General features: G+C 43.9%; 51 protein-coding genes (1 of these 51 running past the window's edge). 23 read left to right on the forward strand and 28 right to left on the reverse strand.

The annotated features are described in order from the left end of the window. Both DKT75_RS09110 and DKT75_RS09115 read right to left on the reverse strand, forming a co-directional pair. Nucleotides 1-580: IS30 family transposase (locus DKT75_RS09110; protein ID WP_109823118.1), on the reverse strand; the 580-nt coding region annotated here is incomplete at its 3' end. 175 nt (nt 581-755) lie between these two features. Next, entirely contained in the window at nt 756-1,493 is a 738-nt protein-coding gene (locus tag DKT75_RS09115; RefSeq protein WP_109823119.1) for a hypothetical protein, read from the reverse strand. 250 nt (nt 1,494-1,743) lie between these two features. On the opposite strand from DKT75_RS09115, the gene DKT75_RS09120 reads away from it, so the two are divergent. Then, complete coding sequence (locus DKT75_RS09120) at nt 1,744-2,073, forward strand: helix-turn-helix domain-containing protein (RefSeq protein ID WP_109823120.1); 330 nt, start codon at nt 1,744-1,746, stop codon at nt 2,071-2,073. After that, nucleotides 2,063-3,331 (forward strand): type II toxin-antitoxin system HipA family toxin, encoded by a 1,269-nt coding sequence (locus DKT75_RS09125; protein WP_109823121.1) that lies wholly within the window; start codon nt 2,063-2,065, stop codon nt 3,329-3,331. The genes DKT75_RS09120 and DKT75_RS09125 overlap by 11 nt, the downstream gene beginning before the upstream one ends. 365 nt (nt 3,332-3,696) lie before the next feature. Here DKT75_RS09125 and DKT75_RS09130 read toward each other — a convergent pair whose 3' ends face one another. After that, entirely contained in the window at nt 3,697-4,266 is a 570-nt protein-coding gene (locus DKT75_RS09130) for a redoxin domain-containing protein (protein ID WP_158278825.1), read from the reverse strand. Between the two features lie 136 nt (nt 4,267-4,402). Here DKT75_RS09130 and DKT75_RS09135 point away from each other — a divergent pair, with 136 nt between their 5' ends. From DKT75_RS09135 to DKT75_RS09165, 7 genes are all read left to right on the forward strand, one after another. Continuing rightward, a complete protein-coding gene (locus tag DKT75_RS09135) occupies nt 4,403-4,777 on the forward strand; it encodes a hypothetical protein (RefSeq protein ID WP_109823123.1) in 375 nt (124 codons plus the stop codon). A gap of 382 nt (nt 4,778-5,159) precedes the next feature. Next, a complete protein-coding gene (gene bufA1 / locus DKT75_RS09140; protein WP_109823124.1) occupies nt 5,160-5,531 on the forward strand; it encodes a BufA1 family periplasmic bufferin-type metallophore in 372 nt (123 codons plus the stop codon). Further along, nucleotides 5,532-6,377, forward strand: a complete 846-nt coding sequence (locus DKT75_RS09145) for an MbnB/TglH/ChrH family RiPP precursor modification enzyme (RefSeq protein ID WP_109823125.1) — start codon at nt 5,532-5,534, stop codon at nt 6,375-6,377. Further along, entirely contained in the window at nt 6,370-6,984 is a 615-nt protein-coding gene (locus DKT75_RS09150; RefSeq protein ID WP_109823126.1) for an HvfC/BufC family peptide modification chaperone, read from the forward strand. Before DKT75_RS09145 ends, DKT75_RS09150 begins: the two co-directional genes overlap by 8 nt. A gap of 115 nt (nt 6,985-7,099) precedes the next feature. After that, the gene (locus DKT75_RS09155) at nt 7,100-9,133 is read left to right on the forward strand and encodes a prolyl oligopeptidase family serine peptidase (protein WP_109823127.1); all 2,034 of its coding nucleotides are present in this window, start codon (nt 7,100-7,102) and stop codon (nt 9,131-9,133) included. 224 nt (nt 9,134-9,357) lie between these two features. Beyond that, nucleotides 9,358-11,121, forward strand: a complete 1,764-nt coding sequence (locus DKT75_RS09160) for a NirA family protein (RefSeq protein ID WP_109823128.1) — start codon at nt 9,358-9,360, stop codon at nt 11,119-11,121. Nucleotides 11,122-11,141: 20 nt separating this feature from the next. Continuing rightward, nucleotides 11,142-12,893: a diflavin oxidoreductase gene (locus tag DKT75_RS09165; RefSeq protein WP_109823129.1), complete on the forward strand. Its 1,752-nt coding sequence runs from the start codon at nt 11,142-11,144 to the stop codon at nt 12,891-12,893. Nucleotides 12,894-12,965: 72 nt separating this feature from the next. Here DKT75_RS09165 and DKT75_RS09170 read toward each other — a convergent pair whose 3' ends face one another. Continuing rightward, the gene (locus tag DKT75_RS09170; RefSeq protein WP_109823130.1) at nt 12,966-15,332 is read right to left on the reverse strand and encodes a reprolysin-like metallopeptidase; all 2,367 of its coding nucleotides are present in this window, start codon (nt 15,330-15,332) and stop codon (nt 12,966-12,968) included. A 627-nt stretch (nt 15,333-15,959) separates the two neighbouring features. On the opposite strand from DKT75_RS09170, the gene DKT75_RS09175 reads away from it, so the two are divergent. The 3 genes from DKT75_RS09175 (at nt 15,960) to DKT75_RS09185 (ending at nt 21,216) form a co-directional block, all read left to right on the forward strand. Continuing rightward, nucleotides 15,960-18,092, forward strand: a complete 2,133-nt coding sequence (locus DKT75_RS09175; RefSeq protein WP_109823131.1) for an RHS repeat domain-containing protein — start codon at nt 15,960-15,962, stop codon at nt 18,090-18,092. A gap of 138 nt (nt 18,093-18,230) precedes the next feature. Beyond that, complete coding sequence (locus DKT75_RS09180) at nt 18,231-20,150, forward strand: RHS repeat domain-containing protein (protein ID WP_109823132.1); 1,920 nt, start codon at nt 18,231-18,233, stop codon at nt 20,148-20,150. A 346-nt stretch (nt 20,151-20,496) separates the two neighbouring features. After that, nucleotides 20,497-21,216 (forward strand): Spy/CpxP family protein refolding chaperone, encoded by a 720-nt coding sequence (locus DKT75_RS09185; protein WP_109823133.1) that lies wholly within the window; start codon nt 20,497-20,499, stop codon nt 21,214-21,216. Nucleotides 21,217-21,289: 73 nt separating this feature from the next. Here the strand turns inward: DKT75_RS09185 and DKT75_RS09190 are convergent, their stop codons facing one another. After that, entirely contained in the window at nt 21,290-22,252 is a 963-nt protein-coding gene (locus DKT75_RS09190; RefSeq protein ID WP_109823134.1) for an SMP-30/gluconolactonase/LRE family protein, read from the reverse strand. 211 nt (nt 22,253-22,463) lie between these two features. Here DKT75_RS09190 and DKT75_RS09195 point away from each other — a divergent pair, with 211 nt between their 5' ends. The 3 genes from DKT75_RS09195 (at nt 22,464) to upp (ending at nt 24,625) form a co-directional block, all read left to right on the forward strand. Further along, nucleotides 22,464-22,874, forward strand: a complete 411-nt coding sequence (locus tag DKT75_RS09195) for a Spy/CpxP family protein refolding chaperone (protein ID WP_109823135.1) — start codon at nt 22,464-22,466, stop codon at nt 22,872-22,874. Nucleotides 22,875-23,056: 182 nt separating this feature from the next. Next, on the forward strand, nt 23,057-23,800 hold the full coding sequence (locus DKT75_RS09200) for a tetratricopeptide repeat protein (RefSeq protein WP_109823136.1): 744 nt from the start codon (nt 23,057-23,059) through the stop codon (nt 23,798-23,800). A 198-nt stretch (nt 23,801-23,998) separates the two neighbouring features. Further along, nucleotides 23,999-24,625: a uracil phosphoribosyltransferase gene (gene upp / locus DKT75_RS09205; RefSeq protein WP_109823137.1), complete on the forward strand. Its 627-nt coding sequence runs from the start codon at nt 23,999-24,001 to the stop codon at nt 24,623-24,625. A gap of 91 nt (nt 24,626-24,716) precedes the next feature. Here upp and DKT75_RS09210 read toward each other — a convergent pair whose 3' ends face one another. The 3 genes from DKT75_RS09210 to DKT75_RS09220 all read right to left on the reverse strand — a co-directional run bounded on the left by DKT75_RS09210 (nt 24,717) and on the right by DKT75_RS09220 (nt 27,216). Continuing rightward, nucleotides 24,717-26,321: a diguanylate cyclase domain-containing protein gene (locus DKT75_RS09210; RefSeq protein WP_109823138.1), complete on the reverse strand. Its 1,605-nt coding sequence runs from the start codon at nt 26,319-26,321 to the stop codon at nt 24,717-24,719. 136 nt (nt 26,322-26,457) lie between these two features. Next, complete coding sequence (locus tag DKT75_RS09215; RefSeq protein WP_109823139.1) at nt 26,458-26,655, reverse strand: hypothetical protein; 198 nt, start codon at nt 26,653-26,655, stop codon at nt 26,458-26,460. Nucleotides 26,656-26,661: 6 nt separating this feature from the next. Further along, the gene (locus DKT75_RS09220) at nt 26,662-27,216 is read right to left on the reverse strand and encodes a DUF2058 domain-containing protein (protein WP_109823140.1); all 555 of its coding nucleotides are present in this window, start codon (nt 27,214-27,216) and stop codon (nt 26,662-26,664) included. 173 nt (nt 27,217-27,389) lie between these two features. On the opposite strand from DKT75_RS09220, the gene DKT75_RS09225 reads away from it, so the two are divergent. Continuing rightward, on the forward strand, nt 27,390-27,989 hold the full coding sequence (locus tag DKT75_RS09225; RefSeq protein WP_109823141.1) for an HAD family hydrolase: 600 nt from the start codon (nt 27,390-27,392) through the stop codon (nt 27,987-27,989). An 18-nt stretch (nt 27,990-28,007) separates the two neighbouring features. On the opposite strand, the gene DKT75_RS09230 is transcribed toward DKT75_RS09225, so the two are convergent. The 3 genes from DKT75_RS09230 to thiB form a co-directional block, all read right to left on the reverse strand. Next, nucleotides 28,008-28,583, reverse strand: a complete 576-nt coding sequence (locus DKT75_RS09230) for a DNA-3-methyladenine glycosylase I (protein WP_109823142.1) — start codon at nt 28,581-28,583, stop codon at nt 28,008-28,010. Nucleotides 28,584-28,675: 92 nt separating this feature from the next. After that, on the reverse strand, nt 28,676-29,917 hold the full coding sequence (locus DKT75_RS09235) for an alpha/beta hydrolase (protein WP_109823143.1): 1,242 nt from the start codon (nt 29,915-29,917) through the stop codon (nt 28,676-28,678). Between the two features lie 154 nt (nt 29,918-30,071). Further along, on the reverse strand, nt 30,072-31,049 hold the full coding sequence (gene thiB / locus DKT75_RS09240) for a thiamine ABC transporter substrate binding subunit (protein ID WP_109823144.1): 978 nt from the start codon (nt 31,047-31,049) through the stop codon (nt 30,072-30,074). A 181-nt stretch (nt 31,050-31,230) separates the two neighbouring features. Between thiB and DKT75_RS09245 the strand changes: the two genes are divergently transcribed. Further along, on the forward strand, nt 31,231-31,959 hold the full coding sequence (locus DKT75_RS09245) for a sulfite exporter TauE/SafE family protein (protein WP_158278826.1): 729 nt from the start codon (nt 31,231-31,233) through the stop codon (nt 31,957-31,959). Here DKT75_RS09245 and DKT75_RS09250 read toward each other — a convergent pair. Both DKT75_RS09250 and DKT75_RS09255 read right to left on the reverse strand, forming a co-directional pair. Next, the gene (locus DKT75_RS09250; protein WP_211665311.1) at nt 31,956-33,170 is read right to left on the reverse strand and encodes a multidrug effflux MFS transporter; all 1,215 of its coding nucleotides are present in this window, start codon (nt 33,168-33,170) and stop codon (nt 31,956-31,958) included. The two genes, DKT75_RS09245 and DKT75_RS09250, sit on opposite strands and share 4 nt — an antisense overlap. Before the next feature lie 155 nt (nt 33,171-33,325). Further along, nucleotides 33,326-33,793: a GNAT family N-acetyltransferase gene (locus DKT75_RS09255; protein ID WP_109823147.1), complete on the reverse strand. Its 468-nt coding sequence runs from the start codon at nt 33,791-33,793 to the stop codon at nt 33,326-33,328. A 354-nt stretch (nt 33,794-34,147) separates the two neighbouring features. On the opposite strand from DKT75_RS09255, the gene ppnN reads away from it, so the two are divergent. Next, a complete protein-coding gene (gene ppnN, locus DKT75_RS09260) occupies nt 34,148-35,518 on the forward strand; it encodes a nucleotide 5'-monophosphate nucleosidase PpnN (protein WP_109823148.1) in 1,371 nt (456 codons plus the stop codon). 534 nt (nt 35,519-36,052) lie between these two features. Here ppnN and DKT75_RS09265 read toward each other — a convergent pair. The 7 genes from DKT75_RS09265 to DKT75_RS09290 form a co-directional block, all read right to left on the reverse strand. Further along, on the reverse strand, nt 36,053-36,694 hold the full coding sequence (locus DKT75_RS09265) for a rhomboid family intramembrane serine protease (protein WP_109823149.1): 642 nt from the start codon (nt 36,692-36,694) through the stop codon (nt 36,053-36,055). Nucleotides 36,695-36,729: 35 nt separating this feature from the next. Next, nucleotides 36,730-38,556: an SLC13 family permease gene (locus DKT75_RS09270; protein ID WP_109823150.1), complete on the reverse strand. Its 1,827-nt coding sequence runs from the start codon at nt 38,554-38,556 to the stop codon at nt 36,730-36,732. 149 nt (nt 38,557-38,705) lie between these two features. After that, the gene (speD, locus tag DKT75_RS09275; protein WP_211665313.1) at nt 38,706-39,128 is read right to left on the reverse strand and encodes an adenosylmethionine decarboxylase; all 423 of its coding nucleotides are present in this window, start codon (nt 39,126-39,128) and stop codon (nt 38,706-38,708) included. Between the two features lie 71 nt (nt 39,129-39,199). After that, a complete protein-coding gene (locus DKT75_RS09280) occupies nt 39,200-41,902 on the reverse strand; it encodes a glycoside hydrolase family 3 protein (protein ID WP_245923150.1) in 2,703 nt (900 codons plus the stop codon). 56 nt (nt 41,903-41,958) lie between these two features. Beyond that, nucleotides 41,959-42,216, reverse strand: a complete 258-nt coding sequence (locus DKT75_RS09285; protein ID WP_109823151.1) for a glycoside hydrolase family 16 protein — start codon at nt 42,214-42,216, stop codon at nt 41,959-41,961. Nucleotides 42,217-42,280: 64 nt separating this feature from the next. Then, a complete protein-coding gene (locus DKT75_RS21990) occupies nt 42,281-43,303 on the reverse strand; it encodes a putative glycoside hydrolase (protein WP_211665315.1) in 1,023 nt (340 codons plus the stop codon). Then, nucleotides 43,303-45,552 (reverse strand): glycoside hydrolase family 3 protein, encoded by a 2,250-nt coding sequence (locus DKT75_RS09290; protein WP_211665316.1) that lies wholly within the window; start codon nt 45,550-45,552, stop codon nt 43,303-43,305. Before DKT75_RS09290 ends, DKT75_RS21990 begins: the two co-directional genes overlap by 1 nt. A 203-nt stretch (nt 45,553-45,755) precedes the next feature. Here DKT75_RS09290 and DKT75_RS09295 point away from each other — a divergent pair, with 203 nt between their 5' ends. Next, nucleotides 45,756-46,763, forward strand: coding sequence for a LacI family DNA-binding transcriptional regulator (locus DKT75_RS09295; RefSeq protein ID WP_109823152.1), 1,008 nt, complete (start codon nt 45,756-45,758; stop codon nt 46,761-46,763). A 16-nt stretch (nt 46,764-46,779) separates the two neighbouring features. On the opposite strand, the gene glk is transcribed toward DKT75_RS09295, so the two are convergent. The 5 genes from glk to DKT75_RS09320 form a co-directional block, all read right to left on the reverse strand. Beyond that, a complete protein-coding gene (gene glk, locus DKT75_RS09300; RefSeq protein WP_109823153.1) occupies nt 46,780-47,739 on the reverse strand; it encodes a glucokinase in 960 nt (319 codons plus the stop codon). Further along, nucleotides 47,739-48,842 carry an ABC transporter ATP-binding protein gene (locus DKT75_RS09305; protein ID WP_109823154.1) on the reverse strand — a complete coding sequence of 368 codons (1,104 nt, stop codon included), beginning with the start codon at nt 48,840-48,842 and terminating at the stop codon, nt 47,739-47,741. Before DKT75_RS09305 ends, glk begins: the two co-directional genes overlap by 1 nt. A gap of 10 nt (nt 48,843-48,852) precedes the next feature. Continuing rightward, nucleotides 48,853-49,698, reverse strand: coding sequence for a carbohydrate ABC transporter permease (locus DKT75_RS09310; protein ID WP_109823155.1), 846 nt, complete (start codon nt 49,696-49,698; stop codon nt 48,853-48,855). Continuing rightward, the gene (locus DKT75_RS09315) at nt 49,695-50,585 is read right to left on the reverse strand and encodes a carbohydrate ABC transporter permease (RefSeq protein ID WP_109823156.1); all 891 of its coding nucleotides are present in this window, start codon (nt 50,583-50,585) and stop codon (nt 49,695-49,697) included. Before DKT75_RS09315 ends, DKT75_RS09310 begins: the two co-directional genes overlap by 4 nt. 90 nt (nt 50,586-50,675) lie before the next feature. Further along, nucleotides 50,676-51,935 carry an ABC transporter substrate-binding protein gene (locus DKT75_RS09320; RefSeq protein ID WP_170310668.1) on the reverse strand — a complete coding sequence of 420 codons (1,260 nt, stop codon included), beginning with the start codon at nt 51,933-51,935 and terminating at the stop codon, nt 50,676-50,678. 190 nt (nt 51,936-52,125) lie between these two features. On the opposite strand from DKT75_RS09320, the gene DKT75_RS09325 reads away from it, so the two are divergent. Continuing rightward, nucleotides 52,126-53,268 carry an ROK family protein gene (locus DKT75_RS09325; protein WP_109823158.1) on the forward strand — a complete coding sequence of 381 codons (1,143 nt, stop codon included), beginning with the start codon at nt 52,126-52,128 and terminating at the stop codon, nt 53,266-53,268. Here the strand turns inward: DKT75_RS09325 and DKT75_RS09330 are convergent. Beyond that, nucleotides 53,265-53,759 carry a hypothetical protein gene (locus DKT75_RS09330; RefSeq protein ID WP_109823159.1) on the reverse strand — a complete coding sequence of 165 codons (495 nt, stop codon included), beginning with the start codon at nt 53,757-53,759 and terminating at the stop codon, nt 53,265-53,267. The two genes, DKT75_RS09325 and DKT75_RS09330, sit on opposite strands and share 4 nt — an antisense overlap. A gap of 95 nt (nt 53,760-53,854) precedes the next feature. Then, nucleotides 53,855-54,289, reverse strand: coding sequence for a thioredoxin TrxC (gene trxC / locus DKT75_RS09335; RefSeq protein WP_109823160.1), 435 nt, complete (start codon nt 54,287-54,289; stop codon nt 53,855-53,857). A 176-nt stretch (nt 54,290-54,465) separates the two neighbouring features. On the opposite strand from trxC, the gene DKT75_RS09340 reads away from it, so the two are divergent. Continuing rightward, nucleotides 54,466-55,443, forward strand: a complete 978-nt coding sequence (locus tag DKT75_RS09340; RefSeq protein WP_109823161.1) for an SLAC1 anion channel family protein — start codon at nt 54,466-54,468, stop codon at nt 55,441-55,443. An 89-nt stretch (nt 55,444-55,532) separates the two neighbouring features. Here DKT75_RS09340 and DKT75_RS09345 read toward each other — a convergent pair whose 3' ends face one another. Then, nucleotides 55,533-56,141 carry a DUF2202 domain-containing protein gene (locus DKT75_RS09345; RefSeq protein WP_109823162.1) on the reverse strand — a complete coding sequence of 203 codons (609 nt, stop codon included), beginning with the start codon at nt 56,139-56,141 and terminating at the stop codon, nt 55,533-55,535. A 273-nt stretch (nt 56,142-56,414) separates the two neighbouring features. Here DKT75_RS09345 and DKT75_RS09350 point away from each other — a divergent pair, with 273 nt between their 5' ends. After that, the gene (locus tag DKT75_RS09350; protein WP_109823163.1) at nt 56,415-57,029 is read left to right on the forward strand and encodes a DUF4178 domain-containing protein; all 615 of its coding nucleotides are present in this window, start codon (nt 56,415-56,417) and stop codon (nt 57,027-57,029) included. Further along, a protein-coding gene (locus DKT75_RS09355; RefSeq protein WP_109823164.1) for a hypothetical protein crosses the window boundary here: on the forward strand, nt 57,026-57,671 show its 5' portion. 566 nt of this gene lie beyond the right edge of the window; 646 of the gene's 1,212 nt are visible here — the first part of the coding sequence; it begins with the start codon at nt 57,026-57,028; the stop codon falls past the right edge of the window. Before DKT75_RS09350 ends, DKT75_RS09355 begins: the two co-directional genes overlap by 4 nt.

Below are 57,671 nucleotides of genomic sequence, written 5' to 3' on the forward strand. Positions count from 1 at the left end.
CGAGTGTGACTAAGTATGCTGATTGGCCATGGATCGTATCGCCTTCCCAATCACCGAGTCGCGTGCGTTTATCAACAATAGCTGGGCGCTCTGATATATCTTTTCGATTAGGAATGAGGTTTACACCCGCTTTTCTATTACGTTTCCCACCTTTCCAGCGCGTCTTTCCATAGCAGGGTAATGCTTGGTAAAGCACCCCTCCTTGATGTTTATCCCTCTTTATTCGATGGTAAATCGTGCTGTGACTTAAACGCTCTTTTTGTGGGACTCCCTCTCGCTTCATTCGCTGGCTGATCGACTCTGGAGACCAGCCTAAGCAAAGTCCTTTCCTAATAAAGTCATCCGTTTTATCACTGACTTTATGATGCTTTGCAGCCTCTTTCTGTCGGCCAATACTCTGGAGATGAGCGGAAGCGGCTTCATAACCGTTGGCAGACTTATTCCGTCTCAACTCACGGCTAACTGTTGAATAGTGAACGCCTACTTTGCACCCTATTTGACGTAAATTATGTTTAGTTTCTCGCAAGCTCCAAATTTGGTATCGTTGTGCCTGAGTTAGCTGGCGATAATGTGTGCTCATAGCAGACCTGTTTTTTGTGTGAGAACTGAAACGGTAACGTCAGTTAACTCACTTTTCAATCAGGTGCGTGTTGCACTTATTCTATTACTCCAGCCTTAACTCAAACCAAACTATCGACAATAATTTACCGCACACACTCTGATATGCGTGCGGTAAATCGTTTAAAACAGGACAATTAACGAACCAAAGGAACACTTCTGAATTCAACGTAAGTTGAAGAGCTTAAAGCAACCCTGAAAAGAGGGACTATATCACCACTTGAAATCACATCTGAAAATGTCATCTCAGATCTAACTAAAACTCCTTTAACTAATAGTTTGATTGGATATTTTTCATTAATTATTCTTCCATATTTAATTTTGTCGACATTGTATTGATCACCTTCAGCATCAATCAAAAAGCTTCTAGCATCTAAAGTGATTTTTTTATCACTGGAGGTGTTTTTGACTGTAAATTTACACTTAATGGATTTTGCTTTTTGGGTACATGACTTCACTGTAAACTCAACTTCATTATACACAACACGGCTTTGAGACCCTTCGGGAAGGTCAATGTCATCATTTTCAGTGAATAATTTCCGGATGGCATTCAGCTTATCTAAGTCGCTTAAAGAATCACTACCTTCTATTACTCTGCAATATAAATATATCAGCTTAGCTTTAATTACTGTTTTATTTGCATCTTTATGCTTTTCAAAAATATTTGTTGTTTCTTTATCTAAAGACAGCTTTACATTACCATCAATTGCACCAAGTTTAAAAAGTGTTGAGGCTGATCCTGCTACTTCTGCTGCGATTTTTTCACTTACTTTTGCTTGTGGATTAAGAACCTCGCAAGCACCGATCTCACTGGCATATAAGCTATTAGAAAAAGATAAAACAAACAAAAAGATCAAAAAACTAATTACTTTCACAAAAATACCCCTATATTTAAAATATAATAACTTTGCCTCACGGACTGTAGTACATTTAGCCAGTAAAGTTAAGTATCAGTAAATAGCATTAGTAATTCAATTTACCTATCTGGAAAAACACCATTAATATCCAAGGTAGCATCATCACACAAAACTTTGTACGTTTTCGAAAAAACCAAGTGAATGAAACTTCACATTTGACACTTCTGGGTTACATATAAGATACTTATGAAATACACAGGTATCAAAAATGAAAATCGACACATACTCTGCTCCGTCTAAAAACGCAGTACTTCTACTCGGTCAACTCATAGAAGTAGCTCGCAAAGAAAAAAAGTTAACGGCCACCGAAGTTGCAGAACGAGCGGGAATATCCCGTCCCTTTCTACAACGTATCGAAAACGGCGACCCCAAATGCAATATCGGTGCATTCTTCGAGGTAGCCACTATCGTTGGCGTAAAGCTGTTTGACGCTGACGAAACCAGTCTAAGCAAGCACATCCGCCAAGTAGAAGATAAGCTCACCCTTCTCCCAAAATCCATTCGTAAAAAGCAACGCAAGGTAGACGATGACTTCTAACAACTATACCGAGGCCTATGTCTGGATTTGGCTCCCCGAAGCAACCGAACCTGTTGTTGCTGGCAAGTTGGAAATGGATGGTAAAGAGCTACTCTTTAATTATGGTAAAAGCTATTTGGCGCGAGTGGATGGCGCTAACCCTGCCATTGCTATTTATGATAAAGAGTTGCCACTACAATCAGGCTCTATTCCCTTGTTAGATGGTTTGGACATGCCAAGCTGTATACGTGATGCAGCGCCTGATGCGTGGGGGCGACGCGTCATTATTAACCGAACTCTTGGGTTAAAAGGCGCGAATGCCGATACCGCACAACTTGACGAGTTGACCTACTTGCTTGAATCAGGTTCGGACAGGATTGGCGCGCTCGACTTTCAGACTTCACCGACTGAGTATGTACCTCGCTCTCCTCTTAACCCCTCGCTAGATGAGTTAATCGAGTCTGTAGGGCGTGTTCAACAAGGCATCCCGTTAACGCCTGAGCTCGACCAAGCGCTATTTCATGGTAGTTCGATTGGTGGCGCTCGCCCAAAGGCTTTAATTGAGCAGGACAATAAAAAGTATGTTGCTAAGTTTTCTGCTAGCTCAGATCTTTATAGTGTGGTGAAAGCGGAATACATAGCGATGCGTTTGGCTGCTATCGCAGGTCTAAACGTTGCACCTGTTCGACTAGTTAAAGCACTGCACAAAGATGTACTTTTGATTGAGCGCTTTGATCGCATTCACACCAAAAACGGCTGGCAACGTAAAGCCATGTTATCTGCTCTGACCTTATTTGGGCTGGACGACATGATGGCAAGGTATGCTAGCTATGAGGTACTGGCTGAATTAATCCGACACCGTTTTTCTAATCCTAAAAATACGCTTCGTGAGTTGTTTTCTCGACTGGTGTTTAACATCCTTTCAGGAAACACCGATGACCACGCCAGAAACCATGCTGCTTTTTGGGATGGTAGTCAGTTAACACTTACGCCAGCGTATGATATTTGCCCTCAAGGCCGTGCAGGTAATACGGCTTCTCAAGCAATGTTAATTCATGGAAATAATAACCTTAGCCAACTTCAAAACTGTTTAGAGGCGGCGCACAACTTTCATTTGTCAGAAGCAGAAGCTAAGGAAATAATTGAACACCAGATAAGTGTGATTAAAGGTCACTGGGCTGGTGTTTGTGATGAAGTGGAACTTAGCGAGGTAGATAGAAACTTACTCTGGGATCGACAATTTCTGAACCCGTTTGCGTTTGAGGATTATGCACGTTGAAGTAACTCCTGAAGATATCACCAATCAGCATGGTAAGCCTCTACGCTTACCATGCTGATGTCTAATTATGAGTGTATTCCGGCAAGTACAAAAATTGGTAGTGAGATACCTTTAAAACCTGTTACCTGTAATAGTTCCGATTTCATCTAGCACTAACTGAGAAAAATCCTTTATATCAGAAACACCCATAGTTTTTGACATAAGAAATTTTATAACTCAAGTAATATCAATAAAACACTTACTCAGAGATATGTAACACTTACAGCGCTTTCTCAAGTAAGTGGCGAAACCATTTAAAACAGGAAGGTGCACGCTATATCGGCGGAGTTTTATTACAACATCCGCCATTAAACCAGCTTTAGTCGCTACTTTTTTGCAAGGGTTTCTTCATTCAATAAGTACTGAATGCCACCTTCAATCTTAAGCGCCTGCTTGTCACCTTTGTGAGTTTCGCCAAGGTATTTAGCGCGTAATTTTCCCTGCTTATCAATCAGGTAAAACGTCGGCCAATACTGATTGCCTAAGGCATTCCAGTAGCTAAAGTCATTATCGATCATAATTGGCTGGTGCAATTTAAACTGCTTCGCCTTAGCTACGACATTGTTACTATCACGCTCACTGTCAAACTCAGACGCATGAACGCCAATAATCACAAAGTCCTCATCCTCTAATCGTTTCTCTAAATCATTAGCCCAAGGAAAAGAGCGGTAGCAATTCCAGCAGCCATAAGACCAAATATCCAGTAGTACTACCTTACCTTTTAAGTCAGCAAGCTTGAGTAGCTTACCGTTTATCCATTCAGATGCTTTGGAGTGTGTGAATTCGGGTGCAGGGGTGAGTTTTTTCTGACTGTCATTAGCATAGGTATTAGCAGTAAAAAGTAACAATAGCGTACCCAAGTATATTTTTATTTGAGTTGAGAAATAGGGTTTCACGATAGGTTCCTTTGTTAAGAGCTCTTCTATCTATACGTGAGAGTTAACAAAACCGATGGACTTAGATATTATTTATACATCTAGAAAAGCTTTGCAAAGTTACCAAAGCTTATGACCATAAAATGGAAAAAATAATATGAGTACCAGCACTTTCTTCGCCCTTGGCCTAGTCATTGCCATAGGCGTTATAATCGAAGCATTAAGCCTCCAAAAAAACGAAGGTCGTTTCACAAAACTGTTTATTTTCACGACTATCTTTGAGTTTGTCTGGGTGCTGGTGTGCGTCTACGCCCTGTTTACGATTAGTTTTCCGTCATGGAGCATCATCATCCCTGCCGGTTACATATCATACTTTGTCGTCGCTACTTGGCATACGCGCGGAATGACCGAAGGCATAGAGTCAATAGATGATCTAAAGACAATTCAAGCACCTACTGGAATGGTTAAAATCTCGCTACTAGCAGGTGTTATACTTTTTATACTTAATTGCATGGCCTTAACACTGATATAAAACTCTCTACCCCCTCCCATCACCCCCGTTACTCATTGTTGATAATTCCCAGCAACCACTTGCAACGATGTCTAATCCAAGCATTAACTGGGTGAACTGTTATCTGACATCGCTTTAGCAAGCAACTGTAAGCCTCGGCCAGTCTTCCCATTACCACGCTTAGCTCTAACCTTGAAACGTGTTTCAGCATCGAAGTCTGCTAACAATCATGAGAACGAGTTAGTAGAGGCATAAGCCGCCTTCACTTTCAGCATAAAATAATTATTCAAAAAATAATGCAGTTAAATAGCTCACTCATTCGTTATTTCTAGGACGGTGTTTTTTAAAACACTCCGTCACATTTTTTTTACACTTTAAAATTAATAAATATAGGAATACATTTATGAGCACGAAACAAATCTTGACTGCAGGTTTACTCTCTTTGGTTGCTGTTGGCGCACACGCTGCAGACGTTAAAAGCATCTCTAAATCAGGTGATGAGCGCTCTCAAGTAAAAGCATATGACGAAGGTCAATATGTTGTGAAATGTGTCGGTGCTGCTAAAGGTGGCGAGAATGACTGTGGCGCACTTGATGGTTCTCACGACTGCGCTGGTTTAAGCCCTAAGTCAATAGACAACAGCTTAAATGAGTGGGTTTACACAACACTTAAAGAGTGTGCTGAGCACGAAAACGGCCACTTCATGATGAAGGGTAAAGACGGCGCTGTCGCACTAGGAAAAACTGAGTTCCAAGTTAAGAAAGTCGTTAAATAAGTGAAGGATTTGCTTCCGGCTGGAATCGGACTTGGTTTCCGATTCCAGCATGCACCGATCATCCTTCGTGATAAGCCCCAAACACCGTGGTTTGAGTTAATCGCTGATGATTTACTCTTATCCAGTGGCCGGCAGCGCGTCGTTGAAAAACTGCGAGAGCATTACCCCATTGCACTGCATTCGGTAGGCTTAAACATCGCCGGCCCTGACCCGCTAGATACCGATTATTTGAATGCCTTGGTGTCGGTATACCAGCAAACAGAAGCTGCTTGGTTATCCGACCACCTGTGCTGGTCTGCTGCGGGTAAACGCCAACATTTTGACTTACTGCCCTTTGCCTTTACACGGGGTATGTTGGACTACTTATGCCCTCGTATTGACCAAGTACAGCAACGCTTGAAACGTCCACTAGTGCTGGAAAACATTAGTTACTATCAACGTTTTCAACAAGACGAAATGGGCGAATGGGAGTTTACCGCTGAGTTGATGAAGCGGACAGGCTGTAAGATGTTGTTAGACCTCAACAACCTATGGACCAATGCGACCAACTTTGACCTCAAACCGACGGCTGAACTGAGTACATTACTGCAACTCATCCCTGCTGATGGCATTGTGCAGATTCATGTCGCGGGTTCTAAGTTTCATGCGACTGATGACAGCGCTGACAATGGTTACTGGGTTGATACCCATGGCGAGCAAGTGCCTCAGGCGGTATGCGATTTGCTAAAAGCCACCTATGCAACCTGTGGTGAAATTCCTACTATCATCGAGCGAGATAATAATTTGCCAAGCTTTGATGAGTTAGAGTCTGAGCGACAAACACTGGTAGATACAATTAATGAATAAGCACTCAATCTCACCATTTTCGTTAGCACAGCAGGAAATGTCAGCACAAATTTACGCAGGAGATGAAGCTTACAAGCTTGATGATTGGCGTTGCAGTGACCGCATTCCTAAGGCGCTAGCGCTCGATATATACCAACGCAATTTGCATGGTGGGGTTGCTCAACACTTACAAGCACACTTCCCTGTTACCAATGCTTATATTGGCACTCAGGGGTATCAATTTATTTGTGCCGAGTACCTTAAAGAGTCACCACCAGAACGACCTCTGTTTACCTTATACGCGGCTCACTTTCCTGGCTTTTTACTAGAGTATGGTGAGCAACGTCCACAGCAGGCTATTTGGTCCGTCAGCGCGCGCTTGGCTCAGATCGACTTTTTTCACCATAACGCGTTTTGTGAAGATCAGCGTATTCAAGTGGAAGCGTGTTATTACCAACTTTGGATAACCTTAAAAGCACTCATGGATAGCGGGGCCGAAGCAACTGAGTTGGGACTATACCAGCGCCTTGATTTGCACCCTGAGCTTTACCAAGATGAAAGTGAGTACATCACGCTGGTGACTTTCTGGAAAGATGACGAGTTGTTTTTTATGAAAGAGGCGTTCTGAAAGTACTGATGCCATTGACCCCGTTACCCATTGTTAATATTCCCCAGCAACTCTGTATTTAAATTAACCAACCATGCTAAATTAAATCCCCCGCTATCTTCATAAGGCCGCTCATATGACTCAGATACCCGACTTAGATTCGCACCTCTACCTAGAAGAAGTACTTGGTGACAAAGCGCTCACCAAAGTAAGAGCATGGAACGAAACCGCCAAGCAGCGACTAGAAAGCGACCCGCGCTTTAAAGCCATGGAAGCGGACGCCAACGAGATCGCTAACTCCAAAGATAAGATCCCTTTTGTCAGCTACCGTAACGGTAAACTGTTCAACTTCTGGCAAGACGAGGACCACGTAAGAGGCATCTTGCGCTCGACTAATTTAGACAGCTACATGACCAATGAGCCAGTGTGGGAAACCATTCTCGACATTGACGCACTAGCCAAAGAAGAAGACAAAAACTGGGTTTTCGCAGGCACCACAACCCTTAGTACCGACGAGTCAAAGTGCTTAGTAAACCTGTCCGATGGCGGCAAAGATGCAAGCTTGACTCGCGAGTTTGATGCCGTTAAAAAGTGTTTCGTCGAAGATGGTTTTATCACAGAAGAGTCAAAAGGTAACGCCTCATGGCTTGACGAAAACACACTATTGATTGCCGTTGATTTTGGCAAAGGCAGCATGACTGACTCGGGCTACCCGATGATCTCAAAGCTGTGGAAACGTGGCACTGATCTGGCCGATGCGACTGAGCTTATGCGAGGCGAGCAAACGGATGTTTACGTTTATACGTACTGCATGGAGCTTAGTAATGGCCAGCGCGAGATTATGGTACATCGTGCAGTGACATTCTTCACCTCAGAAACTTATTGGCTACCAGCGGATACACTGGAGCCTGTTAAGCTCCCTATCCCTGAAAAGTCGAGCCTCAACTCAGAGTTTAAAGGTCAGTTACTACTCACACTAAATGAAGACTGGCGCGATTTTAAAAGCGGCGATCTGTTGTCATTCTCTGTAGAAGACTTCATGAAAACAGGTGAAATTGCCGAGCTAAACTTGGTGTATTCACCCAATGAACGCACCTCTATCGGTTCAATCTCAGCCACACGCTCCAAGCTACTGATTAGCTTATTTGAAAACGTTGCTGGTCAAGCGTACTCCTTTGATTGGGACGGTAAAGCGTGGTCTTCAGGAGCTATTGAGTTACCCGGTATTGGCTCTGTTTATATCACTGCGTCGAACGATAAAGAGGACAAAGCATTCCTTGTGACCGATGGCTTTTTAGCGCCTAGTTCGCTTTGGTTATATGACACACTCTCCAAAGAATTAGAGCTGGCTAAGTCACTACCTTCTTGGTTTGACGCGTCATCCATGGTCGTCGAGCAGTTCGAAGCCGCATCTACCGATGGCACGCTTATCCCCTACTTTGTTGTGCGTCATAAAGACTGCAAGTTAGACGGCAAAAACCCAACCTTATTGTACGGCTATGGTGGCTTTGAAGTCTCACTCACACCCAGCTACGGCGCTGTTCGTGGCAAGCTTTGGTTAGAGCAAGGCGGGGTTTACGTCCAAGCGAATATTCGTGGTGGCGGTGAGTTTGGCCCTAAGTGGCATCAAGCAGGCCTTAAAACTAAGCGCCAAGTGGTGTTTGATGACTTCATTGCGGTCGCAGAAGACCTAATTGAAAAGAAAATCACCTCGCCTAAACACTTAGGTGTACAAGGTGGTTCAAATGGCGGATTGCTAGTTGGGGTGATGTTTACCCAGCGCCCTGACCTATTCAATGCCGTGATTTGTGCTGTGCCACTACTGGATATGATGCGTTACCACACACTCCTCGCCGGTGCGTCATGGGTGGGCGAATACGGTAATCCTGAAGATGCCGTTGAAGGTGATTTTTTACGCTCCATTTCGCCTTATCACAACGTTAAAGCCGACATGGATTACCCTGAAATATTCTTCGTCACATCAACCAAAGATGACCGTGTTCACCCTGGCCATGCGCGTAAAATGGCGGCACGTTTAGAAGACATGAGTTATAGCTTTCTGTATTACGAAAACATCGATGGTGGGCACAGTGCAGCGGCTAACCTAAAAGAGTCATCCAAACAACGCGCGCTAGAGTTCACGTATCTATTGCAAAAACTCAGTGGCTAATCAATCTGTCATTTAACGGTTTTGACTTCGTAGGGCTTACGCCCATACGGAGTCATTGCTTAGTATAAACGCATCATAACAGTGCATTCTTATATAAAGTCGCGGCTACAGATGCTGCGGTTAGCATGACAATAGCCATTCAGTACAAAGAGTTAGCAATACCCCGCAAATGGCATGTTTTTTGCTCCATATTAAATATAGATTAATCAATATGGGCTATATACATGACCGCACCTCAGCAAAAAGCAGTGCCGCTCCAACAGCTCAAATCAAAAAACGCCTTTACCCCTGATCAAAAAAAATTCCTCGCAAACAGTTTAATGGCGCTCAATATGCACTTACTCAAAGGCAAAAGTGCCGGTGAGCAAGCGGACATCGACAAAACATTTTGGGGAACGCCTCTCGATGACTTGTGCAAGCAAGAGCTAGCCAAGCATGACAATAACATTCTCGATATCTGGTCGCGCTTAGTCGAGCACGACAAGCAAGGTCAAATCGCCGAAGGTATTGACGACTTTATGTTCCGTCACTACGGCATGTTTAACGTCGAACCGAATAGCCCCGGTTATATGTGCCGCATGCGCCTCCCCTCTTGTAAAATTCGTGGCGACCAGTTGCGTGTGCTCGGTGATATGGCAGAGAACATTGCAGGTGGTTATGCGCACCTCACAACGCGTGGCAATTTCCAGTTTCGTGAGATCATGCCTAACCGCTTGATTGAATGGCTGACAGCACTCAATGACTACGGTTTAACCTGTCATGGTACGGGCGCAGATAGTGCACGAAATATCACAGCGACCCCGACTGCAGGCTTTGACCCTGTTGAGCTAATCGACTTACACCACTACGGTATTGAGTTAGGCCAGCGCATTTTACGCACACGTGACCTGCAAGGCTTACCGCGTAAGTTTAACTTCTCGTTTGATAATGGCGGCTCAATTTCTTGCGTGTCAGACACCAACGACGTTGGCTTTGTCGCGACAGAGACCTTAGATAATGACCAAGGCATTGAGCCGGGCATTTATTGTCGTTTGATTTTAGGGGGCATCACTGGGCACAAAGACTTCGCTCGTGATACTGGCGTTATCTGCCGACCTGAAGATACGCCTGAGATTTCTGAAGCGATTTTACGTGTTTTCTTGGAGCATGGTGACCGCACAAACCGTAACAAAGCACGCTTAAAGTATGTACTCGATGAACACGGTTTTGACTGGACGATTGAGCGTATACAAGAGTCACTTGATAGCGTCGGTAATGGTGTGCAACTACTCAAGCTTGACACCAAATTTGATGCACCTCATGCGCCCATCAACCGACAAGGTCACATCGGTATCCACCCACAGTCGCAAGAAGGCCTCAAGTATATTGGCATCACGTTAAACGTGGGTCACATGACGCCTGAACAGATGCGTCGTGTCGGTGACTTGGCTATGCGCTATGGCAAAAACGATGTGCGCTTAACCGTGTGGCAGAACGTTATTATTCCCCATATTCCAGATGCTGACGTCGCAGCCGTTGTTGCAGAAATCGAAGCAATGGGCTTAAGCACTTCAGCAACTTCATTTGCAGCAGGCGCAATCTCTTGTACTGGCCGCTGGGGCTGCAAGTTGGCTAACGCTTACACCAAGCAAGACACCGAAAACCTAGTTAAACACCTTCAAGCACGCTTTGAGTTAGACCAGCCCATCAATATTCACACGACTGGCTGTAAAAACTCCTGCGCGCAGCACTACATTGGTGACATCGGTTTGATTGGTGCATCGGCACCTGACGGCGGCGAAGGCTACATTATTTTTGTTGGTGGCGGTTGTGACCAAGACCAAGGCTTAGCACGTGAACTACACGGCCCTATCGCAGCCAGTGAACTGCCTGAGTGGTGTGAGAAAATTATCGGTAATTACCTAGCCTCACGCCAAGACAGTGAGTCTTTCTTAGACTTCACTCGACGTCACGAACAAGCTGATTTGCAAGCTATCCTGCTACGCTAACCAACCTATACGGCACACTTATGAATAACGATTTCATCAATCAACTCGCCACTATTATTGACACGCAGGCTAATGATCCCACTGTTGTTGAACTGCCAGAGGACGCGCCTTTCGAAGCCGAACAGCGTGAATGGCTTAGCGGATTATTAACAGCTTATCGCACCATTGCACAGGCCGCTGCTAGCGCCAATGAAGATGTAGTTGGCACGCCCATGCAGATCTACTACGGCTCACAGTCGGGTAACGCTGAAGTACTTGTTAAAGACCTCAAAAAATATGCAGCGACTCAAGGCTTTGAAGCCAGCATCGATGAGCTAGACTCGATTACACCAGCAGAGCTTGCCGCACACTCTCACATACTGATTGTCTGCTCGACATTTGGTGAGGGTGAGCCGCCTGATAACGCAAAGCACTTCTACACATCACTTATGGAAGACGAAGCGCTAGCACTACCTGACACGCTTAACTTTAGCGTGTGTGGCTTAGGTGACTCGAGCTACGCATTCTTTAATAAGTGCGGTGAAGACATCAGTCAGAAGCTCAGTGCTGCAGGCGCAGTCAACTGCCAAGATTTCATCGCCTGTGACGTCGACTTTGACGATAGCTATGGAGAATGGAAAGGCTCGGTCTTTGAAACAGAAGTGTTTAAGTCTGCGGCGGGTGCTGCCAACACATCGGTTGCAGCTAATGACGATGACATTCCTGCCTATGACAAAAACCGTCCGTTTATTGGTAACCTAATTAGCGGGCAAAACTTAAGTGCCGAGCAGTCTGCTAAGCGAGTAAATCACATCGAAATCTCACTAGCCGGTGGCGGTGAAGATATGCACTATGATGTAGGTGATGCGCTGGGTGTGTGGCCACTTAACTGCCCAGCTGAAGTCGAAGAAATCTTAGCTGCAGGTGGCTTTACAGGCCGCGAAGTGGTTGAACAAAAGAATGGCTCCGCCTCGCTTCGTGTACTACTGAATACCAAACTTGATATCACCACCGTCAACGCTAAGGCGTTAGAGACCTGGGGTATTGAAAGCGTTGAAGATGACTTCCAAGTGATCGACGTACTCACTCAACTAAAGCCAGGTTTAGATGCACAGACCTTAGTGAATGGACTGCGAACGCTTCAGCCACGACTTTACTCAATCGCTTCAAGCCCGAAAAAGCACCCCAGCGAAGTTCACTTAACCATTGGTGAAGTTCACTATGACTTATTCGAGAAAGCCCGCAAAGGTGTTGCCTCAACCTTCCTTGGCAACCGCCTCACCTCAGGTGGAAACTTTGGTGTGTACATACAATCCTCAGCACACTTTCACATTCCAGTGAATGATGAAGCACCACTGATAATGATTGGACCAGGCACCGGTATTGCGCCCTTCCGCGCCTTCTTAGAAGAACGTGAAATGCGTCAGGCAATCGGTAAAAACTGGTTGTTCTTCGGTGATCAACACGAAGCGCAAGACTTCTTGTACCGTGATGAAATTGCTGCATGGCAAGACAGTGGACTACTGACTGAAACCAGCTTAGCGTGGTCGCGTGACACGGATAAAAAAGTCTACGTGCAAACGCATATTCTTGAGCAAGGAGAGCAGTTCTATGAGTGGCTAGAGTCTGGTGCTTATATCTATATTTGTGGTGATGCGTCGCGCATGGCAGCGGACGTTGATAAGGCTATTCGTCAGGTTATTGCTGAGCATGGCGGGCTGGATGAGGCTGCTGTTGAGGCTTATATGAATAAGCTGGGTGATGAGCATCGCTACCAGAGGGATGTTTACTAGCAACAAAATGTATGGTCTGCCCCGTTGTTACAAGAACAATTTTTGATGACGGGAGCGGGTCTGCGTAGAAGCTTAGTTAGCCTCAGGCTTACCGTACATAGGTAAGTTCCATAATTGATTATTGGCTGTTCTAAAGTAACTCAACAATAGCAGCCACATAACCATCAAGACATCAAACCCTCCTCCACCTGATTCAGAGTTAGTTGCAGTAGTCGTTTCCTCAAGTTTAAACTGAGGAGTCTCTGACTGCTGAATCACTAAATACGTCACCCTTTCTGCCTCCTCTAAAGTTGTTTCATTCACAGGAATTTCCACATCAACGGTACCCTGCCCCACCGCAATAGACACCACTCCCGTAAAGCTTTCTTCCTTAGCCACTGTAGAGGTGACTTGGTAGTTGACCACAATTTTTTCTTTTGCCTTATTTGAGAGAAGTAGAGGATAAATTAGGGTCTGTTCACCCATTTCATTCAATCCCATTCTTGGCTTATCAATGCTTAATGTTGGCAAATCTGGAGTAATAGAGTGCTTCGTACTGCTCACAGCAAAGAAAATATTATCACTACAACTTAATTTAATATTCTCTTGGTGAACGGGATTAAATCCCTTTGGTATAAGCACAGTCTCACGGCCATCATTCGGTGTATTTCTTAAAATGGGCGTATGTTTACCTTTATCCATAATGAAACCAATATCCACAAATTCGCAATTGATCGGTGGAAGGTTGGTAGCTGCTACATTCCACTTTAGATCAAAGGTTTCGCCAGGAGCCAACTTTTCAGCAATATCATTACTCGTAATCGCAAACGGCTCACTAGTAGCAGCGACACTCACTTTCATTTCATCAGTTCCAATACCACCCATATTATCCCGAACAATTAATGAGAAGTTCATCTCTCTAGCAGTTAAAGGTAACAACTCTCCCGCTGCTAGCTTGTTTCGGAGTAAATCTTTCAAACGAGGAATATGTCGAGTCGGATGAGGGCTGGGCTTCCATACCCTAAACAATGGATTATCACCTAAGTCACTATGCACATCTGATGCAGTGCCTACGTCAACTTGCTCCCATGAATAGGTCAAATGCTGTTTATCAATATCGAAAGCTGACCCTGTTAATTCAAAGGGTGTTTGCTCAGGAATAACGTAATCACTGCCAGCATCCACTTGTGGGTCATTGTTGATACTTGGCACAACAGCTCCACAACTGGCTCCATTATCTTCACGGGTAAATTTCATTACCTGCGCGATACTCATACTATGAAAATAAGGGTCTGTATTAAGTTGCAGATCATCGTCCCCACAAATACCAGCATATCCCATAATAGTACTTCCACTGCCGGGCTCGACTGCAGAGCTTGATGCGCGACTGTAAGAGGTACAGTTTCGCTGAGTACCATTAAAGGTATGCAAAGCGCCCAACTGATGCCCTATTTCATGAGCTACATAGTCAACATTGAACGATTCTCCATGAGGTGAATTAGAGCCCGTGACACCACCTGCCTTGTATTGGCCACACACAGAGCCAATAAAAGCCAACCCACCTATTCTTCCCGTTCCAAAAACGTGCCCAATATCATAATTTTCACTGCCTATAAGTGCATTGATAGCAATAATGTTTTCTGCCACCATATCGACGGCGTCGTGGCTACTGTAAGGATCAAAGGATGGATCTAAAAAAAGAAGTTTATCGTTATCATCAACAAGCTCTAACCTAACGTTAAAATCACGTTCAAAGATCTGATTAATACGATTAACCGTTGTTGTCATACCCGCTAACGCTAGCGCTTTTGTTCCACCAAAAAGTTGCGTATATTCACCCGTCGCTGCTAATGCAAGACGATATGTCCTCAAACCTATCGATGGTTTACGAGACAACTCTAAAGCAGAGTCATGCCTCTCCTCCTCAACTTCTTGTGTACTGCAACTGAACGTTGAGTCACTCTGTGTATTGTTAGCACGGTTGCTAAAAACGGTGTATAGCGATGTCTGAGGTTGCCCTATTTGATACTCTGGATCGATTGTAATGAGATTACCGTTTAGATAATAAGACCCATGAAAACCACGAGGACCTATATCTATTCGTCCATAGGCATCGCTATTGCCAACACCCGTTATTTTCCATGTTTGTATATCTGGGTAACGTGCAGCAAGCGCTGGTGATAAGACCGAATCCAACTCAGTTCTAAACGTAAGATACTGACCATCAGGCGTTGGTAGAGAAATAAATGCCCCTAAATCCCCCCCATCTGAATAACTTGTTATGTGCTCTTTAAATGCCATCATATCAAATTGCATTCGGCGTCCAATATATTCATGCCTTTCGCCTGAAGGATGCGTTATTTCAAACTCATGATGAGCATCTATCTCCGACCAATAGGCCGCACTTGCAAAGACATGTTGTGACAGCAGAACAATAAAACATAAAAACAGCCTTCTCATTTCGACCTCCTAGACAGCTATAACATTAAAGAACGACTCACCCCTGAGGGTGATATCAAAGTTCTAAAGTTAAGCTATCACGCGGAAACTGAACCTAAAAAAACCTAGGCTGAATAGCCATTAAGTTTCATTTCAACTGGTGTCAGTTAAATCTACACAAGCATTAAAACCAAGCAAACAAACAACAAGATAAAGTTACTTTTCAATCAATTACAACTCAAAAAAAAATGGATAATAAAATACAAAAAAAATTCGTACCCAGACAAGCGGTCGATCACAAATAACAGACTCAAGACGACATTCTCACAAAACACTACATTTGTGTGATTACTAAGCTAAATAAAAGTAAATATCAGCCTCAACTAATATACAAGTAAGCATAGTGAAATATTTCCCATCACACATACGCACCAAAATAGAGCAACTATAAGAATTTGGTTTTTTTATGTATGTGGCAGAATTATTATCGTTATGTAGCCTGCTCCATTAGAGCCACTCCTATATCTACAAGCCATAACACTTTTAGCAAAGCGGTTAATCTTGCAATAATGTTTCAACTAAATTGCTAACTAAGTAACCTATCGTTTAATATAAAAGGATAAAATTAAGCCAATAAGACAATACTCAATGACCAGCAAACAAAAAAGAATCTACAAATTCACTAAATACTTAACATTTCCATTACTACTAAGCTTTAGCCTCGCTGCCTGTAACTCTAGCAACTCTTCCAGTGAAACAACCACTGACCCTGACCTGTTAACAGGTAAAATTACGGGTGTTTCTGTTGAGGGTTTAAGCTACCAAACGGAGTCGCAATCAGGCGTAACAACAGCTGATAGTACCTTCACTTTTAAAGAAGGCGAATCAGTCTCTTTCTTTATCGGTGATATTGCCATTGGCCAAGCCAGCGCCGCGGCTGAGCTTACGCTGTTTGATTTAGTGGGTATTGCTGACCCTGACTCACTTGCCGATGGAGCAGAAACAAAGCTAAAACAAACGACAAGAAGCTCGTTTCAGTTTGAACACCTAAGTAACTTAGTTGTGCTGTTAACTGCGCTTGATGAAGACGGTGATTTTGCTAACGGCGTTGTTATACCAGCAAGCTTAGAAAGTGTTGCGCAAGGTAAAACACTGGATATTTTAGGCAGTAAAACCAAGACATTTAAGTACGACTTAAATGGCAGTGAGTTATTAAGCGAAGCGGTTACAGAGGGAATTTGGCAGAGTACTCCGACGATCGTTTCTCCGGGTGCAGCATTAGATGCTTTTTATGCAGCTATGGGCATAACACCTGAAGTTTACACGACCGCCAAAGAGCTCTATGACACTGATGAAGATGGCAATGCCGACTTCACAACAAGCTATGCATTTGATGATGCAGGTAACCTTGTTAGCAAGACTAGAGAGACGGATGACTTAAGTACAAGTGAAGTCACTACGTACACTTATGATGATAGCGCAAGAAATATAGGTATTTATCGAGAAAGTAATGAAAATGGCCGTACTTACTTCTCTCAACAAGAAAAAGCTTTTGATGCCGAGGGCAGAGAAATACTGAGTCAAACCGACTCAGATGGTAATGGTATTTTTGAGGTTCGTAGAGTGACTGAAACAGAGTATTACGAGTCGGGCTACCCCTCATATAATAAACAAAGTGATGAACAGTTCTCTGAAACCACAGGCGAGCTACTATTCCTTTCCGCATATACTACAAAGTACGACACGCAAGGTAATCATACTTACCAAAGCAACACCTCCCAAAATAACTACGATGGTCAGACATCCTCTCAAAGCATAACTTACACATTTGACTCAGCAGGTAATAGAACAAAGGAAGAAATAGATAACGATGGCGATGGTACTGCTGATGTTATTCATAGCTATGGATACAACGATGAGCAAAAACAGATACTAGAAGAGTCTGATTTAAATGGTGACGGCGAGATAGATACAAGAGAAACAGCCATCTTTGACGAAAGTACCAATACAGCTACATTAAGTTATGACAGCAATGCTGATGGCGTTATAGATAACATTTCTACTGCAGTTTATGACGATAATAACAATATAATCAGCCAGCGTATTGATGAAGGTAATGATGGCACTTTTGAGGAAGTGACTACTTGGGACTATATCTATAATTCCGAAGGCTTTGCTTTAAGTACGAATGAAGTCAGCGAAACCTCTCCAGAAAAAAACCAACTAACGACATATACTTTTGATGATGAAGGCAGGTTATTAACTTTTTCCTATATATATGCTAATGCGCCCGAGCAAAATTACCTGCAGACTATTGCCTATGACGAGGCAGGCGAAGCTACTTTCTATTCAGTCGAACACGGTGTTATCAATACAGACTACTACTATCGTACTACGACAGTTATACATGACACTTACGGTGGACAAACAACGACTGAGTACGACTCAAATAATGAAATTAAGTCAGTTGACAGTCTACTCTATGATGATCGAGGGAACCAAATTGAAGAGTCATCAAGTGATACATATGAAAGTGGCATATCAACCTACAAGACAACTTGGACTTACAACAGCGATGATCAAGTGATTACTGAGTCTGTTTTTAGAGCGAGCGAAGAATACTCAAACACAACATATGCCTATGATGAGCAAGGTGAACTCATTTTAACTACCTCAACTATTTTATCCGATCAGGGTGGCAGAGAAGGTGAGGTTACAACCATCACTTACGAGTTCGCTGATCTAGGATCATGGCAGGCGCTATATCGTCGACTAGATTGATAGTAATTTTCTACCACTCTAAAATAGGGTTAGTAACACTGGGCGACTCTCTTGAGTCGCCCTTTTATTTGTCCAAATTGTAAGTACCGAGAAACTCGATTACTATTGATGAAACTTGGGCCAATAAAAACAATAATAATGAATAAAAAAACAATAAGTCGTGCAACGAAACTTAAGCCATTACTACCTATACTACTGAGTGTGGGCCTATCTGCCTGTAACTCATCTAGCAACAAAAGTGCAACGATAGAAACACTATCGGGCAAGATTGTTGGCGTTCAGGTCGAGGGCTTAAGCTATAAAACACCATCATTCTCTGGAGAAACAAGCGCAGACGGCAGCTTCACCTATAAAACGGGCGAAACAGTCTCCTTCTTTGTCGGTGACATCGCCGTGGGTGAAACAAAAGGCAGTACTGAGGTTACCTTCTTCGATCTTGCGGGCATTGCTAACCCTGCTGCCGTCTCGCAGGACGCACGAGCAAAACTTCAAGATAACACCACTGTTCATGAGCACGACAAGCTAAGTAACTTAGTTGTGTTCTTCGACGCGATTGATGAAGACGGTAACTACGCAAACGGCATCACCGTTCCTAGTCAGCTAAATGAATTAGCCCTGGGTAAAACGCTCGATATTAAAGGCACGTCATTTCAGGACTTTGAAAAGCAGTTTGGTGACAGCCAATTACTGGATGATGCAGTCGCAGCAGGCGTATGGACTCGTGCGCCAGAAACTACTCCCGCGATGACCGCATTAGACATGTTCTATAAAAATATCGGAGAGCCTGTTCAATTATCCGTGGTCACTGAAACGTTAACCGACTCGGGTAACGATGGCACTATCAATAAAAAAAACACGACAACCTACGATGAGTTCGGCAATAAGTCGGGCGAGTACAAGGACTATGACAACGATGGCACCCCAGAGTCACAAGAGATCTGGACTTATAACGAAGCATTAACGACTTTAGAGCACAAAGCAGATAAGAACGGTAACGACATCTTTGAGTCGACAGACTCAACAACGACAGTACTTTATGATGACAGCGTCACCGCTTCAGACACTCAAGTCTATGCTTACTATAATGATGAGACGGGTACGCTTGAGTACAAGAGTACACAAACACTCAGCTATAGCGCTGATGGTGAGCTAAGCAAGTCTGAAAACCTATATGAGTCGCCTAACTCAACCGGTAAGTCTTCTAGTATTTATACTCGAGACGCTGATGGCCGTTTAACTAAATTAGAAATAGATGATGGCTCGGATGGCTCTATAGATAGAATAGAGACTCACCTGTTCAACGAAGTAACGAAAGCGTCTAGCACTGAGATTGATACAAATGCTGACGGTGTTGCCGATGAGATCTCATATGCGACCTATGACGACAACTCCAACATCCTGACTTACAGTGAAGATTCAAATGCGGATGGAGTCATTGACGCACTAGAAACGAACACTTATGACGCGAATGGCAACCCTGTCAAAATGACCAGTGAAGTTAACGGAGAAGTCATTAAGGTCATTGACCGTGAGTATAATACCGCTGGAAATAAGCTAAGTGAGCAGCTTACTGACTCGACTGACTCGGACAATAACTCACTAGAAACCTATCAATATGGTGCCGATGGTAATCTGAAAATCCATACCATTTACAGTTGGTTAAATGGGGTGAAATACTTACAGTACCAAACCTTTCATGATGCAAATGGTGGACGCTCGTTAATGAAATACGATGAGTATGCGGAAGTCACTCAAACAGAATCAACGAGTTATGATGACCAAGGTAACCTGTTAGAAACAAGCTCTTTCAGCTATCAAGACGGTGTTGAAAGCTCTAGCTTAGTTAAAGTATATAGCTATGACTCAGAAAACAGACTGAGTAAAGTTACTGAGACAGCTAATGGCAGCTTGGTCGATAGTAAAAACTATGTCTATGACAGTGCGGGCAACCTGACCTCTATCGTTAATGACGCTATTTCAGAAAGTGGCAGTGTTAGCACTGAGAGTTATGTTTACGACAATGTTGCGTCTTGGACAACGCTCTACTCCTCTTTATAGTCGGTATTTACTCATGAGCTGGTAGTGTCTAACACTGCCAGTTCAGCCGTCTTTACTAACGTCCCTTCTCATTTACATCTGCTTTACCCTCCCCTTACCCACATTAACAATTACCCATTGCATAATTATCCCATCGATGAGTAACACGTATTTTCGGTAATAGATCTACAACTAGTTATATTGGGTAGCTGTCATGGGCTACCCTTTTTATTGGATATCACTACCGCTAATCGTGTTTACAGAATCTTTACGTTCTCCTTACCCACACTAACATTTACTTATTACATAATTAGTCCATAGACAAATAACACGTCACCATACAATTAAAAACAAACAGGAAATCATAATGAGAAACGCAATTTTAGTAACACTTTTAGCAAGTACTTTAGGTCTAGGCGCAACAGCTGCTCAAGCGGACAACCATGATTCTGGTAAGAAAGGTCAAGGCCACGCTAAGCACGAAGGCGGCAAGCATCAAAGTAAGAAAAGCGGCAAGCGCGGCGGCAACATGATGAAGCGCATGACTGAGAAGCTAAGCCTTACTGAGGACCAGCAAGCACAGATCAAGACATTGCGCGAATCTCAGAAAGAGCTAAGCCAAGCACTTCGAGCTGAGAAGAAAGCGCTTTACACCGAAATCAAAGCACTAGATACAACTAGCGCAGATTATGACAGTGAAGTAGCAGCATTGGCTGACAAGAAAGCGATGGTAGATCGCAAAGCGTTCATCCAACGCAGTACAGCACGTCAGCAGTTTGAAGCAGTACTGACCGCTGAGCAGCGTGTAACAATGAAAGAGATGAAAGAAAGCCGTAAAAATCGTACTAGTAAAGGTAAGCGTAGTGGTAAGCGCGGCATGATGAAGGGTGGTCTAGCAGAAAAGCTAAACCTAACTGACGCACAGAAAGACCAAATTACTGCGCTTCGTGCAGCAAAGAAAGGCCAGTCAACAAGTTCTGAGTTTGAAGCAATTCTAACGGCTGAGCAGCTAGTAACACTTAACAAAATGAAGGAAAACTTCAAGAAACGTAGCGGCAAGCATGGTCAAAAGCATAATGCTAAGTAAGATTTAAGTCGTCTCTTAGTTGTGAAGGGCAGCTCTTTTGAGCTGCCCTTTTTATTGCCTCGCGTTTAGAAAATTACTGGTGTCCTTTAACCTTTAATTTAATGGCATAAAGATCAGCGCTTCGATTTGTTATATAAAGCGTATCCTTTTCTTTTCCGCCAAACGCACAGTTAGTGGTTCGTATATTGTTAGGTAAATCGATTCGTCCCCACTCCTTGCCCTCTGACGACCAGACTTTTATACCAGTACGAGTGGCAACATACAGATTACCGTCTGCATCCATTGCCATACCATCGGTGTTTTGAGCACGTGCAAACTCTCGCTCATTCGACAACTCGCCTTTAGCATCAACATCAAACGCTAAGATTGGCCCCGACTCGTCATCTGATACCGCAAGATACATAGTACTTTGGTTAGGGCTAAAAATAATACCATTTGGGTTTTTAGTCTGAGCCATCTCTTTAATAACTTTAATATTGCCATCGGGTGTACGAACAAACACGCCATTAAAGTCTATTTCTCTTTTCGATGGATCTCGTCGCAGACCAAACGGCGGGTCAGTAAAGTACACATTGCCATTGGCATGTACTGCCATATCATTAGGTGAGTTAAAACGATAACGCTTTCCTTCTACCTCAAATGCTTCAATGAACGGTGTAACTTCTTTGGTGGTCAAGTTCATACGCGTAATAGAACGGTTTTTTTGTTCGGCAGCAAGTAAATAGCCTTCATTATCTAGCGACAAACCATTTGCTACGTCTGACGGTGAGCGCACCTTTTCCAACGTTAATGTGTCACTATTTAAACCGTAAATGGTATTACCTGGAATATCGGTAAATAACAGTGTGTTTTTTTTAGAAAGCCAAACAGGCCCTTCAGTTGATTTGAACCCGCTTGCTACAACCTTAAGTTCTCCCATTCCTTCTAAAGGGTTGGTTTTAGCCTGCTCTGTGCCTGCGTAGGCTGCTCCGAAAATAAGTAGCGTAGCGCAACTGGCTTTTGAGAAAGCGCTAATAAACGTATTCATACTCTGCATCACGTGTCTCCTAATAAATAATTAGCCTTGTAAGGCTTAAGTTTTAGTACGATGGTTACCGTTAGGCCGAGTACATCATAGTTAAGCAAAAAACGATTCTGTATTTACAGAATCTTTACAGCGCTCTTACCCTAATTAACATTTACCTATTGCATAATTTATTCATCGGCGGACAACACTCCAAAAATAAAACAACCAGTAGGAAATCATAATGAAAAACGTAATTTTAGTAACTCTTTTAGCAAGTACTTTAGGTTTAGGCGCAGCGGCAGTTCACGCGAACGATACGACTGGAACACAAGGTGTAAAGACTTACGCTCAATCAGAAGACGGTAAGCACAAAGGTAAGCGTAGTGGACGTCGTGGCGGCATGATCAAGCACATGACAGAAGCGCTAAGCCTGACTGAAGCACAAGTTGCTCAAATGAAGTCACTTCGTGAAGCAAACAAGGGTACAAAGGGCAGTAAAGACAAAGCGGCTCGTAAAGCAGGACGTGAGCAGTTCGAAACGCAGTTTAAAGCTATTTTGACACCTGAGCAGTTAGTTAAGCTTGAAGCGTTGCACAGCGAACGTGGTGGAAAGCACGGCGGTAAGCGTGGTCAGAAGCATAACGCTGAGTAAGTATTACAAGTCTCTTAGTTAAACAGGGCAGCTCTTTGAGCTGCCTTTTTTATTGCTTCACGGTCATTACTTCAACCATATTAAGAGGTCGTAATGGCAAAATAACGGTAAATATTAGCATTAAAATCCATTTACACTAATAATAGAGCGGATATAAAACAGACAGAATAAGTAGGTCTCATATGCCATTTTTCATTATCAGCATCGCTATTCAGATTGCCCTAGTCGTCCACGTCATTAAAACGGGTCGTAATACTATGTGGATCTGGGCCATTATGGGTATTCCTGGTCTAGGTGCTGCTGCGTACTTTTTGGTAGAGCTATTGCCAATACTGTTGGGCACTCGTGCAGGTTGGCAAGCACGAAAAAAACTGAATAACGTGATCAATCCAAACAAAGACTTAAATCAGGCGAGCAATGACTTTGAAGTCGCTGACACTGTTCAAAACTCATCACGCCTTGCCGCTGAACATTTGGAAAAAGACCAGTTTGAAGAAGCCCGTGCGCTATATGACAAGTGCTTGTCTGGGATTCATGAGGACGACCCATACTTTTTGTTTGGGCGTGCACAAGCGGAGTTTGGTTTAGAGCAGTACCCGCAAGTGAGACAAACACTGGATGAATTGATTCGTCTTAACCCTGACTTTAAAAACGTAGACGCTCACCTACTGTACGCCAAAAACTTAGTTGAGTTGGGCGAGACTGATCTAGCGATGAAAGAATTTGTCGTATTAAACGAAACATTCCTCGGCCCGGAAGCAAGCTACCGTTATGCTATGTTATTAAAAGACCAAGGAAAAACAGAAGATGCAGAACGTATTTTTGATGAGATATTAAAAGCAGCAAAAGTGGCGGATAAACATTACCGAGCACGCTACAAGCATTGGATTTCTTTGACTAAGAGTGAGTTAAAAGACACCTTATAATATCGCTAAACGTGTCGTTTCATCTTGAAGCGACTGACTGATTCAGTTAAGCGTTAGTTGACTCATTAGCACCAACACGCACAACACAAGCCCTCTAGTACTTTAACGTCTAGGGGGCATTTTTTACTGTAAAAAACATGCTGAAGCTTTATCATCGGTACAACCTTATTCAAACAATGCATTGATGAAGAGATGACTATGAATGTAACCATTATCGACCACCCACTTATTCAGCACAAACTAACGATTATGCGTCGCCAAGAAACATCGACGGCTTCCTTTCGGAGACTAGTTAATGAAATAGCGATGTTGCTTTGCTACGAAGTGACTCGTGACCTACCCATGACGGCAGAACAAATCCAAACGCCAATGGAAAGAATGGATGCACCGACATTAGCGGGTAAAAAACTCTGCTTTGTTTCGGTGTTACGTGCGGGTAATGGCTTACTTGATGGGATGTTAAATCTGATTCCTTCCGCTCGTGTAGGGCATGTGGGTTTATATCGCGATCACGACACACTGGAAGCAGTTGAATATTATTACAAAGTGCCAAGTGATATCGCAGACCGTTTGGTCATAGCAGTAGACCCAATGCTAGCAACAGCTAACTCAGCTATTGCTGCGGTTCAACGCTTAAAAGATGGTGGTGCTGTAAATATTAAGTTCTTATGTCTACTGGCTGCTCCCGAAGGTGTTAAAGCTTTTGGTCTTGCACACCCTGATGTTGAGCTATACACCGCGGCAGTTGACAGAGAATTAAGCAAAGAAGGTTACATTCTTCCTGGCTTAGGTGACGCTGGTGACCGTATTTTCGGTACGAAGTAAACGGTAGTTACGAAGTGCGCTCTGAGATTATTTTTGCTCTGAGCGCATTTTAAGCGATAAACTTTATACAATAACGTCACAAGACACTTAGTTAGTCACAGACGGTGTTCAATCTAGCGTCATTAAAGTGAATTTCAGTATCATCAACGAGTGATGTCTTACTTTTTTTCTTTGCAACGTACATCGCTTCATCTGCAATATCAATCAACCCTTCTGCTGTCTCAGCGTCGTAAGGGTATAGTGCAATCCCGATACTCGCGCCCAAGACAACTTCTTCATTTTCGACACTAATCGGTTTAACCAATAAAGTATCAACAATTTCTGCCACGTTTGTTATTTCAGAGATGTCATTAACATCCGCAATTACGATAACAAATTCGTCCCCACCAAAGCGTGCCACAGTATCGGTCTTACGTAGACATGACACCATGCGTTCTGCCAACTTTTTAAGAATTTGGTCACCCACCAAATGACCCATGCAGTCATTAATGGGTTTAAAATTATTTAGGTCGAGAAATAACACACCTACCCTTGTTTGATTACGTCGAGACCGATCAATCGCTTGATTGAGCCGATCCATGAGTAAGGTACGATTGGGTATATCTGTCAGCGTGTCATGGCTAGCCATATGCTTGATTTTATCCTCTAGCTTCTTGCGCCTTCGGATACTCCAGTACGCACTAAACAAAGAGATAAACGCCAAACTAGATGCAACGAAAGTGCTTAACACCCACTGCCAATGCTGGCGAATCGCTTCGCTAATACTCACCAGACCAAAACCTTCATAAGGCCCTACTTTGAGTTCTTTCAGTAACTCATGAACAGATTGATAATTTAATGAGACGTTCCATCCTGCATACTTTCCTTTTATTGCCGCATTATCTTCTGGCTTAATGTCCATCAACACACTGGCAACGTCCTTCGCAAGCTTGTCGGTGACATTTGGAAAGATCGCTAAGGGCCACTCAGGGTAGAGCTTCGTAGAATGTTTAAAGGGGAAGCCTTCTGTTTTTCGCTCCCCAAGTACCCGAAAGGTATTGAGATCGATCTCACCTTCAGCGGCCATGCGTTCAAGCATATCGGTGCGCACTACGCCCGCATCAACCAGACCGTCACGAACCGAAAATACTATTTTTTCCTGATCACCGCCGCTAAAAGAGAGTGAGGAGAAGTCTTTATACGGGTCAATACCATACTGGGTTTTCAACTCGCCCCAAGCCACTCGCCAACCACCGAAACCACCTTCGGAAACGGCCATAAAATCTTTGCCTTTGAGGTCTTTTATATCGTGGATGTTAGCCTGATCACTACGGGTGAAAATAACCGAACCAAAACAATTGAGCGGTATATTCTGCCGCATGTTTAATAACGTTAGAATACGAGTGGCACCAAACGCCATCTCCATTTCTGTATACGATGAAGGGTTGGTTAATACAAAATCAAACTCACCACGGCCTGCAGCAGCATTTAGATCTTTAATACCCTCGTACGGCACCAAGACAAAATTATGCTCAGGAAGCTGACTATTCAAATAATCGACCGTAGGCTGCCATTTTTCTAAGCCTTTTTCAACACCCCGATTTGCACGTAAACCTATTTTTATATCATCAGCAAAGGCCAAATCCACAGATAAGATTAGCCCTGCCAACACTAACCCTTTTACTAGGGCTTTGAACCAATATTGCAATATATTCATTATCAACTCCCCTCCCGTTTTTAATTTCGAGGATCAGACAATGAATACAGTAAAGCAAGCTAGTTAGCGGCTAGCTGAATACTCTTAGTATATTTCTCTTAAACGATAGATGGTTGAAACATGCTTTGTATCAGCACTATTCCTCCACGTCTGCATGTTTCTGAAGGTCAAAATAATTCAGTAAAAACACACCAAGAAACTGTACAGGGGCCAATAACAGTATCCATACCATCGACTCTTTTGGCGTGCCATCGTGTACTACATAAACCACCACCATTACGATAGCTGTGTACATCGCAGACAGGATCAATGATTTTCTTAATCGTTTAGTCATGTCGCTTTACCACATCAAGTCGTCAGGGATTTGGAACTCAGCATACGGATCATCTTCAACGGTCGTATCTGTGTTTTCCTTAGCATCATTAAGTAGCACGATACTGCCTTCATCACGCTCTTGAATCTTCACTGCAGCTTCAGCAGGAATCAGGTGATAAACATCCTTCAAACGTGCAATCGCAAGACGGCCACGAGACACCAAATCATGGTTTTTACTCGTTACGTAAATCGCTTTTACCTTATTAAAATCAGTAAAGTTATAAATAACTAAATCGTCGCCTTTTCCTTTGAAAACACTATTCATTTCGATGATTTGGCGAATCTGAGCAGTGATCTCTTTTAACTCTTTTGCCTTACGCGTTTCTTCGTTAAGCGCCTGACTCTTTAAACGCTGTGCTTCACGCGCTTCTTCGCCTAGCTTTGCCGCTTCGTTCTCAAGCTCAGTGTTAGTTTTACGGCTTTTCTTTTCCGCTTTACGCTTATTTGTTTTAATGTTTTTCGCTTTCTGATCTTTAATTAAGCCTGCGCCTAATAGCTGATCCTGTAGTGACCCTGCCATCTCTGTCTCCTATTCGCTGTTTGCCGATCTCGGCCAAGATATTCCGCTATTTTACACCTAGAACACGAAAGCGACACTGCCCATTGATCAATCCTTATAAAAAACATCGGTACTATTACCCGCATTATGAATTCACGTAAGCTTAAACGCCTCTTAACACTGCGACCGCTATCATGACCCTAGATCAAGTCACCCAACGTAAACTCTGGATTTTTGATATGGATGGAACGCTCTCCGAAGCCCAGCACGACTTCGATGCGATTCGCTGTACGCTTGGCTTACCGGATGACCTCCCTATCTTAGAATCCATCGCGGCACTACCGCCTGAACAAGCAAAAGCGGTCAATGAGCAGTTAGATGAGATTGAGTTAGAAATATCGAAAGCGTCAAAGCCAGCCGAAGGCGCTGCTGAGTTACTGGAAGCGTTAATCGCTAATGACTGCAAAATTGGTATTTTGACACGTAATAACTTAGTGAATATCCAAGTCACATTAGACGCTGCTGGTTTGTACCAGTACTTTGATGAGGTTGATCTAATCAGTCGTGACTGTATCGCACCAAAACCTGCACCTGATGGAATTTTTCACTTAGTCGATCGTTGGCAAGGAGACATCAGCGACGCGATAATGATTGGCGATTCAATCCATGATATTGCAGCAGGCAATAATGCGGGAGTCACCTCTGTTTACTATGACCCAGACGGCGTGTTTGAACATCGCAAGCAAGCGGACATATGCGTCCGTAGCCTGCGAGAACTTATACCGTCAGGCTAATCACATCATTAACTCAAATTAGTCACGGCAACAGCAGCCCAGCAAATGATCATTCACCAAACCAACCGACTGCATGTAAGCGTACATAATCGTCGGCCCAACAAATGTCATGCCACGCTTCTTTAAGTCTTTAGATAAGGCTTCACTGATCTCGGTTGAGACCGGGACTTGCTCGCGCTCCGTCCAATGATTAACGATCTGCTGACCGTCAACATATGCCCAAAGGTAAGCATCAAAGCTGCCAAATTCTTGTTGAATATTGATGAAAGCAAGCGCGTTTTTACGCGTGCTAAACACCTTCAGTTTATTACGAACGATGCCAGGGTCTTGCAATCGGTCTTCTAATTCTGCATCACTCATTGTTGAGACTTTAACGACGTCAAAATCATGAAACGCAATGCGATAGCCTTCACGTTTATTTAAGATCGTTTCCCAACTCAAGCCTGCTTGTGCGCCTTCTAAAATAAGCATTTCAAACAGCATCGTATCATCATGTTTGGGGATGCCCCACTCTGTGTCATGGTATAGCGCGTACCGCTCTTTGCCTTTTTCACCGCCAAAGCAGCGCTTTTTCCCGTCTTCACTGACGTGCATACAACCTCCTCCCTCTTACTTATCCCTATTCAACAATGTTAGCCACCATCCCGTGGCTATTACCTTACGCTATTTTCCTTAAACTCTTTTGCTTAACGCCATGCACCTGCGTGGAACTGTAACTCACCTAAACCATTCGGCATACCATTTGCCAATGGCGCATTCCAGAGGCTCACAAAACCATGATCGACACCTTTAAACACTTGATATTGATGCGGTATCTGTAAGTCCTGCAAATACTTATGAATCACAGGTGACGCTTTACGCCCAAGGTTTAATGCAAACTCATCACGGTCACCAATAGAAATGCGTAAAGGAATACCTCGCGTGCTTAAACGTGACTGATTCTGCTTCGCAATTTTCATCGTTTCGGGTAGTGCATAGTCACTCACAAACGCATTCGCCACCGAAGAAGCAAAGCTGTCAGGGAACTTCAACGCATAGTGAATAGCCGCACGTGAACCACGAGAATGACCGTGGATAGACGTCGTTTTAGCGCTCATACCCGCACGGAACTGCTGTCTGATAAAAGCACGTAACTCATTCGCACTTTCGCTGGTCATTAACGTCTCGTTACGAGGTGTTGTCCACTGCTCTTCTTCACGACCGCTGGCACCAATGCGCCCTGTTCGTAACGACACAATGACGGTTTTAGGAATCAAACCACGAGCCATCCACTGCTGTAATTGTGACGCTGGCACACTCTCAGGAAAGCTACGCTCCCAACCTGTTTGACCGTGCAAAAAGATAACTAGAGGATAAGTCTCTTTAGACTCACGACTCCAACCTTGTGGCAAGTAAACCGTGTAATCCACCGTGCCACGTGATGGGCTAATAAATCGTGAGCGGGTATAGCCATTGGGGTTTAAGTCATTGATCAACTGCCACGTATAAACGGCCTGATTCGTCACGCCTTCACGACCACGTTTCAACGAGTCATCTTTAATAAATAAGTGAGTTTGACCACCAACCGTTGACTTAAATCGGTCGTATTTGCCTTCATTTGAGTAAGCAAACTCAATGCGACGACCACCGGCTAACTGAAACACTGTTGGACTGACTTGCTGAAGTGGTGAAACATTCCCACCTTTATGCACGGCCAACTTACCCGCTTGCTGACGAATCTCAAAGTTACTTTCTGAGTCTTCAAATAAGCTGTAACTACCGACTAACTCAGTCAGTACAGGTGCCTTAGTGGGCTTAACGGGTGCTTTTTGAAAAGGTGGCTGAACCACTTTCACCGTCCGAGAAGATTTAACACTCGGAGGCGTTGAACAACTAGCCAAAGTGAATGCAGTTATAAGGAGTATTGCGGATGTTATTAGGCGGCTCATTTCTTTTATTATTCCGTCTTTAAAGAGGCTAAAGCTTAGCACATTTTTATAAAAACCAAAGGTGTACAATTTTGAGACATGAAAAAGCCCGAACAATGTGATAACACGACTCGGGCTTGATCAAACAGCGAGGTATTTAAACGACTATAAGCGCTTACTTAGCTGCTGATGTACGCCATTCTTTAACCCAGTCTCTACGACCTTCTGCAACTTCTGCAGGTGTAAAACCAATGCGCTTAGGTTGAATAAGTGTACCGAATGCTTCTGGTAACTCGATGCCTGCACGAGTAGGCAACATCCAGTTTGTAACCGGGAGAATTTTCTGTGCTTCTTCTGACAGTAGGAAACCAACAAACTTTTTCCCTAGTGCCTGATTTTTACTATTTTTAAGTACTGCTGCTACTTCTACTTGAGTCGTATGACCTTCGCTAAACTTAGCCGCTTTATACTGTGTCTTTTCTTCTGCAACGATGTGGTAAGCAGGTGATGTACTGTAACTCAACACGTAGTCAGACTCACCTTTTAAGAACATGCTGTACGCTTCAGACCAACCTTTAGTCACAGTAACTGTGTTTTGTGCCAACTGCTTCCAAGCCTCGTCTGCTTTGTCACCGTAAACTGACTTCATCCAAAGTAGTAAACCTTGACCAACCGTACTTGTGCGAGGGTCTTGGTAGATCACTTTTGCGTCTGACTCAACCAGCTCTTTCAGTGACGTCACTGGCGTCTCGATTTTGCTGCTGTCATACACAAATGAGAAGAAACCGTAGTCAACCGGTGCAAACTCAGTATCCGTCCAGTTTAGTGATGGCTCTAAGTCATCTAATGATTGACCGTGCTCTGCAACCAAACCCATGTCGCGGGTAATTTCCATTAACGCATCGTCGATACCAACAATCACGTCTGCTTTACTCTTAGCACCTTCGATGCGAAGACGGTTCAAAATACTAACGCCGTCATCCACTGTTACGAATTCGATATCACAGTCACATTGCTTCTCAAATGCTGCTTCTAACTTAGGCCCTGGACCCCAGTCTGAGTTGAATGAGTCGTAAGTGTAAACTGTCAAATCTGCTGCTTGTGCCGCAGTGCAAAGCGCTAAACTTGAAAGTAATAAGCCTAGTTTTTTCATGGTCGTTATACCCTGTCTATGGATTTAGCTCAGATGAGCAAGTGGCGGGTAGGTTATCATTTATTTTGCGCCGCAATAACCAATAGTGGTTATAAACTCCTAGCTATATTCATATTTAGTACTTATCACATAAGCTATGCATAACTCGCACTCTCCGCGACTTAAACCACCAAGGGCAGCCATGGATCTCTCAACCACGATCATTATTATTTCCCTTGTAAGTATCTGTACCTCAGCGATTACCGCTGTCACAGGCATGGGCGGCGGCATACTGTTGTTAGCTATTCTACCAAGCCTATTGCCAGCTAAAGCAGTTATTCCTATTCATGGGGCTGCTCAGTTATCCAGTAACTTGAGTCGATTCGTTTTGGATATCAAAGAGACCTGCGTAAAGCCTGTGCTGCTGTTTACAGCGGGGTCGTTGTTTGGGGCGTATTTTGGGACGTTCTTTCTGGCAAAAGTTAACCTTGAGATAATTCCGTTGCTGATGAGTCTTTTCATCATTGGCATCATCTGGCTCCCCATTAACAAGCTACTCAATTTGATACCGGGGAAGTACTTTTCTTTAGGAGTCGTGCAAACAGCTTTGTCATTATACGTAGGTGCAACGGGCCCACTCAGTACCTCAGTGCTGATTAGTGACAAATACAGCAGTAGCCAAGTGATTGTTTCGAATGCGGCAATCAACACCGTTTTAAACATCATGAAGCTGATAGTTTTCTTTAGCTTAGGCTTTGCGTTTGCGGATTACTATTTGCATATTTCAGCACTGATAGTTTGCACGACCTTAGGCTCTTATCTGGGCTCTAAGGTACGAAAGCGCTTTAACGAACAGCTAGTCAGAACGCTCTTGAAAACGGTCATCACTCTATTCTGTATCAAAAATATTGCTGTGTATTTCTATAACTAACTTACCACTGATTTTTGATTCGCCCAAAACTTCAAACTCAGCGCAATAACCGCACAAATAGCAAAGCCAAGCACTAATGGCAGTACTGATTGCTCATAAAAACCACCAATAAATACCCCTACAGGCACTGAAATAATGGTTGATAAAGAACCAATCACAGCAGCACCTGTCCCTGCATTTTTTCCCAATGGCTCCATCGCTATCGCGTTCATATTACTGAATAGAATACTCAAGCAACAAAGCGCGCAGGCAAGATAAAGTAAGTACGTCCATAATGGTGGCTGGCCGTTACTTAGTAACACCGGGATTGTATACAGTACCGATGAGACGGCCATGATGATTAGCGCATATTGGGATAACAAACGCATACCGTGCTTGCCCACTAATCTTGAGTTAACAAAGGATGCAACACCCATAAAAAAGGCCAGTGCCGCAAAGCAAAGTGCAAACTTTATACCTAGCTGGTATTGGTCTTGTAAGATTGCTTGAGCAGTACTTAAGTAAGCTAACAGTGGCCCACTAACGACTCCGATAGCAATGGTATAACCTAACGTTACTCGGTTACTGCACACTGTAATGAAGCCATTTTTGATGCTGTCATAGCTAAACTTTTGACGGTCTTCAACGCTCAATGTTTCTGGTTGTCGAGTGGCAAACCAAACTGACAGGATTACTGCTACTACTAATAAGGCTACAAAAATACCGTGCCAGTCACTGATGTAAATCACTAATTCACCCAGCAATGGCGCGATCATTGGGACGGCTAAAAAGACCATCATGGTCAATGACATCACTCTCGCCATACCCCTACCTTCGTACTCATCTCGGATAAGTGCCATGGTGGATATGCGTGGCCCTGACGCGCCAACACCTTGTAAAAACCGTCCTAGTAACATGGTATTGAAGTCGGTGGTGACAAGACATATGAGCGTGCCAACAATGAACGTTGCCATGCCGATATACAGTGAATTCTTTCGACCAAAGCTGTCGCAGATAGGGCCAAAAATCAACTGACCAACCCCCATGCCTAAAAAGACCGAGCTGATGATGAGTTGGGTGTCGTTTGGATCTTGGACTGATAGATACTCACCAATCATGGGTAACGCTGGCAGCATCATATCGATAGCGAGAGCAATGAGTGAGGTGATTAGCGCCATGAGGGCAATGAATTCTACGAATGGGAGGCGCGCGGTAGGGTTGAATATTTTCACGGTGGTTCTACTTTTTATAGGGAGAAGTGTCGGTGGGACTTTACTCGCTTATGAGCTTGGCGTCATACAAAATCAGCTTCATATTCTTTCTATCATTTGAGAATGTATATTCTTCAACACACAACCATCGAAGATGCTTAGCACTTGCGGCCCATCTAACTAGTGCCTAGTTTCTTTGACATATTGTAGCCCGAAATAGAGAAACCAACTTCTTGATATAGTTTTAACGCTCTTTGGTTTTGATATGCAACTCGTAATTTTATTTGCTCAATACCAATCGATTTCAATTGTGATTCAAGAGCACTAATTGCCGACTTCCCGTAGCCATGATTACGACTGCTTGAGAAAATGAAGAAGTCATAAATAAACGTCGATTTATCACTTGTGTTAATCGAGTGCCACAAATAGCCAATCAACTCTGAATCCGATTCGATGCACAACAGTTCATGGTCGTTAGTTTCCAAACCATTAGGAAAACTACGAAGAAGATCCTGATTAGCTAACTCGATCGCCCTATCCATTGAGTGACCATAATTCTCAGCTATTTCACGGCTGTAATCATCAATGAAATAGTCACAGTACGCTGGATATTCACTTGAGGTCATTGGTCTGAGTTGAATCATGTCTAATCCCTAAAATTTAACAGTTCATTAAGAAGAGCCAAGAGTTTCTAATGTACTATCAGGTCTTAAACCTTTGTTTTCTCATGGCACCTTAGCTTCAGCTTAAGTCATTAAACTCTAACATATTCCCTCCCAGTGGCGAAAAATCAAACGCCTACTCGTAAGGGTTTCAATCACTTCTTTGCGTGCTTACTAGCTCAAGTAGTTAGCGATCACTCTTACTCATAGAGCCAGTAAATAGGCTCTCTGATACCCCATTGAGTCTCCTTCATCAAACTAAAATGATTTTTTAACAAACATCTATTAGTATGGTCCTTCGCCCTAAAATCTAATACCAATAAGGAATATGCACGGATGACTAAAACTACTATCGATGCACAAGTCTCGCCAACTCGCCATTTAGGCGTTTTGTCTAAAATGGAAGTGAACCGGCTGCTCGACCAAAGTCGCGGTAGTGTGTTCCGTTTATACCGTCAGTGTTCGCTTGCTGTTTTAAACTACGGTGACACCTCGGACAACGCTCAAGAAGTAATGGATCGTTATGAGAAATTCGATATCCAAGTGACGTCAAAAGAGCGTGGTATCAAGCTAAATGTGACTAATGCACCAGCGACGGCATTCGTTGACGGTACGATGATTAAGGGTGTCAATGAGCACTTGTTTTCGGTGTTGCGTGACATCGTATTTAGCCATGACTCAATCATCGAAAACCCTAAGTTTGACCTATCTAAGTCAGATGATACGACAGATGCAGTCTTCCATATTTTAAGAAATGCGGATGTATTACACCCAGAAACAAACCCACAGCTAATCGTTTGCTGGGGTGGACACTCCATTTCTCGTCTGGAGTATGACTATACAAAGCGTGTTGGTTATGAGCTAGGTTTGCGTGCGCTCGACATTTGCACGGGTTGCGGCCCAGGTGCTATGAAAGGCCCAATGAAAGGTGCGAGTGTTGGCCACTCAAAGCAACGCATTACTACAGGTCAATACCTTGGTTTAACTGAACCGGGCATCATCGCTGCTGAGTCACCAAACCCTATCGTAAACGAATTAGTTATCATGCCCGATATCGAAAAGCGCCTAGAAGCGTTTGTTCGTACAGGTCACGGTATTATCGTATTCCCAGGTGGTGTGGGTACTGCTGAAGAGATTTTATATATCTTGGGTATTTTGTTGCACCCAGAGAACAAAGGTATTCCTTACCCATTAGTCTTTACTGCGCCAGAGACATCAAAAGATTACTTCACGCAGATTGATGAGTTCATTGGTGCGACATTAGGTGCTAAAGCTCAGGCATTGTATGAGATCGTTGTTGATGATCCGGCACATGTTGCAACAATCATGCAGGAAGGCATGACGAAGGTGCGTAAGTACCGTAAAGAGCACAGTGACGCGTATTACTATAACTGGTTGCTAAAGATTGATCGTGAATTCCAGGAGCCATTCATGCCTACGCACGAAAACATGCGTAACCTTCCTATTCATAAAGACCAAGAAAATCACAAGCTAGCGGCTACGCTACGTAAAATGTTCTCGGGTATTGTGGCGGGTAACGTGAAGGAAGAAGGTCTCAAAGCGATTGCTGAGCATGGTAACTTTGAAATCAAAGGTGACAAAGAGATCATGGATCGCATGGATAAAATGTTAGCCTCTTTTGTAGACCAAAAGCGCATGAAAATCGAAGCGGATACTTATGTACCTTGCTACACTTTAGTTAAGTAAAGCCCCTTCAGTAAGCTAAATAACTTAATAGTCTCTAGCGACTCCCTCACTACAGAGACTATTAAGCGTTCTTCGAGCTAACTAATAAACTGCGGTACTTTCTTAATTTCATTTTCATCAAGATTAGTTTCTGTCAGAACTGATGAACAGCCTCTACATTCGTACCTAACCGGAAGTTTTAAAAGCTTCTTTCTGATGAACCCTCTATGAGTTCGCTTTAAGTTGAAGCTTCCGCACTTTGGACAATAGTGTTTAGAGGTTAGATTACTAAGTACCTTATCCACAAACCGACTCCTTTATTTTTCTCATTAAATAGAGACCACCAAAAGCGGTGCCTCTAGAAGTCATTCTAGTCTTTTATTGTCCACAGCAATTAGAATCCTAGGACATAAATGGTTAAAATAAGGACTTTATGTGCCTAAAAACAACCTCATATACTCATAAAAATTACCACCAATAGCTCATTATTGTCGATTACAATATGTATCAAAACCTACCTATAACTATACTTTGGCAGATATTGCCTAAACCTCATTACAACCAACTAGGCCCTGCTAGGGTCTTTGTAATAAAACGAGTAAACAAATCAAAGTTCATCGCACATGTAAACGCGAAACCCCACGCTGCACCCGTCAAATGCGCCATGTGACCGATGTTATCGGAGGCTGCTTTGTCCTTGTACCAAGAGTAGGCAACGTAAGCCACACCTGCGAGAATTTGCGGTATCGCGATGATTCCGTATAAATAAAGGTTTTGCCAAGGATCAAATACAATCACCGCAAACACAACGGCTGATACGCCACCAGAAGCACCAAGCGCAGCATAACTAGGGTCAGATTTGTGGCGTAAAAAGCTAGGAATAGACGCGACGATAATTCCACCGAAATACAAAATCAGGAAATTAGTCGCTGCCGCGTCACCGAATACCGCTGGGTAATAGTATTTTTCGATAGCACTACCAAATGACCATAAGACGAACATGTTCACACCCAAGTGCAATACATCTGCGTGTATAAAACCGGAGCTTAAAAAGCGATACCATTGGCCGTGCTTTTGAATCGTGACAGGATGAAACAATAGCTTTGATTTAGCGGCTGAGTTGTTCATCAGTGCGAACGAAATCAAACACGTAATCGCGACAATAATATTCGTCAGCGTAAAAACATCGGGGTTCATAATTTAGCTCAGCGGTTTGTTGGGTTAGCGGGATATTATAGAGTGTACATCAGGGGTAAGATAATACTGTAAGTGAGCCACATAATAACCGACAACGGGACACCTACACGCAGGAAGTCGCCAAAGGTGTAATTACCCGCACTCATGATCAATAAATTCGTTTTGTAAGCCATTGGTGTGGCGTAACTCATGTTCGCGCCAAATAGCACAGCCAATACAAATGGCTCAGGGTTGAGCTGCAATGTCGTTGCGATACTTACGGCAATCGGTGTGCCTATAACAGCAGCTGCATTGTTAGAGACCACGTTAGTAAAAATAGCCATAAGCAATATAAGACCGCTCAGAATAATGGGCGCTGGCGCTCCAGCAGTAGCCGCTACAAAGCCATTAGCAATAAGTTCACTGGCTCCAGTGACAGTCATCGCACTACCCAGCGCTAAGCTCGATACCACGATCATGATCACTGGAACATTCATCGCTCGGCTAACGTCACTCCAACTCATGCACTTGCTTAATAGCATAAAAAGAACACCAATAACCGCACTGACTGCGATAGGCATAATCCCAACGGCCGCCGATGCAATTACCGCAAACATGATCATAATCGTCAATGGCGCTTTCTTTGATTGTGGTAACTCAATACGACTGTCTAACACCAAAAACTCGTGCTGTGACTTAAGCGTATCGATATCTTCACGACTACCTTGAGCCAACAAAATATCGCCTAACTGCAGGTTTAGATTGCCTAAGCCTGACGGCATTTCATGTATTTTTTCTCCACCACGATGCACCGCTAAAGCGATCATTTTGTAGTTTTCGATAAAGCGTGATGCTTGTAGCGTTGTTCCTAACAATGGCGAGCGCTGATCAATAATTATCTCGATAACGGTTTGATCACCTTCCGTTAATGGGTGTTCCTCATCGACACGGTGGTCCTTCGCGTAAAGCACTGTATCCGTCATTTTCTCTAACGTTTTAAGTTGCTCAGGTGTGTCATGTACTAATATTTTATCGCCTGCTCGAATAATAACGTCAGGTAAGGGAATAATAAACGAGGTAGCAGAGCGTCGGATTTTCCCAACTTTTAACTGGCCTTTAGTCGCTTTAATCAGCGCTTCAAGTGTTTTGCCAACAGCGCTACTTTCCTCTGTTACAAGTAACTGTGCGGTATAAACACGGCTACTCGCATCGGTTAATGGTAAGTCACGCTCAGGTAACATCTTAGGTGCAATTAACCACAGAAAGCCGATCCCCACTACCGAGCCACATAAGGCCGGTAAGAAAAAGTCAAAGACGCCCATGGCTGGCAAGCCTAGGTCATTTGCTACACTGACCACTAACAAGTTAGTCGAGGTACCTATAGTTGTCCCCATGCCGCCAATCAAGCTGGCGAAGCCCATTGGCATAAGCAGCGCCGCAGGATTTGATTTTGTTTTTAGCGCGACACTGACGAGGATAGGAATAAGCAACACAACAATCGGTGTGTTATTGATGAAAGCACTCAACCCTGCAGCAATTAATAGTGTGGTTAGTAATGATATCGATGGACTGACTGCCCACATTTTTGAGAGCAACTGCCCCACTGGTTCTAAAGCACCGGTCTTAACCAGCCCTGTCCCCAACACCATTAAGGCACAAACAGACACCAATGCTTCATGACCAAAGCCATAGAAAAACGACACCGTTTTAAAAGGTGTCATTACGCCATCTACTTCATACTCATAAGGGAATATTGAAAACCCAAGGGCTAACAGGCACAGCACAATGAGTGCGGAGGTTTGTAGCGGGAGCTCTTTACGAGTAAAAAGTACTAAAGCAAAAAAGGTCAGTACCAGTACGGCCAGGGCATGAGTATCGGGCATGTAGACGAGAGTTTCCTTTTAAACACACTTTAAAAATGAATGCTGCGAATCACTAGCAAGTCTAATGACTCATCAACGCTGCTATTTTTCCGCAGTATATAACAGTGAGCCTTTAGGTACACGGCTGTTTAGCTTATATACAAGCTTGGCTATAACATCGTCTTATCGTGAGTCATCGGCGAGGCTAGCAAACGCTTATGCTCGCTAACCTGAACACGGCTAGGGGCAAATGCCCTTTCTAAGGCGGGCAAACAAAGGTAAGGATCTAAGCCTGCACAAAAGAACACATCAATCGCAATCATCTGCTCTTCGTACCATGTGTTGATGCAAATGTGTGACTCGGCCAAAATCGCAAATGCAGTGACACCCGCATGTTCACCAAACGTTGACAGCTCAAGCTTAAGCAGCGTTGCGCCACTCTCCTCAACAGCCGCTAATATCGCTGAACGAACAACCGCTTCATCATCCGTATGTTGCGCTCCCCACATATCAACAAACAGGTGTGTTCCCGCATATTGAATGCCATCGGGGCGGCGACGTAGTGCGCCTTTGGTTGATTCTGTTTTACTCAAGAGCTAAACATTCCGATCAGTTTATTGAGTGGCTAAGTTGAGGTTTACACTCAATAAAGTCAAGCAGTGCATTAGCCGTTCGTTAAGACTTTGCAATTCAACGCATCACTCGCGGCATCTACACTCTTAGGCACCAAACGAACATTGCCTAAATCAAACTGAGCCTTGCCCGCAGTAAATAACAAAAATGGCGTATTCATCTTTTGGTACTCCATGCCATTATCTGCAAAACACGATAACGGTATTTTCAGCGTTGACCACTTGTTTGAAACTGCTGGCAGGAAGTCATTTATTTTGATTTGTGCCATACATGGATACACACAGTGCTGCGCTAGCATCATGCTAGACGTTGGCAATTGGTGCATTCTAATATCAAACTGCAAGGTTGCATCAGCATTTAAATAACGCTGTTGGTTCTGCCCTAACTCATCCGCGTACTGTGTATAAATCTGCGCAGGACTCTTTCCATTAAACGTCACTGACACAGCGTCATACTGACTTTGATAATTAATCGGCTTTGTGGACACAGCACCTTGGTTTGTCGCCTGCTGAAGCGATACATCTAACCCTTTCCAATCATTCGCTTCGCCAGAGATATTGAGCACAAAGTCGTTACCCGATGCTTTTCCATAAATATCTAATGGAATCGTCGCGACAGCCGTGTCAGCTTCCGTTTGGCCACAACCGTAATCACGCGTATCCAATGGAAGCTGATCTAAATCTAACAGCGCTGTTGTCCCTTTGGCATATGACAAACCATAGCCGTAAGCAAATAGTGGCTTGTGCTCTCCTGTAAGCCCTTGCTCCCACTCTGGTGTCACGTAGTTCTTAATATGCTGAGGTTCGCGGTTAATAGCCGTTGAACATGACGTATTTGGCCAGCTGTATGACAAACGCCCAGTAAAGTCAGCACCATTCACACTATACAATGCATCGGTGATACCACCTGCTTCTGTTCCCGGTAACCATGCTGCGATGAATGCATCTGAGTGATTGATCTCCTCATTGACATACATCGGACGGCCCGACAAAAAGAGAGTGACCACTTTCATACCGCGTGCTTTTAGCGACTTAACCGTTTCCAAATCTGCCGCATAAGCCGCTTTTAACTTTGCAAAACCAATAGTTTGATGGTCTTTAATATCACCCACCACTTCAGCGTAAGGGTCTTCACCTATCGCGACTACCGCAATCGTGTCATTAGTTATTTTATTAACATCCGTAATAACATTCGACGCGCCAATCTGTGCTTCCAACGCCATTTTTAACGTCGTTGCACCCGGGAAGTCCGCAATCGTGTTTTCCGTACCTTGCCACGTCAGCGACCAACCACCGGTTTGTTTTGGCAGATTCTCTGCCGCACTTCCTGCGAGATACACTCGTTGAGTTGCTTTAAGCGGTAATACATTATCTTTGTTTTTCAATAAGACGAGAGATTTAGTCACGGCTTCACGCGCTAATTGGCGGTGTGCTTTTGAGCCTAAAACACCCTCTTTAGCCGCTAATGAGCGCCCTGAAGGCTTAGCCTTTTCCCATAACCCTGCTCGCATTTTTACTCTTAAAATACGCGTCACCGCATCATCAATCCGCGAGGTCGCTATCGTGCCGTCATTTACCTGAGCGACCACGTTTTTGTAAAACGCCTTCCAGTCGGAGCGAGCCGTGACCATTATAATGTCATTACCCGCATTCACTGCAGCAGGACAGTTCGACGACTTACAGCCGTTAACTTCGTTATGACCATTCCAATCGGTCACTACGACACCGTCAAAGCCCAACTTACCCTTAAGCACATCTGTAATTAAGTACTTACTTCCATGGAGCTTTTTATTGTATTTCCCCGTGCCAGTTTGGTCGTAGTTCGCATCGTTATGCCATGAATTAAATGAGCTCATCACCACTTGCGCACCAGCCGTCAAGCCTGAGAAATAACCTGCGGCATGTAGATTGATTAAATTCGCTTCTGACGAATAGTTTTCACCTCGATCAACCCCATTTTTAGTGCCGCCATCACCTACCCAATGCTTCACAGTAGAGATAACTTTTGAGTCTGATTTCAAGCTTGCGCTGTCGCCCTGTAAACCTTCAACCATTTTACCTGCATAGTTAAAGATGATTTCTGGGTCTTCTGAGTAACCTTCGTAAACGCGCCCCCAACGATAGTCGCGCGGTGCGGCAACAGTTGGTGCAAACGTCCAATCTAAACCCGTTGCAGCCACTTCTTTTGCTGTCGCCTGCCCTATGCGTAAAATCAGTTCAGGGTCATTTGCGGCACCTAAGCCGATGTTATGCGGAAAAACTGTCGCACCGAACACATTATTATGACCATGCACTGCGTCAGTCGCCCACATGAATGGAACTTTAAAATCACGGTCTGCATAAGCGCTATCTAACGCTGCCCAATATTTATCGGCGAGTAACACCCAATCTTTTGCGCTAGCGTGCTTATCGCCATTTGGCCAAGAACCGCCGCCATTGAGTAGCGATCCTAGTTTGTATTGTTTGGCTTCTTCTGGGGTAACATCGTTTAAGTTAGGCTGAATCATCTGCCCCACTTTTTCATTCAATGTCATCTTCGCGACAATGGCGCTAACTTTAGATTCGATCATTGGGTCTTTACCGATACTGCTTTTAATCGCAGGCCATTCGACGTGCTCCATATTCGCAACTAGTGCTTTGCGGTTTGCTTGTTGTAAGCTTGGGAAAAGCAGGCAACCCGGTAACAGAATGGTTATTAAAAAAACCGGTGATAATTTAATTAGCGTCTTATTCATGTATCACTCACGACAGTAGAGGTTTGATGACTAATAAAATTGCATATTAACGAGCGCTACTGGTAGAACCTCACGTAGTCCACCATCAAGTATTGAGGAAATACCGTACTTGAGTCTGGAGCCCCCGCCCAATTGCTACCGATCGCTAAATTAATAATTAAATAGAAGTCTTGATTGAATGGGTAAATATTACCGCCCACATCCTCTTCACCGACTGAATGAAATAAAATATTGTCGATATACCAACGAATAACATTTTCATCCCACTCGACACTACAGCCAAGCCTAAACAATATCTTTTCATCATTTCCCAAATTTCACTCATAAAAAAACCACCGTTTTTAGGCGGTGGTTTTTTAGCTAACTATCTGCAGTTACTTATAAAGATGCGTCCTGCACGACCCTCACGTTCTTGAAGGTAAACTCAACACCACCCTGTGGATTCGCCCAAGCTGGGAGAATTGCCAAAGGTTTAGCAATATCTTCAATCAAGTTACTCTCAGTCAGACCTAAGTCAGCAATAGGCACGCTAATACTATGCCACTGGCCCGCAGGTAACTCTGAAGCCGAACCGATAAAGTAGTCTGGCCCAGCAGTCGTTGCACCTTCCATTTTCACTACCATGCCGTCGGTATTAGCCGCATAGTCAGTCACATAAAGGTCAAACTGAAGCGCACCTGCCGCTAAGTAGTTTGAAAGGTTTTGTGAATCACCCTCGATAAACACGATACCTTTGTCAGTATCAGGCTTATCCGTGCTGTAAACCACATTCACTTCCGTAGCAACGCCTTCACCACTAACAGTAGTTGTCACAAGCCCTTCAGAAGGACTCCAATCACCAGCTGTTTGCGCTGTCCACGTCGTCACTTCAGCATTCCATGTTTCACTACCGAATACATTCGACACTGCTTCGTCCAATGCAGGCTCAGCAACCCCAGCTAACTGAGCACAAGTTAGACCATCATCAGCCGCATCGACACTCTTAGGTACAATACGAACATTACCCAAATCAAACTGCGCCTCACCACCTGTAAACAACAAGAATGCAGTGTTCATGTTCTGATAGTCCATACCGTTTTCAGCAAAACACGCCAATGGCACTTTTAAAGTTGACCACTCACTAGACACTGCTGGAAGGAAGTCATTGATCTTAACTTCTGCCAAACATGGGTGAATACAGTGTTGTGATAGCATCATGCTTTCCGTCGGTAGTTGACGCATTTTGATATCAAACTGCAACGTCGACTCAGCGTTTAAGTAGCTATAACTATCCTGACCTAAGTCATCATGGTATTGCGTATAAATCTGCGCCGCACTATCACCAGTAAACGTTACTGTCACCGCGTCATACTGACCTTCGTAGTTAATTGGACTTGTTGAAACACTACCTTGGTCTGTCACTACCTGAGTAGATACATCAATACCCTGCCAGCCGTTTGCCGCGCCAGAAACACGTAATGCAAACTCACCGCCAGACGCTTTACCGTAGACTCCATAGGAATTGTCGCTAAACCATCATCAGGCTGATCTTGTCCACAACCATAGTCACGTGAATCTAGTGTTAGGTTATCTAGATCAACATCTGACTCTTCACCAATCGCATAAGACAGACCATAACCATAGGCAAATAATGGCATGTGCTCACCACTAATATCCTGCTCCCACTCTGGCGTTACATAGCCTTCAATGTTCATAGGCACACGGTTAATTGTTGTAGAACATAGCGTGTTAGGCCAGCTATATGAGAGACGACCAGTGAAGTCAGTACCACTCACCTGATAAAGCGCATCGGTGATACCACCCGCTTCTGTACCCGGCAACCAAGCTGCGATGAATGCATCAGAATTATTGATTTCTTCATTCACATACATTGGACGACCTGAGAAGAAGATCGTAACCACTTTCATGCCACGTGCTTTTAACTCTTTAACTGTCGCTAAATCAGCCGCATAAGCCGTTTTCAAGTCAGCAAAACCAATCGTTTGATGATCTTTAATATCACCGACAAACTCAGCATAAGGGTCTTCACCAATCGCAACAACCGCAATAGTATCCTCTGTCACGTCATTGATATCGGTAAACACATTTTCAGCACCTACTTGTGCTTCCAGTGCCATCTTCAATGTTGTCGCGCCAGGGAAGTCATCGATAGTGTTTTCAGTACCCTGCCACGTCAGTGACCAACCACCTGTTTGCTTCTGCAAATCATCAGCTGCACTACCCGCAAGATAAATCTGCTGATTTGCTTGGAGTGGTAACACACTGTCTTTGTTCTTTAGTAGCACCAAAGACTTAGTCGCCGCTTCACGTGCTAATGCACGATGCTCATCAGAACCTAATATTGCATCATTACCTGCTAAAGAACGATCAGATGGCTTTGGCTTATTCCACAAATTTGCACGCATTTTTACACGTAAAATACGTGTTACCGCATCATCAATACGTGACATTTCAATGGTGCCGTCATTCACTTGTGCGATGACGTTTTCATAGAATGGCTGCCAATCTGTTCGCGCCGTCACCATGAAAATGTCGTTACCCGCGTTAACTGCTTCTGGGCAATTTGAAGAGGTACAACCATTGATTTCATTCTGACCGTTCCAGTCAGTAACGACTAAACCGTCAAAGCCCAGCTTACCTTTCAGAACATCCGTAATCAGGTATTTACTACCATGGACTTTCTTGTTGTATTCACCCGTACCTGTTTGGTCGTAATTCGCATCATCATGCCATGAGTTAAACGAGCTCATAACCACCTGAGCACCCGCTTTCAAACCAGAGAAGTAACCCGCAGCGTGGATGTTCATCATATACTCTTCTGAGTAATGGTTTTCACCACGATCAACACCGTCCTGCGTACCACCGTCACCTACCCAATGCTTCACATTAGAGATAACCTGAGAGTCTGATTTTAAGCCTTCATTACCACCTTGAAGGCCATCAACCATTTGACCTGCGTAGTTAAAGATAATCTCAGGATCTTCTGAGTAACCTTCATAAACACGGCCCCAACGATAATCGCGTGGCGCTGCAACTGTTGGTGCAAATGTCCAATCCAAACCAGTCGCTGCAACCTCTTTCGCAGTCGCCTTACCGATACGGTTGATCATTTCAGGATCATTCGCGGCACCTAGACCAATGTTGTGAGGAAATACAGTCGCCCCGAAAACATTGTTATGTCCATGTACTGCGTCTGTTGCCCACATGAAAGGCACTTTAAAGCCACGATCAGCATAGGCTTCATCCAACGCAGTCCAATACTCATCTGCTTTCGCAGCCCAGTCAGCAGCACTTGCATGCTTGTCGCCATCAGGCCAAGAGCCACCACCGTTTAGCAGTGACCCTAGCTTGTATTGCTTTGCTTCCTCAGGGGTTACATCGTCCAAGTTAGGTTGAATCATTTGCCCGACTTTTTCTTCCAAGGTCATTTGACCTAAAATAACGCTGATTTGAGATTCAATATCAGTATCGACAGTCACCTTGCTTTCAATCGTAGGCCACTCTGCGTAATACGCGAGTGAGTCGCTAACGATGATTGTGTTGTCACTACTTTGACTTGACGAATCATCATCGTCATCAAAAAATGGGCAACCGGTTAACAGCAGTGTGGATAATAAAATCGGGGTAAATTTGATTGGAGTATTATTCATAAATACTCTCTCCTAATAAGCTCATGGCTCCTCCTTAAATCATAAACTCCAGACAACTAAACAGTTAGCTGGAAAAGCTATGCAATCGATTACATCTAATAATGTAATCGATTGCATAATATTAGAATGCTAATATAACTCTGTCAATCAACATCACTTATAAAGTTAAGGAGTTAATTAACCCATGCAGCGCAGACAACCACATGAGTAAAACAGTTACTGTTCAAGATATTGCCGCATTGGCCAAAGTGTCGACGGCTACTGTCAGCCGCACCCTCTCGCATCCAGAGAAAGTCTCTGAAAAAACCCGCGAACTTGTTATGAAAGCGGTTGAAGAAACGGGCTACACCGTCAACGAAGCAGCAAGAAATCTTCGAAAAAAACAAACGGATAGCATCGTTGTAATGCTACCAAATATAGGTAATGAAATATTCTCTAGCATCGTCGAAGCGATTGAAACTGTTTGCGCTAAAAACGGCATTAATGTACTCATTGCCGACACAGAAAAAGCCTCTATGTCACACGGTAGAGCGCGTGCTTATTTCAGTAAAAATCGCGTCGATGGCATTATCATACTTGACGGAAAACTACCGCTAGATACCATCCCGACAGGTGATAAAACGCCCCCTGTTGTCTATGCTGGCGAATGGAATATTGACGCTAATTATCCCATTGCAAGCATTGACGATGCACTCGGCATACAACTGGCGATAAAACACCTTAGCGAATTAGGCCACACCGATATTGGCCACATCGCTGGCCCTTATGAAACTACCCCTGGAAAAGTCCGTACCGATAGCTTTTACCAAGTACTTAAACAAACCCCAAACAGCCCAAAAAAACCTTGGGTATTTGACGGAGACTTCTCTTTAAAATCAGGAAAGTCTGCCGCTCATGCATGGTTTCAACTCCCTAAAAACGAACGCCCTACTGCGGTGATGTGTGCCAGTGATGCAATGGCATTTGGTTTCATCTCAACACTCACAAAACTCGGCATTCATACTCCTAGGGATGTTTCAGTTATTGGCTTTGATAATCTACCCGTCGCTGAGTACTACTCACCCGCACTAACGACCGTTCACCAACCCAGAGATTCACTCGGCATTTTAGCGGCTCACACTTTGTTATCGTTAATCAATGGCAGTAGCATTAAAACACTAAAGCCAATTGAACCTTGGCTAGTAGAGCGTGACTCTACCGCCAAGATATAACCATTGCTAAGTACAATTAACTTAACGAGAACGCTTCACCAATACCATAAAGCGCAGGGTTCTCAGCATTGATAACAAATACCGGCACTTCTGCTAAATGCTGTTGAAAACGCCCTTTCGCTTCAAAGCGTTTTCTAAAGCTAGATTGCTCAAAGTAACTACCCAGTTGCGGCACTATGCCTCCACCTATGTAGACACCTCGGTAAGCACCGAGTGTTAACGCTAAGTCACCTGCAACTGACCCTAGTAGTCCACAGAACGTATCAAGTGCTTCAGCGCAGTGAGGATTAGCATTACTGATCCCAAGCACTGATATTTCACGCGGCGATAAACATTCTGGCTCAACATTTTCTAGCTCACAAATAGCGCTGTAGAGGTTTTGCAACCCCATCCCTGACACTAGTCGCTCTGCCGATACATGCGGATACTGTTTCCAGCAAACCTTAATGATATCAACTTCTCGTTCGTTAGAAGGACTCACTGTAGAATGACCACCCTCACCTTCAAGTGGTATCCAAATATCACCATATGGAATCAAACCAGACACACCTAAACCTGTGCCTGCGCCCACAATCCCTAATGGCGTTATCAACTGACTGTCAGTATTACCACCTACCTGTACAAAATCACTCTTTGACAGCTTAGGAATGGACATTGCCAATGCAGTAAAGTCATTTTTCACAATCAACTTATCAAAAGCCATTTGCTGCTTAAGCGTTTCGATTGAAAACGACCAATGATGATTGGTCATTTTCACGCTGTCACCCACAACAGCCGTGGCTATTGCTATTGCTGCTTCCTTTACAACAGGGTCACCGACCATGCCTAAATAAGCCTTCATAGCCACTACGATCTCGTCGTAGTCAGCACAAGGGAGGACAATTTGGCGATGAACACCCTGCTCTAAAGAAAGTAAAGCGAACCGCGCATTCGTACCACCTATATCAGCAATCAGACGCACATCATCACTTGTCATTATCTTATTCTCAGCTCAGTTTCTGGGTCAAAAAAGACAGCTTTAGTCACGTCAAACTGAAGAAACATTGGCTCGCCTGGGCTACAAATCGCTGTTGGATGAACACGGCAAACCGTCTTTACACCATTCAAACGAATCGTCACCATCGTGTCTGGGCCAGTTGGTTCAACAATCTCGACGGCACAAGGCATGACCATGCTATCTGGCTTATCCTCACTGACTTGAGTAATTTGCTCAGGACGAACACCCAGCACAACTGAGCGCCCCACATACTGCGCTAGACCAGGAATATCCTGATTAACCAATAAACGAGTCACTTTGCCTGCACTTTCCATCAGTAGCTCATAACCGTCATCTGACTTACTTAACTCGCACGGTACAAAGTTCATTGATGGGCTACCCATGAAGCCAGCAATAAACTGATTTTCAGGGTTATCATATATTTCTTGAGGCGTTCCAAACTGCTGCACTTCACCGTCTTTCATCACCGCAATCACATCAGCCAACGTCATTGCTTCAATCTGATCATGTGTTACATAAACGATTGTCGTTTTTTCACGCTGGTGTAGCTCTTTGATCTCACTACGCATTTCAACACGTAACTTCGCATCAAGGTTTGAAAGTGGCTCATCAAACAAGTAAATCGACGGATCACGTGCCAATGCACGACCCATTGCCACACGCTGACGTTGTCCACCCGATAACGCTTTAGGCTTACGGTTTAGCAGCGGTTCGATTTGCAGCATCTTAGCAACACGATCAACCACCACCTTCTGCTCTGGCTTCGGCATTTTAGCAATGTCCAAACCGAATGAGATGTTTTGGCTCACGGTCATGTTTGGATACAAGGCATACGACTGAAATACCATCGCGATATCACGGTCTTTAGGGTCAAGATGAGTCACGGTACGATCACCAATAACGATGTCGCCCTTACTCACCGTCTCCAAACCAGCAATCATGTTCAATAGCGTTGACTTACCGCAACCTGATGGCCCAACCAAGATCAAAAACTGACCCGGCTCGATTTCTATATTAATTCCTTTTAGTACTTTGATCGCACCAAAACTCTTTTCAACATTTTGTATTTTTAAAGCTTGCATGATGTGTTCCTTAACCTTTAACAGCGCCTGCAGTCAGGCCTCGCACGAAGTATTTACCCGCTACGATGTAAACAAATAGCGTAGGCAGTGCAGCGATAATGGCAGCGGCCATATCGACGTTATATTCTTTGACACCGGTACTGGTGTTAACCAAGTTATTTAGTGCAACCGTAATCGGTTGATAGTCTCCCGAGGAGTAAACGACACCGAACAGAAAGTCATTCCAGATTTGGGTAAACTGCCAAATAATCGATACCACCAAAATTGGTGTAGAGATTGGCAAAATAATACGGTAGAAAATCATCCAGAAACCAGCACCATCAATACGTGCAGCGTTCACTAACTCGCTCGGCACACTGATGTAGTAGTTACGGAAAAACAACGTTGTAAAGGCAAGTCCATAAATAATATGAACGAGTATTAACCCCCAAGTAGTTCCCGCTATTCCTAGGAAGCCTAGCGTACGCGCCATCGGTAACAAGATAACTTGGAATGGGATCATGGTACCGATCAACAACAAACCAAAGAACAAGTTACTTCCACGGAAGCGCCATTTTGTCAGTACGTAACCGTTTAACGCACCTAAAATAGTTGATACCAAAACTGCTGGTACAACGATCAGTACCGAGTTCCAGAAGTAGCCTTTTAGGCCTTCACAACTTACACCAGTACAGGCTGTGCTCCACGCTTTATCCCATGCCGTAAAGTTCAACGACTGAGGTAATGTCAGCATCGTACCGTTACGGATTTCTTCCAAATCTTTAAGTGAGGTAATCACCATCACTAACAGTGGTAGCAAGTAAAACATGGCCGCGAGTGTTAGCACGCCATAGATCAATATACGATTTAAACTCATTGTTTCTTCTCCCTAAGCTCTGAGTAGAGATAAGGCACGATAATCGCCACTACGGCCATTAACATCATCATTGACGCTGCCGAACCCACACCGATCTGACCACGTGTAAACGCATAGGTGTACATAAAGGTTGCAGGTACGTCAGTTGCATAACCTGGCCCACCGCCCGTTAGTGCCACAATCAAATCAAAACTCTTGATAGCGATGTGCGTCAGTACGATCAGCGCACTGAAAAATACTGGGCCTAAACCCGGAATAATAATGCGACGGTAAATCGCTGGCATTGATGCCCCATCAACACGCGCTGCTTTGACGATATTCTCATCCACACCACGTAAGCCCGCTAAACATAACGCCATTACGAAGCCTGATGACTGCCAAACACCGGCAATAACCACGGTGTAAATCGCCATATCACTATTCACTAGCCAGTCGAATGAAAACGACTCCCAGCCCATCTCTCGAAACATGCGCTGGATGCCCAACTCAGGGTTAAGTATCCACTTCCAAGCCGTACCCGTTACGATGAACGATAGCGCCATTGGGTAAAGATAGATGGTACGAATAGCACCTTCGGCGCGTACTTTTTGGTCTAGGAAGATTGCTAAAAACAGTCCAATCACCAAACAAGTCACGATGAATAACACACCGAATATTAATAAATTTTCTGCGGCAACCCACCAACGGTCATTGGCAAATAAGCGCTCATATTGTTTCAAGCCTACCCAATCGTATTTAGGCAACATACGAGAGGAGCTAAAAGATAACCATGCATTCCACAGCATAAAGCCGTAGATAAAAATCAATGTTGCAACAAAGGTCGGAGCAACCACTATTTTGGGAAGATACTCCCCAAAGGATAACTTGGGTTTACTGGATGCGTTCATGGGAAAACGAACTCTCCTGATAAAGCGGGTGGTAAGGACATTGAGACCCAGCCGAACGACCGGGTCTCAACAAAGCGGTCTAACTAGTAATTATAAATCTGCAGTTGCTGAAGCTACGGCTTTAGCCATCTTCGCAGCAGCATCTTTAGCCGTTACTTTATCGTTGTTGTAGAACTCAGTCACAGTGTCATAAATAGCACCCTGTGTAGACGAGAACGTAGACATACCGTGCGCCATACTTGGCACTAGCGTGTCAAACTTAGCTGATTCTACGAAGTCTTTTGAAGACAACTTCGCGCAGTCATCAAACTTTTCCATAGATGAGCCTAGACGCGCAGGGATAGAACCTTTGTTCAAGTTAAATACTTCTTGGAACTCAGGACTTAGGACTGTACTAGCTAGGTCATTTTGGCCCGCCGCTAAATCCTTGTTATCCAAATCGAACATAACAAAACTGTCGATATTGAACGTGAAGCCTTTTGACGTTCCCGGTGCTGCTGCACAGATGTAATCAACGCCCGGCTTCTTGCCCGCTGCAGTGAATTCACCTTTTGCCCAGTCGCCCATGAACTGCATACCGGCTTCGCCTTTGATGATCATTGACGTTGCAAGATTCCAATCACGACCTGGTGCGCCTTCATCCGTGTACTGCTTGATCTTACGGAATGTTTCAAGTGCTTCAACCATTTGCGCGCTGTCTAGCGACTTAGGATCTAGCTCTACGAATGCTTTGTTATAGAAAACTGGACCTTGAGTACCAAGAACAACTGATTCAAATGTCGTTGCGTCCTGCCAAGGTTGTCCACCATGAGCAACGGCTGTCATGCCTGCTGCTTTGATTTTGTCTGCCGCAACAAAGAACTCATCCCAAGTTGTTGGAACCGTTGCGTCAGCTTTTTTGAATACTTCTGGGTTGGCCCACATCCAGTTAACGCGATGTACGTTAACCGGTACTGCAACATACTTACCGTCATGCTTCATTACGTCTGAAACAACTTTTGGTAGTAACTTATCCCAGCCTTCTTTTGTTGCAACGCCGTCGATGTTTGCTAGTACGCCTTCTTCACCCCATTCTTGGATGCTAGGGCCTTTGATTTGTGCAGCAGCTGGTGGGTTGCCAGATACAACACGAGACTTAAGTACTGTCATTGCGCTCTCACCACCACCACCGGCAACAGCGAAGTCTTTCCATGTGTGACCTTTGGCTTCAAGCATCTTCTTTAGCTCAGCCACTGATTTCGCTTCACCACCAGAAGTCCAATAGTGCAGAACTTCAACTTCAGCTGCCTGTGCAGACATTGATAAACCCAATGCCAATGCGATACCCAAACCAATTTTAGACAATTTCATAATTTCTCCTCAATGAAAATTACTTATAGACCCCTCTTAAGAGGCTGAGCAAAGACTAAATTAATTAATTCACAAAGTAAACTAATTAATTTACTTTCAATAATAAATTAAATATTTTCTCCGATAGATGGACGTTTACGCTATATTGTCCTACTTAGAGAGAGAATCATTAATTACATAGGAAGCTTCAATGTCCTCAGCAGGCCCGACGAGAATACGCCAACTTAACCGTAGAGCAGTACTGTCACACATACGTTACGAAGGCGCGCAATCTCGCTCAGCACTTGGCCCTGCACTCTCTCTCTCTCCTGCCGCGGTCTCTTCTGTTGTCAATGACCTACTCGAAGAAAAGCTACTGTGTGAGTCAGAAAGCACTAAAAAGGATGGCAGAAAAGGTCGCCCTATTTCGTTACTTGAGTTAAATGCTGATGCGGCTTATGCGCTAGGGATAGTACTGCGCCCAACAAAAACAGAGACGGAGCTTGGGCTGGCTTGGGTTGATTACACGGGAAAGGCCACTGCTATTCCCGATGTGCCTGTGAGTAAACACCAAGACATAGATACGCTGATCCGCTGCATAAAAGCAGCCATCGAAAAACTTGAGAAAGAAGTGCCTGATGCAAAGCGAATCTTTGGTGTCACTATCGCTATTCCGGGTGTTATTGAAGGCGACACAATCCCAATGGCACCTAAACTACCGTGCATTGAAGGCGGTGAGTTTATTGAGCGCCTTCAAGAAGTCATTGAATACCCGCTGAGTTTTCACAATGACGTTAACTTAGCCGCTATGTCAGAGCTTCACCAACAGCCACGGTTACGTGATTTATCCTTTGCGTATTTGTATCTCTATACAGGTGTTGGATCGGGTTTGTCTATCGAAGGTAAAATACTGAATGGTTGGGCGGGTGAAATTGGTCAGCTACACGTCAACAGAAACATCCCGAATACCACATCATTTGAGCACTCGTTAACGACTGATGGTTGTCTTGCGGACTTGCTGGAGAGCTTAGGTCACCCGCGCCAAGCTTTAGATGAGCTTGCCAAGTATATCGATCAACGTGACCCTCAAACATTGGCGGTTATTGACCTTTATTGTGAGCACATTTGTGACGCTATTAATGTTCTTAACAGTGTGTTGGCGCTAGATGAGGTGTTGATTGATTTTAGGTCGGATAAATTATTTCAGCGACTTCGTCCGAGGTTAGAAGTTTTGCTGCAAGCATCTCGTCGTCCACCCGTTATTTCTACGCCCGTTATGGGAAATGAGGCTACTTTGAATGGGGCGGCTTTGTCGGCGTTGACTGAGGCGCTTGAGGTTATTGAGACCAACTAAGTTTGACACATAAGAAAAGTTGTACCTGGCTTATAGCTTGCACGTACCTTGATCCTATAATCCTTTTTAGATAACTCTTTAGGTTTGATGAGATACAGATAAATAGTTTTATAATTTTTCTTACAAAAACTGACCTTGTAGAACCTCTTACCTTCGTCAAAGCCCTCCCTTGAAAGGCCACAGTGGATATCGTTATAGACACCAGAGACTTTACTAGCATACCAATCTTCTTGCTCTTGAAAGAAAGAACAATAGTGATTATAAGCATCAAATAGACCATCTTCATCACTGGTTTTATAAGTCTGCGTCACACCAGCTGCAAATAAATTCGTTGTCGTTTGTTCAACAAGCTCACCTTTAGGAAATTGCGACCTTTTAAGAAGCTCACCGAACTCAGCATTAACTTTCCTTGCCTCAACTATTAAGTACATTATAGAAGGTATGCAAAAGAAAAAACTATGAATATGGCTACTTTTTGTTTCAATGAGCATGCAAACAGCCCCTCCCTTCTCTTAGACATACCAACTCCAAATGAAAAACTTACTTCCACACATCATAAAAATTTTCAAGTCTATCCAAGTTAAATTCATAAGTTATTTTTTACCCAACTAGCTATCTGCCCAGCCGACATCGCCCCAGACTGACGAGCAACTTCACGTCCCTTATGGAAAATAATCATCGTTGGAATACTACGAATCGCATACTTTCCAGCAACCGACTGTGCCGTTTCAGTATTTAACTTTGCCAAAATCGCCTGCGACTGTAATTGACCAGCAGCTTCATTATAAGCTGGTGCCATTTGCTTGCATGGGCCACACCACTCTGCCCAAAAGTCGACGACTACTGGCAGGTCATTACTCCCAATAAACTTGGCAAAGTTCTGATCGTTTAAGTCAGTAGGCGTCGCTGGTAACAAGGTGTGTTTACACTTTCCACACACAGGGCTTTGCTGCAAACGGTCTTGTGGTACTCGATTAGTCGCACCGCAAGAAGGACATACAATATGTTTAGAATCACTCATTAGGTTTTCTCCAATACCGTCAACAATGTAGTAACGATTACATTACAAATATACTCTCAATATTGGGTTATGGTGCGACCAATCAAGCTCTGCATAATTATTTTTGATATTCATCAATGCCAACCATAAAGCGACAGCGTATGATCCTGTTTTTTAACATTCACAGGTGCAGTCTCATGCATACTACTAGTAAAGAATTTAAAAGTAGCCTTGCGCACATGCCGATTTCATTCTTTTCCATGGTGATGGGATTATCAGGAATGACAATCGCTTGGGAAAAAGCCCAGCATATAGCCGGCCTCGATCTTGGAATTATTAGCCCCCTACTCGTTGCGTTGACTTCATTGGTATTTATTGCACTTAGTGCCATGTATATCCATAAAATCATCAACTTTCCAGATAACGTCAGTGCTGAGCTGAATCACCCCGTTAAGTTAAGTTTTTTCCCAACGATATCAATCAGCTTCTTATTGTTGTCCGTTGCATTTATGGCCGTCAGTCCAGCGATTGGGAAAGTGTTATGGGCTGTAGGCACAGTCTCTCAGCTCGGGTTTGTTTTATACATTATAAGTACGTGGATGCATCAGGGGCATTTTAAAGTGCCGCACATGAGTCCTGCATGGTTTATCCCAGCGGTCGGTAATGTGATCGTACCGATTGCAGGCATTCCACTTGGTTTTGTTGAGTTATCGTGGTTCTTCTTCAGCATCGGCATGCTGTTCTGGGTAATTTTGATGACAATTGTGTTTTATCGCATCTTATTCCATGACCCTATTCCAGCAAAGTTGCTACCCACTCTATTCATTTTAATCGCACCTCCTGCGGTTGGTTTCGTCGCTTATATCAAATTAACCGGTGAGTTAGACTCATTTGGGCGCATCTTGTATTACTCTGGGTTATTCCTAACCTTATTGCTATTTACTCAGTTCAGACGCTTTACCAAGCTACCATTCTTCCTATCTTGGTGGGCGTACTCATTTCCCCTCGCTGCAATAACGATTGCAACTATGGTGATGTATGAGCTGACAAACAAAGTCTTCTTTCTTTGGTTAGGCGGTGGACTGCTGGCGCTAGTGACAGTAATAGTTAGCATGTTGCTAGTACGCACTGGCATGGGAATGCTAAATAATGAAATTTGTGTTGAGGAAGGATAGTCGTCTCAAATTTTCAAAGCCTCAGTAAGCTGAAAACGCTGCTCATTTAGAGCAGCATTTTCAGTCTATTAGCATTGACCGTTATAGAATCAACCGCCGTGACCACCACGCTCTTGATCAGAGTTAATAATGTCATTCACTTCCGCAGCTGGCATTAACTGTGCCTGATACGTTAACCCTAGGTTTTTACTATATTGTTTAGCAAAAGCCCGTAAATGATTTCGAGAGCCGCGCAATAGATTCTCATAAGTACTATCAACATCCGCTTTATCTGACTCAGCAATAGCTTTTTGAAGATCCAAAATATCCAACTCTTCAATCATGCCACCTACTTTTAAAGCCCCCTCTAAAGAAGCCAAACCCTGCGTAGTTAAGTCATTGTACATTTTAGCTAAATCTGGATTTGTAAAATGACCAACTTCACTGCTCTGAATAATAGATGGCACGCCATACTGGTCTAGTAAAACTTTTAGTTGATCTTGGTGGCGCTGCTCAGCACTCGCTATATTACTAAATGAGCGGATATTCCATTTCTCATATAGCGTTAGATAAACATCTTTAGCTAGCTTTTCTTCTTCATGCATAAACTGAAGTGTTTTCGCTTCTGCTTCTGTAAGGGTTACTGCTGCCTGCGTGGTTGCTGTAAAGCCAGCTGTTAATACCAATGCAATTGCTGCGCCTGTGAATAAATTTTTCATTGTGTAGTTCCTTATGAGTTATTGTTTTGACGCCTTCAGAGTACGACTAGGTCCCCACTAGAACATTGCGAAATATCAATTTACATCGCTGCAAGTGCCTGTTTTACAAACCTCTTACACCAATTAACACTTTCCTTACATTTTACTTTAACCTCTGTTTCGGCACCTGACTGATCCGTGGCTCAGGTGCTTTTAGCTATTTTAAATCCACATCGCAAAACACACCCTTCTAAGCTATGATAATGAACATCATAAAAAAGACAGGAGCAGGCGATGACAACATTAAACTGCCCCAGCTGTGGCGGAGCTATCGAAGGTGTTTCACCATTAATTCGAAGCATTGATTGCAGCTATTGCAACGCTTGGTTACGCCTAAGCAATCAGCTGTGGCAAGCAGAAGCCGGACAAAAATCACCACTCGATGCACCAAGCTACTTACGTGTAGGTTTGCGTGGCGACGTGCCTGACGGTACTCAATACACCATTCGCGGCCGAATGCGCCTGCAATACGATCAAGGTAGCTGGGACGAATGGTGGGTCGAAAACAACCAAGGCGATGGCTTTTGGGTGGAAGAAGATGACGGCGTTTACTACCGCCATTCCATTGGTAAAGACATCAACGTCGGTAACTCAGCAAACAACGTTGGCGTCGGCGGCATGTTGGCTTTACCAACAGGACAGAGCTTATTTGTTACCGAAAAATTCACCGCTACTATTGTGGGTCGTGAAGGCATGTTGCCTAGCGAACCTGAAGCACAAAGTACCGTGACTTATATAGATGGCGTGGATGATGGCGATGAGTACTCACTCGAAATAGAAGATGGCGTTGCGGCCGTGTCGCAAGCTGAGGTCTTTGACTTACGCGCCATCAAGTGGGATGCGCTATGAGTGCGGGGACTTTTGAACCCGTAAAGGTTGAACCCTGCCCGCATTGTGGCTACCCAATGAAGCAGTTCAACCCAAACTCAATGATGATGACCTGCGAGTCGTGCGGCAGTAAAACTGGTGACACGCAACAACCAGAATACATTCCAACAGTACCTGTTAACCCACTTTTTAAGCTGCATGAGGCCTTCGATTATCGAGGCGACACATGGCAAGTAATCGGCTGTCAGAGTTACCGAGGCGTAGTGACTGAGTGGGATTCGGAAGATAATAACTGGGAAAAAACGCCATGGAGTTACCACACATGGTGGGTGATCAATGCTGCTCGCGAGCTTGCTTGGGTCGTGCAGGATAAAACAGGTTACTTTTGGTCACGCAAAGGCAAAATTACAAGCGGTATTCCAGAAGGTGATCGCAGTTATGAGATTGGGGATTGGACGCTAACCTCTGCGGTTGGTGAGTTCTCCTACTTCCCCGCTGAAAACGAACGCGTGAAGAGCTACGAAAAAGACGGTAAATCACTTGAGGTATTGCTTGATCAAAACGGCAATAACAAAGAGATCGAAGCGTTCACCTCTCAATCAATCGATAATATGGACTTGTTGCGCGGCTTTGGAAAAATCGAAGCACTCAACGGCATCAAGC

The organism is Leucothrix arctica, assembly GCF_003172895.1.
Lineage (GTDB): Bacteria > Pseudomonadota > Gammaproteobacteria > Thiotrichales > Thiotrichaceae > Leucothrix > Leucothrix arctica.

Coding starts and splice junctions, on each gene's coding strand:
- DKT75_RS09120 (WP_109823120.1), top strand. CDS start 1,744: ATGAAAATCGACACATACTCTGCTCCGTCTAAAAACGCAGTACTTCTA.
- DKT75_RS09125 (WP_109823121.1), top strand. CDS start 2,063: ATGACTTCTAACAACTATACCGAGGCCTATGTCTGGATTTGGCTCCCC.
- DKT75_RS09135 (WP_109823123.1), top strand. CDS start 4,403: ATGAGTACCAGCACTTTCTTCGCCCTTGGCCTAGTCATTGCCATAGGC.
- bufA1 (WP_109823124.1), top strand. CDS start 5,160: ATGAGCACGAAACAAATCTTGACTGCAGGTTTACTCTCTTTGGTTGCT.
- DKT75_RS09150 (WP_109823126.1), top strand. CDS start 6,370: ATGAATAAGCACTCAATCTCACCATTTTCGTTAGCACAGCAGGAAATG.
- DKT75_RS09155 (WP_109823127.1), top strand. CDS start 7,100: ATGACTCAGATACCCGACTTAGATTCGCACCTCTACCTAGAAGAAGTA.
- DKT75_RS09160 (WP_109823128.1), top strand. CDS start 9,358: ATGACCGCACCTCAGCAAAAAGCAGTGCCGCTCCAACAGCTCAAATCA.
- DKT75_RS09165 (WP_109823129.1), top strand. CDS start 11,142: ATGAATAACGATTTCATCAATCAACTCGCCACTATTATTGACACGCAG.
- DKT75_RS09170 (WP_109823130.1), bottom strand. CDS start 15,332: ATGAGAAGGCTGTTTTTATGTTTTATTGTTCTGCTGTCACAACATGTC.
- DKT75_RS09175 (WP_109823131.1), top strand. CDS start 15,960: ATGACCAGCAAACAAAAAAGAATCTACAAATTCACTAAATACTTAACA.
- DKT75_RS09180 (WP_109823132.1), top strand. CDS start 18,231: ATGAATAAAAAAACAATAAGTCGTGCAACGAAACTTAAGCCATTACTA.
- DKT75_RS09185 (WP_109823133.1), top strand. CDS start 20,497: ATGAGAAACGCAATTTTAGTAACACTTTTAGCAAGTACTTTAGGTCTA.
- DKT75_RS09190 (WP_109823134.1), bottom strand. CDS start 22,252: ATGCAGAGTATGAATACGTTTATTAGCGCTTTCTCAAAAGCCAGTTGC.
- DKT75_RS09195 (WP_109823135.1), top strand. CDS start 22,464: ATGAAAAACGTAATTTTAGTAACTCTTTTAGCAAGTACTTTAGGTTTA.
- DKT75_RS09200 (WP_109823136.1), top strand. CDS start 23,057: ATGCCATTTTTCATTATCAGCATCGCTATTCAGATTGCCCTAGTCGTC.
- upp (WP_109823137.1), top strand. CDS start 23,999: ATGAATGTAACCATTATCGACCACCCACTTATTCAGCACAAACTAACG.
- DKT75_RS09210 (WP_109823138.1), bottom strand. CDS start 26,321: ATGAATATATTGCAATATTGGTTCAAAGCCCTAGTAAAAGGGTTAGTG.
- DKT75_RS09215 (WP_109823139.1), bottom strand. CDS start 26,655: ATGACTAAACGATTAAGAAAATCATTGATCCTGTCTGCGATGTACACA.
- DKT75_RS09220 (WP_109823140.1), bottom strand. CDS start 27,216: ATGGCAGGGTCACTACAGGATCAGCTATTAGGCGCAGGCTTAATTAAA.
- DKT75_RS09225 (WP_109823141.1), top strand. CDS start 27,390: ATGACCCTAGATCAAGTCACCCAACGTAAACTCTGGATTTTTGATATG.
- DKT75_RS09230 (WP_109823142.1), bottom strand. CDS start 28,583: ATGCACGTCAGTGAAGACGGGAAAAAGCGCTGCTTTGGCGGTGAAAAA.
- DKT75_RS09235 (WP_109823143.1), bottom strand. CDS start 29,917: ATGAGCCGCCTAATAACATCCGCAATACTCCTTATAACTGCATTCACT.
- thiB (WP_109823144.1), bottom strand. CDS start 31,049: ATGAAAAAACTAGGCTTATTACTTTCAAGTTTAGCGCTTTGCACTGCG.
- DKT75_RS09245 (WP_158278826.1), top strand. CDS start 31,231: ATGGATCTCTCAACCACGATCATTATTATTTCCCTTGTAAGTATCTGT.
- DKT75_RS09255 (WP_109823147.1), bottom strand. CDS start 33,793: ATGATTCAACTCAGACCAATGACCTCAAGTGAATATCCAGCGTACTGT.
- ppnN (WP_109823148.1), top strand. CDS start 34,148: ATGACTAAAACTACTATCGATGCACAAGTCTCGCCAACTCGCCATTTA.
- DKT75_RS09265 (WP_109823149.1), bottom strand. CDS start 36,694: ATGAACCCCGATGTTTTTACGCTGACGAATATTATTGTCGCGATTACG.
- DKT75_RS09270 (WP_109823150.1), bottom strand. CDS start 38,556: ATGCCCGATACTCATGCCCTGGCCGTACTGGTACTGACCTTTTTTGCT.
- DKT75_RS09280 (WP_245923150.1), bottom strand. CDS start 41,902: ATGAATAAGACGCTAATTAAATTATCACCGGTTTTTTTAATAACCATT.
- DKT75_RS09290 (WP_211665316.1), bottom strand. CDS start 45,552: ATGAATAATACTCCAATCAAATTTACCCCGATTTTATTATCCACACTG.
- DKT75_RS09295 (WP_109823152.1), top strand. CDS start 45,756: ATGAGTAAAACAGTTACTGTTCAAGATATTGCCGCATTGGCCAAAGTG.
- glk (WP_109823153.1), bottom strand. CDS start 47,739: ATGACAAGTGATGATGTGCGTCTGATTGCTGATATAGGTGGTACGAAT.
- DKT75_RS09305 (WP_109823154.1), bottom strand. CDS start 48,842: ATGCAAGCTTTAAAAATACAAAATGTTGAAAAGAGTTTTGGTGCGATC.
- DKT75_RS09310 (WP_109823155.1), bottom strand. CDS start 49,698: ATGAGTTTAAATCGTATATTGATCTATGGCGTGCTAACACTCGCGGCC.
- DKT75_RS09315 (WP_109823156.1), bottom strand. CDS start 50,585: ATGAACGCATCCAGTAAACCCAAGTTATCCTTTGGGGAGTATCTTCCC.
- DKT75_RS09320 (WP_170310668.1), bottom strand. CDS start 51,935: ATGAAATTGTCTAAAATTGGTTTGGGTATCGCATTGGCATTGGGTTTA.
- DKT75_RS09325 (WP_109823158.1), top strand. CDS start 52,126: ATGTCCTCAGCAGGCCCGACGAGAATACGCCAACTTAACCGTAGAGCA.
- DKT75_RS09330 (WP_109823159.1), bottom strand. CDS start 53,759: ATGCTCATTGAAACAAAAAGTAGCCATATTCATAGTTTTTTCTTTTGC.
- trxC (WP_109823160.1), bottom strand. CDS start 54,289: ATGAGTGATTCTAAACATATTGTATGTCCTTCTTGCGGTGCGACTAAT.
- DKT75_RS09340 (WP_109823161.1), top strand. CDS start 54,466: ATGCATACTACTAGTAAAGAATTTAAAAGTAGCCTTGCGCACATGCCG.
- DKT75_RS09345 (WP_109823162.1), bottom strand. CDS start 56,141: ATGAAAAATTTATTCACAGGCGCAGCAATTGCATTGGTATTAACAGCT.
- DKT75_RS09350 (WP_109823163.1), top strand. CDS start 56,415: ATGACAACATTAAACTGCCCCAGCTGTGGCGGAGCTATCGAAGGTGTT.